General features: G+C 64.5%; 52 protein-coding genes (2 of these 52 only partly in view). 25 read left to right on the top strand and 27 right to left on the bottom strand.

The window, feature by feature from the left end; translation table 11 throughout:
• Window positions 1–410, bottom strand: partial view of an ATP-dependent DNA helicase gene (locus tag CX676_RS11150; protein ID WP_101752680.1) — the start only. 1120 nt of this gene lie to the left of the window's left edge; the window shows 410 of its 1530 coding nt (coding positions 1–410); its start codon is at window positions 408–410; the stop codon falls past the left edge of the window.
• Between the two features lie 120 nt (window positions 411–530).
• Here CX676_RS11150 and CX676_RS11145 point away from each other — a divergent pair, with 120 nt between their 5' ends.
• The 3 genes from CX676_RS11145 to CX676_RS11135 all read left to right on the top strand — a co-directional run bounded on the left by CX676_RS11145 (window position 531) and on the right by CX676_RS11135 (window position 3066).
• Entirely contained in the window at window positions 531–737 is a 207-nt protein-coding gene (locus CX676_RS11145) for a hypothetical protein (RefSeq protein ID WP_101754278.1), read from the top strand.
• Window positions 738–793: 56 nt separating this feature from the next.
• Window positions 794–1663, top strand: coding sequence for a M48 family metallopeptidase (locus tag CX676_RS11140; protein ID WP_157935903.1), 870 nt, complete (start codon window positions 794–796; stop codon window positions 1661–1663).
• A gap of 134 nt (window positions 1664–1797) precedes the next feature.
• Window positions 1798–3066 carry an aromatic amino acid transport family protein gene (locus CX676_RS11135; protein WP_101752678.1) on the top strand — a complete coding sequence of 423 codons (1269 nt, stop codon included), beginning with the start codon at window positions 1798–1800 and terminating at the stop codon, window positions 3064–3066.
• A 75-nt stretch (window positions 3067–3141) separates the two neighbouring features.
• Here the strand turns inward: CX676_RS11135 and ccrA are convergent, their stop codons facing one another.
• Window positions 3142–4434 (bottom strand): crotonyl-CoA carboxylase/reductase, encoded by a 1293-nt coding sequence (gene ccrA, locus CX676_RS11130; protein WP_101752677.1) that lies wholly within the window; start codon window positions 4432–4434, stop codon window positions 3142–3144.
• 533 nt (window positions 4435–4967) lie between these two features.
• Here ccrA and CX676_RS11125 point away from each other — a divergent pair.
• The 3 genes from CX676_RS11125 to pnp all read left to right on the top strand — a co-directional run bounded on the left by CX676_RS11125 (window position 4968) and on the right by pnp (window position 10372).
• Window positions 4968–6941 carry a protein meaA gene (locus CX676_RS11125; RefSeq protein WP_101754277.1) on the top strand — a complete coding sequence of 658 codons (1974 nt, stop codon included), beginning with the start codon at window positions 4968–4970 and terminating at the stop codon, window positions 6939–6941.
• A gap of 252 nt (window positions 6942–7193) precedes the next feature.
• A complete protein-coding gene (locus CX676_RS22555; protein WP_157935902.1) occupies window positions 7194–7997 on the top strand; it encodes a hypothetical protein in 804 nt (267 codons plus the stop codon).
• 233 nt (window positions 7998–8230) lie between these two features.
• A complete protein-coding gene (pnp, locus tag CX676_RS11120) occupies window positions 8231–10372 on the top strand; it encodes a polyribonucleotide nucleotidyltransferase (protein WP_101752676.1) in 2142 nt (713 codons plus the stop codon).
• A gap of 72 nt (window positions 10373–10444) precedes the next feature.
• Here pnp and CX676_RS11115 read toward each other — a convergent pair whose 3' ends face one another.
• Genes CX676_RS11115 through CX676_RS11105 form a run of 3 tightly spaced genes read right to left on the bottom strand, consistent with a single transcriptional unit; the run spans window position 10445 to window position 12919 of the window.
• On the bottom strand, window positions 10445–11353 hold the full coding sequence (locus CX676_RS11115; protein ID WP_101752675.1) for a glycosyltransferase family 8 protein: 909 nt from the start codon (window positions 11351–11353) through the stop codon (window positions 10445–10447).
• Window positions 11354–11377: 24 nt separating this feature from the next.
• Entirely contained in the window at window positions 11378–12253 is an 876-nt protein-coding gene (locus CX676_RS11110; protein WP_101752674.1) for a glycosyl transferase, read from the bottom strand.
• Window positions 12254–12262: 9 nt separating this feature from the next.
• Window positions 12263–12919 carry a redoxin domain-containing protein gene (locus CX676_RS11105; protein WP_101752673.1) on the bottom strand — a complete coding sequence of 219 codons (657 nt, stop codon included), beginning with the start codon at window positions 12917–12919 and terminating at the stop codon, window positions 12263–12265.
• A gap of 201 nt (window positions 12920–13120) precedes the next feature.
• Between CX676_RS11105 and CX676_RS11100 the strand changes: the two genes are divergently transcribed.
• From CX676_RS11100 to CX676_RS11030, 15 genes are all read left to right on the top strand, one after another.
• Complete coding sequence (locus CX676_RS11100; RefSeq protein WP_101752672.1) at window positions 13121–14572, top strand: aldehyde dehydrogenase family protein; 1452 nt, start codon at window positions 13121–13123, stop codon at window positions 14570–14572.
• A gap of 57 nt (window positions 14573–14629) precedes the next feature.
• Window positions 14630–14998, top strand: coding sequence for a DUF488 domain-containing protein (locus CX676_RS11095; protein ID WP_101752671.1), 369 nt, complete (start codon window positions 14630–14632; stop codon window positions 14996–14998).
• Window positions 14995–15942, top strand: a complete 948-nt coding sequence (locus CX676_RS11090) for a DMT family transporter (RefSeq protein ID WP_101752670.1) — start codon at window positions 14995–14997, stop codon at window positions 15940–15942. The genes CX676_RS11095 and CX676_RS11090 overlap by 4 nt, the downstream gene beginning before the upstream one ends.
• Window positions 15943–16056: 114 nt before the next feature.
• A complete protein-coding gene (locus tag CX676_RS11085) occupies window positions 16057–18042 on the top strand; it encodes an AMP-binding protein (protein ID WP_101752669.1) in 1986 nt (661 codons plus the stop codon).
• Between the two features lie 5 nt (window positions 18043–18047).
• Entirely contained in the window at window positions 18048–18872 is an 825-nt protein-coding gene (locus CX676_RS11080; RefSeq protein WP_101754276.1) for an ABC transporter ATP-binding protein, read from the top strand.
• 21 nt (window positions 18873–18893) lie between these two features.
• A complete protein-coding gene (locus tag CX676_RS11075; protein ID WP_198590353.1) occupies window positions 18894–19880 on the top strand; it encodes a branched-chain amino acid ABC transporter permease in 987 nt (328 codons plus the stop codon).
• Window positions 19881–20018: 138 nt separating this feature from the next.
• Window positions 20019–21095: a branched-chain amino acid ABC transporter permease gene (locus CX676_RS11070; RefSeq protein ID WP_101752667.1), complete on the top strand. Its 1077-nt coding sequence runs from the start codon at window positions 20019–20021 to the stop codon at window positions 21093–21095.
• Between the two features lie 53 nt (window positions 21096–21148).
• A complete protein-coding gene (locus tag CX676_RS11065; protein WP_101752666.1) occupies window positions 21149–22441 on the top strand; it encodes an ABC transporter substrate-binding protein in 1293 nt (430 codons plus the stop codon).
• A 64-nt stretch (window positions 22442–22505) separates the two neighbouring features.
• On the top strand, window positions 22506–23327 hold the full coding sequence (locus tag CX676_RS11060; RefSeq protein ID WP_101752665.1) for an ABC transporter ATP-binding protein: 822 nt from the start codon (window positions 22506–22508) through the stop codon (window positions 23325–23327).
• 38 nt (window positions 23328–23365) lie between these two features.
• Window positions 23366–24586, top strand: a complete 1221-nt coding sequence (locus CX676_RS11055; RefSeq protein WP_101752664.1) for a phenylacetate--CoA ligase family protein — start codon at window positions 23366–23368, stop codon at window positions 24584–24586.
• Window positions 24587–24678: 92 nt separating this feature from the next.
• Window positions 24679–25443 carry a flagellar motor protein MotB gene (locus tag CX676_RS11050; RefSeq protein ID WP_101752663.1) on the top strand — a complete coding sequence of 255 codons (765 nt, stop codon included), beginning with the start codon at window positions 24679–24681 and terminating at the stop codon, window positions 25441–25443.
• Window positions 25444–25527: 84 nt separating this feature from the next.
• On the top strand, window positions 25528–26844 hold the full coding sequence (locus CX676_RS11045; RefSeq protein WP_101752662.1) for a flagellar hook protein FlgE: 1317 nt from the start codon (window positions 25528–25530) through the stop codon (window positions 26842–26844).
• A 48-nt stretch (window positions 26845–26892) separates the two neighbouring features.
• Window positions 26893–28350 (top strand): flagellar hook-associated protein FlgK, encoded by a 1458-nt coding sequence (gene flgK / locus CX676_RS11040; RefSeq protein ID WP_101752661.1) that lies wholly within the window; start codon window positions 26893–26895, stop codon window positions 28348–28350.
• A 1-nt stretch (window position 28351) separates the two neighbouring features.
• Window positions 28352–29368 (top strand): hypothetical protein, encoded by a 1017-nt coding sequence (locus tag CX676_RS11035; RefSeq protein ID WP_101752660.1) that lies wholly within the window; start codon window positions 28352–28354, stop codon window positions 29366–29368.
• Between the two features lie 32 nt (window positions 29369–29400).
• Window positions 29401–30468 (top strand): flagellar basal body P-ring protein FlgI, encoded by a 1068-nt coding sequence (locus CX676_RS11030; protein WP_232816651.1) that lies wholly within the window; start codon window positions 29401–29403, stop codon window positions 30466–30468.
• A gap of 250 nt (window positions 30469–30718) precedes the next feature.
• Here the strand turns inward: CX676_RS11030 and CX676_RS11025 are convergent, their stop codons facing one another.
• From CX676_RS11025 to CX676_RS11010, 4 genes are read right to left on the bottom strand one after another with little or no spacing between them, the layout of a single operon-like run.
• Window positions 30719–31480 (bottom strand): ATP-binding cassette domain-containing protein, encoded by a 762-nt coding sequence (locus CX676_RS11025; RefSeq protein WP_101752658.1) that lies wholly within the window; start codon window positions 31478–31480, stop codon window positions 30719–30721.
• Window positions 31477–32421 carry an iron chelate uptake ABC transporter family permease subunit gene (locus CX676_RS11020; RefSeq protein ID WP_101752657.1) on the bottom strand — a complete coding sequence of 315 codons (945 nt, stop codon included), beginning with the start codon at window positions 32419–32421 and terminating at the stop codon, window positions 31477–31479. Before CX676_RS11020 ends, CX676_RS11025 begins: the two co-directional genes overlap by 4 nt.
• Window positions 32414–33361 (bottom strand): iron chelate uptake ABC transporter family permease subunit, encoded by a 948-nt coding sequence (locus CX676_RS11015; RefSeq protein WP_101752656.1) that lies wholly within the window; start codon window positions 33359–33361, stop codon window positions 32414–32416. Before CX676_RS11015 ends, CX676_RS11020 begins: the two co-directional genes overlap by 8 nt.
• 1 nt (window position 33362) lies before the next feature.
• Window positions 33363–34262, bottom strand: coding sequence for a siderophore ABC transporter substrate-binding protein (locus tag CX676_RS11010; RefSeq protein ID WP_101754275.1), 900 nt, complete (start codon window positions 34260–34262; stop codon window positions 33363–33365).
• A gap of 159 nt (window positions 34263–34421) precedes the next feature.
• Between CX676_RS11010 and CX676_RS11005 the strand changes: the two genes are divergently transcribed.
• Window positions 34422–34667: a DUF2218 domain-containing protein gene (locus tag CX676_RS11005; protein WP_157935901.1), complete on the top strand. Its 246-nt coding sequence runs from the start codon at window positions 34422–34424 to the stop codon at window positions 34665–34667.
• 9 nt (window positions 34668–34676) lie between these two features.
• Here the strand turns inward: CX676_RS11005 and CX676_RS11000 are convergent, their stop codons facing one another.
• Window positions 34677–36017, bottom strand: a complete 1341-nt coding sequence (locus CX676_RS11000) for a condensation domain-containing protein (protein ID WP_101752654.1) — start codon at window positions 36015–36017, stop codon at window positions 34677–34679.
• Between the two features lie 191 nt (window positions 36018–36208).
• On the opposite strand from CX676_RS11000, the gene CX676_RS10995 reads away from it, so the two are divergent.
• Both CX676_RS10995 and CX676_RS10990 read left to right on the top strand, forming a co-directional pair.
• Complete coding sequence (locus CX676_RS10995) at window positions 36209–37795, top strand: (2,3-dihydroxybenzoyl)adenylate synthase (protein ID WP_101754273.1); 1587 nt, start codon at window positions 36209–36211, stop codon at window positions 37793–37795.
• Between the two features lie 10 nt (window positions 37796–37805).
• Window positions 37806–38051 carry a phosphopantetheine-binding protein gene (locus CX676_RS10990; protein WP_101754274.1) on the top strand — a complete coding sequence of 82 codons (246 nt, stop codon included), beginning with the start codon at window positions 37806–37808 and terminating at the stop codon, window positions 38049–38051.
• Window positions 38052–38054: 3 nt separating this feature from the next.
• On the opposite strand, the gene CX676_RS10985 is transcribed toward CX676_RS10990, so the two are convergent.
• The 3 genes from CX676_RS10985 to CX676_RS10975 are packed head-to-tail and all read right to left on the bottom strand — an operon-like array spanning window position 38055 to window position 40653.
• Complete coding sequence (locus CX676_RS10985) at window positions 38055–38828, bottom strand: SDR family oxidoreductase (RefSeq protein ID WP_101752653.1); 774 nt, start codon at window positions 38826–38828, stop codon at window positions 38055–38057.
• Window positions 38819–39469 (bottom strand): isochorismatase family protein, encoded by a 651-nt coding sequence (locus CX676_RS10980; protein ID WP_101752652.1) that lies wholly within the window; start codon window positions 39467–39469, stop codon window positions 38819–38821. Before CX676_RS10980 ends, CX676_RS10985 begins: the two co-directional genes overlap by 10 nt.
• A gap of 14 nt (window positions 39470–39483) precedes the next feature.
• Window positions 39484–40653 (bottom strand): isochorismate synthase, encoded by a 1170-nt coding sequence (locus CX676_RS10975; protein ID WP_101752651.1) that lies wholly within the window; start codon window positions 40651–40653, stop codon window positions 39484–39486.
• A gap of 454 nt (window positions 40654–41107) precedes the next feature.
• Between CX676_RS10975 and CX676_RS10970 the strand changes: the two genes are divergently transcribed.
• Window positions 41108–43108: a TonB-dependent receptor domain-containing protein gene (locus tag CX676_RS10970; protein ID WP_101752650.1), complete on the top strand. Its 2001-nt coding sequence runs from the start codon at window positions 41108–41110 to the stop codon at window positions 43106–43108.
• 201 nt (window positions 43109–43309) lie between these two features.
• Here CX676_RS10970 and CX676_RS10965 read toward each other — a convergent pair whose 3' ends face one another.
• The 14 genes from CX676_RS10965 to leuD form a co-directional block, all read right to left on the bottom strand.
• Window positions 43310–44098, bottom strand: a complete 789-nt coding sequence (locus tag CX676_RS10965) for a hypothetical protein (protein WP_101752649.1) — start codon at window positions 44096–44098, stop codon at window positions 43310–43312.
• A 143-nt stretch (window positions 44099–44241) separates the two neighbouring features.
• The gene (locus CX676_RS10960) at window positions 44242–44775 is read right to left on the bottom strand and encodes a DUF4303 domain-containing protein (protein ID WP_198590179.1); all 534 of its coding nucleotides are present in this window, start codon (window positions 44773–44775) and stop codon (window positions 44242–44244) included.
• Window positions 44776–44890: 115 nt separating this feature from the next.
• A complete protein-coding gene (locus tag CX676_RS10955; RefSeq protein WP_101752648.1) occupies window positions 44891–45694 on the bottom strand; it encodes a hypothetical protein in 804 nt (267 codons plus the stop codon).
• Window positions 45695–45814: 120 nt separating this feature from the next.
• Window positions 45815–46126 (bottom strand): DUF7716 domain-containing protein, encoded by a 312-nt coding sequence (locus tag CX676_RS10950; RefSeq protein WP_232816421.1) that lies wholly within the window; start codon window positions 46124–46126, stop codon window positions 45815–45817.
• 47 nt (window positions 46127–46173) lie between these two features.
• A complete protein-coding gene (locus tag CX676_RS22550; RefSeq protein WP_157935900.1) occupies window positions 46174–46368 on the bottom strand; it encodes a hypothetical protein in 195 nt (64 codons plus the stop codon).
• A gap of 391 nt (window positions 46369–46759) precedes the next feature.
• Complete coding sequence (locus CX676_RS10940; protein WP_101752645.1) at window positions 46760–47134, bottom strand: hypothetical protein; 375 nt, start codon at window positions 47132–47134, stop codon at window positions 46760–46762.
• Between the two features lie 327 nt (window positions 47135–47461).
• Complete coding sequence (locus CX676_RS10935) at window positions 47462–47998, bottom strand: DUF4303 domain-containing protein (RefSeq protein WP_101754271.1); 537 nt, start codon at window positions 47996–47998, stop codon at window positions 47462–47464.
• Complete coding sequence (locus CX676_RS22545; RefSeq protein ID WP_157935899.1) at window positions 47995–48360, bottom strand: hypothetical protein; 366 nt, start codon at window positions 48358–48360, stop codon at window positions 47995–47997. The genes CX676_RS10935 and CX676_RS22545 overlap by 4 nt, the downstream gene beginning before the upstream one ends.
• Window positions 48361–48573: 213 nt before the next feature.
• Window positions 48574–48879: a DUF7716 domain-containing protein gene (locus tag CX676_RS10930; protein ID WP_101752644.1), complete on the bottom strand. Its 306-nt coding sequence runs from the start codon at window positions 48877–48879 to the stop codon at window positions 48574–48576.
• Window positions 48880–48917: 38 nt separating this feature from the next.
• Window positions 48918–53636 carry an RHS repeat-associated core domain-containing protein gene (locus CX676_RS10925; RefSeq protein WP_157935898.1) on the bottom strand — a complete coding sequence of 1573 codons (4719 nt, stop codon included), beginning with the start codon at window positions 53634–53636 and terminating at the stop codon, window positions 48918–48920.
• Between the two features lie 26 nt (window positions 53637–53662).
• Window positions 53663–54082 (bottom strand): DcrB-related protein, encoded by a 420-nt coding sequence (locus CX676_RS10915; protein WP_101752641.1) that lies wholly within the window; start codon window positions 54080–54082, stop codon window positions 53663–53665.
• Entirely contained in the window at window positions 54082–56055 is a 1974-nt protein-coding gene (locus CX676_RS10910) for a type VI secretion system Vgr family protein (RefSeq protein ID WP_101752640.1), read from the bottom strand. The genes CX676_RS10915 and CX676_RS10910 overlap by 1 nt, the downstream gene beginning before the upstream one ends.
• Window positions 56056–56252: 197 nt before the next feature.
• Window positions 56253–57305: an endonuclease/exonuclease/phosphatase family protein gene (locus CX676_RS10905; protein WP_101752639.1), complete on the bottom strand. Its 1053-nt coding sequence runs from the start codon at window positions 57303–57305 to the stop codon at window positions 56253–56255.
• On the bottom strand, window positions 57296–57671 hold the 3' portion of the coding sequence (gene leuD / locus CX676_RS10900; RefSeq protein ID WP_101752638.1) for a 3-isopropylmalate dehydratase small subunit. The gene runs 230 nt beyond the window's last position; the window shows 376 of its 606 coding nt (coding positions 231–606); its start codon lies off the right edge, out of view; the stop codon is at window positions 57296–57298. The genes CX676_RS10905 and leuD overlap by 10 nt, the downstream gene beginning before the upstream one ends.

Raw genomic sequence — 57671 nt, 5'->3', positions numbered from 1 at the left:
CGGTCGCCCGTGCCAGCCAGCCAGTCGGCGATCTTCTCGTATTCCGGGTCATAAACCGGGGTATAGAGGATGCGGTGAATGGTGGTCGCCGGAACGCCCCTTGTTCGCAGGACGAAGGCGGCCTTGTTCGTCGGCGCAAGGATGGCCACGGTGCGCCGTTCCTTGCGCTTGCGGCCCTCGTAATCGCCGCTGATCACCTCGACCCCGGCCTCGCGCAGCGCGCGGGTCATCTCGGACAGCAGCAGGGTCTTGCCCGAGCCGGCCTTGCCGATCACCGCCATCACCCGGCCCTTGCCGGGCTGGGGCGGCTGGATCTCTTCGGCGGTCAGGTCGATGCCGGCCAGGGCGAAGGTTTCCGCCAGGCTGTCCCAGGCTTCGGCCTGATCGGGGGAAAGGGTGGGCAGGGTCATGGCCCCTGATAGCCCGGCGGCAGGGGAAAGCGAAGAGTGCTGCAACTTTTCGACGCCGGCGCGCGTGTCATGTATCATGGGCAAGGGCGGGACCACCCAACCCGCAGCGGAGGCGCCGCGATGATCGAGCTGTTCTTCATCACCTGTCTGGCCGATGCGCCGGATGTCTGCCAGCCCCACAGCCTGCTGTTCGAAGAGCAGAACGGGCTGTTCACCTGCATGTTGCAGGGCCAGAACGAGTTGGCGCGATGGGTCGAGGCGCATCCCAAGGACCGGGTGCGGGAATGGAAGTGCCGCGTGGCCGGGCAGGACCAGCGCAAGACTTGACCGACGCGGGTCGCCGCCCTAGCGATGGGCGGGCTGGTCTGTTCTCAGGTGGTTCCATGTGCGCGCATCCCTCGCCCTCCGAAACCGATTTCCGCCGCTTCCGCCATCGGTGGGAAATGCCGATGATCTGGATTTCGGGGCTGATCACGCTGATCGGCTTCACCGGCGCGCTGACGGTGCTGATGGTCGATGCCGAGACGGTCCTGACCCCGGCACTGGGCGAGGAGGACGCGGCGGCGCTGGTCGATACCGCCTCGCTTCTCATCCTCCTGCCGCTGGCACCGCTGATCTTCTATGCCTATCGCTTCTACATGGCGGCCGGGGCGCGGGCCAATGCGATCCTTGTGGGACCTGCGCAATTCCCCGAGCTTCATGCGCTCTATCGGGATCTGGCGCAGCGGCTGGACATGCCGAACCCGCCCCGGCTGTACCTGACCAATGGCAATGGCGTGGTGAATGCCTATGCGCTCGAATGCAACCGGCGCTATCGCTATGTCGTCATCCATGCCGAGATTGCCTTGTTGCTGCCGATGGCGCCCGATGTGGTCGAGTTCGTGCTGGCGCATGAACTGGCCCATCACAAGCTGCGCCATGTCTCGCTGTGGCGGCTGGTGATCGGTGTGGTCCCGAATTTCCTGCTGCTGCCCGGCATCACCACCACCCGGGCGCAGGAATATTCCGCCGACCGGGTGGCGCTGGCCGTCTGCCCGAACCATGCCGCTGCGGTGCGTCTGCTCGCCGTCGGGCCGTGGATGGCCGATGGCGTGAACCCCGAGGCCTGGGCCGCGCAATGCGAGGCCGAACACCGCGAATGGCTGATCCGGCTTACCAACGGGCTTTCCAGCCATGCCGTCATGGTCAAACGCTTCAAGGCGCTGCGCGATATCGAACGCGACGGCTTTTCCCGTCAGGGCGAGATGTTCTGATCCGGGCGGTCCGGGCTGGCGCACCCCCGCCAGTCATGGCACAGGGCGGCCCCACGTTGAGGCTGCGCGAATCAAATGCGTGCTGCGCAACTTTTTGGATGTATCGTGGGCAGATGTAACGAGGGGGATAGACCATGAGCAATGCTACGCCGAGCGCGACCGGACCTGCGACCGATCGCCTGGCCTGGACGAAATACGACACCACCTGGATGTTGAGCCTGTTCGGCACCGCCGTCGGCGCCGGCATTCTGTTCCTGCCGATCAATGCCGGGATCGGTGGCTTCTGGCCCTTGGTCATCATGGCGCTGCTGATCGGGCCGATGACCTACCTGTCGCACCGGGCGCTGGCGCGCTTTGTCTGTTCCTCGGAAAACCCGGAGAATGACATCACCACGGTCGTCGCCCAGTATTTCGGCCCCGGTGCCGGACGGGCGATCACGCTGCTCTATTTCCTCGCCATCTATCCGATCGTACTGATCTATGGCGTCGGCATCACCAATACCGTCGGCAGCTTCATGGAGAACCAGTTGGGCATGGCCCCGCCGCCGCGCTGGCTGCTGTCGGGCATTCTGATCGCCGGGATGATGGGGGTGATGCTGGCCGGCCAGCGGGTCATGCTGATCGTGACCGAATGGCTGGTCTATCCGCTGGTGGCGATCCTGATCTTCCTGTCGCTCTACCTGGTGCCGCAGTGGAACCTGTCCTCGGTGCGCGAGGTGACGCCCATCGGCCTGTCACTGAAGACCATCTGGCTGACCATGCCGGTGCTGGTCTTTGCCTTCAACCATTCGCCGGCGATCTCGCAATTCGCCTGCGCGATGAAGCGCGACTATGGCCGCGACGCGAGCGAGAAATCCGACCAGATCCTGCGCCGCACCTCGATGATGCTGGTGGGCTTCGTGATGCTGTTCGTGTTTTCCTGCGTGCTGGCGCTGAGCCCGGGGCAGCTGGTCGAGGCCAAGGCGCAGAACCTGCCGATCCTCTCCTACCTGGCCAACGTGATGGAAAGCCCGTTCATCAGCTATTTCGGCCCGCTGGTCGCCTTTGTCGCCATCGTCTCGTCCTTTTTCGGCCATTACCTGGGCGCCAGCGAGGGGCTGCATGGCATCCTGCGCGGCAACGTCTTCCGCGATTCCGCGGCCATGCCGGACCGGACGCTTTACATGCTGATCGCCGGGTTCATCTTCTTCACCACCTGGGGCGTGGCGATCCTGAACCCGAGCATCCTCGGCATGATCGAGACGCTTGGCGGGCCGGTCATCGCGGCGATCCTGTACCTGATGCCGATGTATGCGATCCACAAGGTGCCGGCGCTGGCGAAATATCGCGGGAAGGCCTCGAACATCTTTGTCACCGCCGCCGGCCTCGTCGCGATCAGCGCGATCCTCTACGGGCTGTTCTGAACCCGGCGCATCGAGCACATGAAAACGGACGGTCCCGAGGGGCCGCCCGTTCTTCATTCCGGCCGCTCAGCGGGATCAGCGATTGCGGCCAGCCTCGAGCGCGTCCTCGAAGGTCCGAAGCCCGGTGATCGGGGCCTGAACCAGAACCGCCATGTTCCCCGGCTTGTGCTGGTTCTTGTACATCTTCGTATGCGCTGCCGGGATCTCGGCCCAGGGGAAGACCTCGGACATGCAGGGGTCCAGCCGGCGTTCTAGCATCAGCTTGTTGGCCGCCGAAGCCTGCTTCAGATGGGCGAAGTGGCTGCCCTGGATGCGCTTCTGGTGCATCCACAGGTACCGCACGTCGAAGGTGCAGTTGAAGCCCGTGGTGCCGGCGCAGATCACGACCATGCCGCCCTTCTTGCAGACCAGCGTCGAGACTGGGAAGGTCGCCTCGCCGGGATGCTCGAAGACGATGTCCACGTTGTTGCCCTTGCCGGTGATGGCCCAGATGGCAGCGCCGAACTTGCGCGCCTCGGTGAACCACTCCTTATATTCGGGCGTGTTCACCGTGGGCAATTGCCCCCAGCACTTGAACTCCTTGCGGTTGATGACGCCCTTGGCGCCAAGACCCATGACGAAGTCGCGCTTGTCCTCTTCCGAGATGACACCGATAGCATTGCCGCCAGCCGCATTGATCAGCTGGATGGCATAGGAGCCGAGGCCGCCAGAGGCCCCCCAGACCAGCACGTTCATGCCCGGCTTCAGCTCGTGCGGTTCATGCCCGAACAACATCCGGTAAGCGGTCGCCAGCGTCAGCGTGTAGCAGGCCGATTCTTCCCAGGTCAGGTGACGCGGGCGGGGCATCAGCTGCTGCGACTGGACGCGGGTGAACTGGGCGAAGGACCCGTCCGGCGTCTCGTAGCCCCAGATCCGCTGGGTCGGCGAATACATCGGGTCGCCGCCGTTGCATTCCTCGTCGTCGCCATCGTCCTGGTTGCAATGGATGACGACCTCGTCGCCGACCTTCCAGCGCTTGACCTTGTCGCCCACCGCCCAAACGATGCCCGAGGCATCCGAGCCGGCGATGTGATAGGGCTGCTTGTGCACGTCGAACATGCTGATCGGCTTGCCCAGACCCGCCCAGATGCCGTTGTAGTTGACGCCCGCCGCCATCACCAGGACCAGCACCTCGTTGCTGTCCAGCGTCGGCACGTCGACCACCTCCATCTGCATGGCCTGTTCCGGCTCGCCCTGACGCTCGCGCCGGATGGCCCAGGCATGCATCTGCTTCGGCACATAGCCAAGGGGCGGCATCTCGCCGATGTCGTAAAGATCCTTCTCGGGGGCCTCATAGGCAGCGATCGGGGTCGGGGCATCAAGGGCCATGGTTCTCTCCTGTCTCGTGCTGCGGCGCAGAATCGCAGCGGCATTGACGCCTTCGTAAGACGTGAAACGCAACAATGCAACAGTCCGAAGGTATAATTTGTAACTTTATGTCGCGTCCGATGGCGCGCTGCGCCCGGTTTCGTGCTGCGAGTGCAAAGGGTTCATTGGGTGAGTCAGACGCGGGTGAGGCTGTACCGCCCGCTCAGCTAGTGGATGGCAACACGCAGCACGACCTAGAGCGTGACAGCTGGCAGGTTTCCACAGTGCTTCTAACTTGATCCGGCTGCAGGAGCTGCTGTCCAGAGGTGAAGGCGTTCGTAGATCCTGGTCGGTCGTCCTTGCTTCTGACGACTTGCACGATCATTCAAAGTAACGGAACTGCAGCTGGGCTTCGGCTGGCGACATGAAGAAAGAACGTGCCGAAGGCGTCAGAAACCGGGAATTGCCGCAGCGCAGCGAATTGACAAGGTCAGGAAGTTTCGCATATCCCTTCCATCGAGTAACAAAGTTTCACGACGATGCAGGAGCCGGCGATGACCCAGACCGTGAGCCCGACCAAGGACAAACCCTGGCTGTTCCGCACCTATGCCGGCCATTCGACGGCCGCGAAGTCGAACGAGCTCTATCGCAGCAACCTCGCCAAGGGGCAGACCGGGCTTTCGGTCGCCTTCGACCTGCCCACCCAGACAGGCTATGACAGCGATCACGTTCTGGCGCGGGGCGAAGTGGGCAAGGTCGGCGTGCCGATCAGCCACCTGGGCGACATGAGGGCCCTGTTCGACCAGATCCCGCTGGAGCAGATGAACACTTCGATGACGATCAACGCGACGGCACCCTGGCTCTTGTCGCTCTATATCGCCGTGGCCGAGGAGCAGGGGGCCGATGTCTCGCAGTTACAGGGGACGGTGCAGAACGATCTGATCAAGGAATACCTGTCGCGCGGCACCTATATCTGCCCCCCGAAGCCCAGCCTCGCGATGATCACTGACGTGGCCGCCTATACGCGCGAGCACCTGCCGAAATGGAACCCGATGAATGTCTGTTCCTATCACCTGCAGGAGGCCGGGGCGACGCCGGAGCAGGAACTGGCCTATGCACTGGCGACCGGCATCGCGGTGCTGGACGACCTGAAGGCCAAGGTGCCGGCCGAGGGCTTCCCCGAGATGGTGGGTCGCATCAGCTTCTTCGTGAACGCGGGCATCCGCTTCGTCACCGAGATGTGCAAGATGCGCGCCTTTACCGAGCTTTGGGACGAGATCACCCGCGACCGCTATGGCATCACCGAAGAGAAATACCGCCGCTTCCGCTATGGCGTGCAGGTGAACAGCCTCGGACTGACCGAGCAGCAGCCGGAAAACAACGTCTACCGGATCCTCCTGGAAATGCTGGCCGTCACGCTCTCCAAGAACGCCCGCGCCCGCGCCGTGCAGCTGCCGGCCTGGAACGAGGCGCTTGGCCTGCCGCGCCCGTGGGATCAGCAATGGTCGCTGAGAATGCAGCAGATCGTCGCCTATGAGACTGACCTCTTGGAATATGGCGATCTCTTCGACGGCAACCCGGTGATCGCGGCCAAGGTCGAGGCGCTGAAGGATGGCGCGCGCGCCGAACTGGCGACGCTGGACGGCATGGGCGGGGCCATCGCCGCCATCGACTACATGAAGTCGCGGCTGGTCGAGGCCAATGCCGAGCGGCTGAACCGGATCGAGGCCAACGAGACCGTGGTGGTCGGCGTGAACCGCTGGCAGCAGGGCGAGGCCTCGCCGCTGACGGCGGGCGATGGCGGCATCATGGTCGTCGATCCGGCGGTCGAGCAGGAGCAGATCGCGCGGCTTCGGGACTGGCGCGATGGCCGTGACGAGGCGGCCGTGAAGGCCGCGCTCGAGGCGCTGCGGGCGGCGGCGGCGAGCGGCGAGAATGTCATGCCCCATTCCATTGCCGCAGCAAAAGCCGGTGTGACCACGGGCGAATGGGCCGGGGTGATGCGGCAGGTTCATGGCGAATATCGCGGCCCGACCGGCGTGTCGGCGGCGCCCTCGAACAAGACCGAGGGGCTGGAGGACATTCGCGAGGCGGTGAACGCGGTCAGCACACGGCTGGGGCGACGGCTGAAATTCGTGGTGGGCAAGCCGGGTCTCGATGGGCATTCCAACGGCGCCGAGCAGATCGCCTTCCGCGCCCGCGACTGTGGCATGGACATCACCTACGAGGGCATCCGCCTGACCCCCGAGCAGATCGTGGCGCGGGCGCGCGCGGACGAGGCCCATGTGGTCGGCCTCTCGATCCTCTCGGGCAGCCATCTGCCGCTGATCGAGGAGCTGATGGAGCAGATGCGGGCCGCCGGGATGAGCCATGTCCCGGTGATCGTTGGCGGCATCATCCCCGACGAGGATGCGCGGCGGCTGTTGGGCATGGGCGTCACGCGGGTCTATACGCCGAAGGATTTCCAGCTGAACAGCATCATGATGGATATCGTGACGCTGGTAGAGCCGGGGGCAGCGGCGGCGTGAACCACGGTCCTTTGACTGAGGCGCGTCCGTGCCGAAAGGCGCTGGCATCTGCATGTCTCACAACGGCTGCGCACGGAGCTGTTGTTTAGAGGGTCGTGCTGGCACCGGGTCAGGCAGGAACGCGAGAATTCGTAACTCGTAGCCTGTGCAGACGGAGCACAGCGCTTGGAGGGCAACAAGCATTGTAGGTTGTAGCTGGCTGCGCCGAACACTAACTTGCCTGAAAAATGGTCCTAAGTCGGAGTCGCCAATTTGGCTAAGAACAAAAACATGACTAAGAAGCGGTTGGATGAATTCTTGGCCGCGCTTCGAAGCGTAGGGGGAAGCTCCGGAAATGGAAGTTTGCGAGCGAACCTAAATTGGGACGAAGAGTTTTATTGGAAGGTTCAAGGTCACCTAATTGAGACCGGAAAAGTTACTGCTGGGAGGGGGCGCGGCGGTACGGTCCGCATCTCCGAAGCAATTGCTGAGGAGATAGAGATTAAGTCGGACGACGAAACACTGGCGGCGGAGAAAAATTTTGAAGCCGTAACTGAGCGCGATTTGTACGCGCCACTGTATGAAGCAATCGAGAGTAGATGGATTAATAGATTTGGTCTCGACGAAGCGGTTGTCGCGGAGACTCACTCTCGTGGCTCTAAGGAGACTGGCGGGACCTACACTCGACCAGACATAACAGCAGTAGGTATTCGTCGATATGTCTATCTTCCCAAGAGGCTGGAGGTTGTCACTTTTGAAGTAAAGCCCGCAAATAACATAACGATTATGGGAGTTCTTGAAGCGATTGCGCACCGTGAAGCGGCGCACCGCTCCTATGTTGTATATGCGGCTTCGGCTGACAGTTTCGAAGGTGCAATTGAGAGTGAGCGGATATTGCAGATGGCCCAAAAATACGGGGTCGGAGTTGTGATAGTTGAAGACCCTGGAGAGGTCGGTACATGGGATATTCTAGTCGACGCGATACGGCACGAACCGGACCCCGTTCGACTCGATCGTTTTCTTGGCGATCTACCGAGTGACCACATGAAGAAGCAGCTATCTAAGTGGAAAGAGTAGTGCAGATTTTCGAGATTTGAACGGAACATTATCTCGGCAAATGGACAAGTAGCCCGGTGTGTATGCTCCGATCCCCCTTCCCACACCCCCGCTTTTCCTGTAAACGCCCCCAATCTGTGACGTAGCGCCCGGCCCCGGGGCGACGCTTAAGGATTCGGGGCGCGAAGGGTGGCAATGGGGCCGCCATATGAACGGCGCGGCCAGAGGGCTGGTGCGCGCCTAGAGGAAACAAGATGTTTGATGAAGTGAAAAAATCGATCCAGTGGGGCCAGGAAACGCTCACGCTGGAGACGGGCAAGGTTGCGCGTCAGGCCGACGGCAGCGTCATCGCCACCCTGGGCGAGACCAGCGTCATGGCCAACGTGACCTTCGCCAAGGAACCCAAGCCGGGGCAGGATTTCTTCCCGCTGACCGTGCACTACCAGGAAAAATACTATGCCGCCGGCAAGGTGCCCGGCGGGTTCTTCAAGCGCGAGGCGCGGCCGACCGAAAAGGAAACGCTGACCGCCCGCCTGATCGACCGTCCCTGCCGTCCGCTGTTTGTCAAGGGCTTCAAGAACGAAGTCCTGGTGATGTGCACCGTGCTGTCTCACGACCTGGTCAATGACCCGGATATCGTGGCGATGATCGCGGCCTCGGCGGCGCTGACCATTTCCGGCGTGCCCTTCATGGGTCCGATCGGTGCGGCGCGCGTCGGCTTCGCCAATGGCGAATATGTTCTGAACCCGGAAGTTCAGGACATGGACCAGCTGCGCAACAACCCCGAGCAGCGTCTCGATCTGGTTGTCGCCGGCACCAAGGACGCGGTGATGATGGTCGAATCGGAAGCCTATGAGCTGACCGAGGAAGAGATGCTGGGCGCGGTCAAGTTCGGCCACGAGCAGATGCAGCCGGTCATCGACCTGATCATCGACTTCGCCGAAGACGCCGCGAAAGAGCCTTTCGACTATCAGGCGCCGGATTACAGCGCGCTGTATGCTCGGGTGAAGGGTCTGGGCGAGACCGGCATGCGGGCCGCCTATGCCATCAAGGACAAGGGTGAGCGTCGCGATGCCATTCAGGCCGTGCGCGAAACCATCGTCGCCGGACTTAACGAGGACGAGCTGGCCGACGCCAATCTGGGTTCGGCCCTGAAGAAGCTGGAATCGGCGATCCTGCGCGGTGACATCATCTCGGGTGGCGCCCGCATCGACGGTCGCGACACCAAGACCGTCCGCGGCATCGACGCCGAGGTTGGCTTCCTGCCGCGCACCCACGGCTCGGCCCTGTTCACCCGCGGTGAAACTCAGGCGCTGGTCGTGACCACGCTGGGCACCGGCGATGACGAACAGATCATCGACGCCCTGCACGGCAATTTCCGCTCGAACTTCCTGCTGCACTACAACTTCCCGCCCTATTCGGTCGGCGAGGTTGGCCGCGTGGGTTCGCCCGGACGTCGCGAGATCGGCCATGGCAAGCTGGCCTGGCGTGCGCTGCAGGCGGTTCTGCCGGCGGCGACCGACTTCCCCTATACCATCCGCGTTGTCAGCGAGATCACCGAGTCGAACGGCTCGTCCTCGATGGCTTCGGTCTGCGGCGGTTCGCTGTCGATGATGGATGCGGGCGTGCCGCTGAAGGCGCCGGTTGCCGGCGTGGCAATGGGCCTGATCCTGGAAGATGACGGCAAATACGCGGTCCTGACCGACATCCTGGGTGATGAAGATCACCTGGGCGACATGGACTTCAAGGTTGCCGGCACCGCCGAGGGCATCACCTCGCTGCAGATGGACATCAAGGTTGCGGGCATCACGCCGGCGATCATGGAGCAGGCCCTGGCGCAAGCCAAGGACGGCCGGATGCACATCCTGGGCGAGATGGCCCATGCCCTGACCGAAGGTCGCCGCGAGTTCTCGGCCCATGCCCCGCGCATCGAGACCATGTCCATCCCGACCGACAAGATCCGTGAAGTGATCGGCTCGGGCGGCAAGGTCATCCGCGAGATCGTCGAGGTTTCGGGTGCCAAGGTCGACATCAACGACGACGGCGTCATCAAGATCGCCTCGGCCAATGCCGATTCGATCAAGAAGGCCTATGACATGATCTATTCGATCGTGGCCGAGCCGGAGGAAGGCCATGTCTACACCGGCAAGGTGGTGAAGCTGGTCGATTTCGGCGCCTTCGTGAACTTCTTCGGCAAGCGCGACGGTCTCGTGCATGTCAGCCAGATCGCCAACAAGCGTCTGGGCCATCCTTCGGAAGTGCTGAAGGAAGGTCAGGAAGTGAAGGTCAAGCTGCTGGGCTTCGACGACCGTGGCAAGGTGCGCCTTGGCATGAAGATGGTTGACCAGGAGACCGGCGAAGAGATCGCCGAGAAGAAGGAAGAAACCGCCGAGTGATCGGTTGTTTCTGACCAGATAGGAAGCCCCGGCCTGAGCGCCGGGGCTTTTTAGTTGGCGATGCCGTCGGCTTCAGGGTGCGAGGTCGGGGAATGCGGTGATGAAGCTGCCGAGTTCCCTGCGATAGCGAAGAACCGCCCGCGCGCGTGCCGACCACAGATCATAGCGCGGCGCTTTCCACGGCTTCTTCGGGCCGTGGTAATGGATGATCGCGTCGGGCAGGTCGCGGGTTTCCTCGACCTCACCTCCCAGCTTCTTGGCAAAGCGCCGCTGCGCCGGGCTGCGCTGCCAGGACGAGTTCCAGGCGGGGTTCAGCAGATGCGTCCGACCCGAGAACAGGAAATTCAGATGGTCCTGATCGCCCCAGTCCGTCGCGGTCGCGGCGGCGACATCCTCCAGCCGCGCTTGCAGGTCGGGCTCGGCCCGGATGGCATCGCAATCCATCAAGAGGACGCCGGAGTTGAAATAGCCACGCGGGTCCATGTGCTTTTCCAGCGCCGCAAGACGCTGCCTGCGGCGGTCGTTCAGCCGGCCTCCCGCCAGCCATTCCGCGGTCACATAGTCCCGCGCGGCACCGATGCGTTCGCCGGGTAACAGCGGCAAATCGAACAGGGGTGCTACATCGCCCGTGATCAGCGTGTCGCCGTCGATATAGAGCACGCGACCCGACAGATGGCGCGGGATGAACAGTCGCCCCATCGCGGCGGCCGAGATATGCGCGGCGGGACTTCCGGCCCCTGCCAGTTCGGTCGGGTCGATGGCGCGAGACTGCAGGGATGCCTTGCCGCCGGTCTCAGCCACGCGGTGAACGGCCTGCCAGTCCGCGTCGCCAAGACCGTCTCCCCAGAGATGCAGATCAGCGGGGCACGACAGGTGACGCAGCAGGCTCCAGATCGCGACCAAGGTAGGACGCAGCAATCCCCGATCGGTGACGAAGACGATCTGGCAGGCGGGCGGGCTGGTTGTCGTGGTGGCAGTCATGGCGCCCTTATCCGGTGAAATGCTCTAGGGGGTCAGCGAGTCATCAAGGGGATAGCCCAAGCCAAGCAGCGCCGAAACCGGCGAGGCGCAGGTGATCGCGATATCGCGCCGTGCTGCCGCCTCGCGTGCCAATCCGAACCCCGCCAGGATCCGCTCGATCCCCGCCGAAAGGCCTGAGGGTGCAGTATCGGTGCCCTCGTAAAACCGCGGTTCGGCGTCATTGGTCAGGTCGATCCCGGCCAACAGTATCTGCCGGGGCGCGGCAGCCAGTGCGAACTGCACGGCCGAGAAAGCCACCGTGCCGGTGATCACCACGCCTTGATCGGGGGCCAGCGACAGCGCGCCGCGATGGCCGCGCAGCACGATGTCGCGCAGTGCCGGGGCCGAGAGCGGGCGGCGGGGACCTCCAAGCGGGCGCTCGAGGTTTTCGATCAGGGCGATCGGGCGGTTTTCCAGTGAACCCGGGTCGCGCTCGGCCCAGGCCCGGATGGCGGCTGGCGACAGAAGCAGCGGGATGTCGCGGGGCAGGGCGGCCAGCATGGCGTGGTGGCGGAAGACAAAGCGCTCGTCCTCGACCGCGACGGCGAGCGGACGGATGCGGTCCGTCAGACTTGCGGCGCCGTTGCACAGGATGGCGGTGCCATCCCCAAGCGCCTCGATCCGCTGGTTCTTCAGCGAGGGGCCGGAGCCGACCGCGGCAATCAGCGGCAGGTTTGCCGGGATCATCGCGGCGGGTGCGGTCAGAGTGAACAGCAACCGTCCGCGCCAAGTGACGCCGCCGCTGGCGCGGTCGATGGCGAGACCCGGCCAGAGATCCTGGCGATGGGCGCGGCTGCGCCCCATCGCCTGAAACCCCAGCCGGATCAGCTTTCGCGACAGTGGCCGGTCAGAGCGGGCCACGACCGGCGATCAGGCCGGGTCCTTGGCAAAGCGCAGATAGGGCAGCTTCTTGTCGAGCGCGCCATATTTCGCCTCGGCGGCGGCATCGTCCAGTGCCAGTGCCACGATGACATCCTGACCCGGCACCCAGTTCGCGGGCGTCGCCAGCGGCACTCCGTCGGTCTTGCGCACCGCGTCGAGCGCGCGCAGGATCTCGGCGAAGTTGCGGCCGATGGACATGGGATAGGTCATGGTCAGCCGGACCTTCTTGTCCGGACCGATGATGAAGACGCTGCGCACGGTGGCCGAATGCGCCGGCGTCCGGCCCTCGGTCGGCAGGTAGTAATCGGCCGGCAGCATGTCATAAGCCTTTGCCACGGTCAGCGAGCTGTCATCGATGATGGCGAAATTCGCCGGAACGCCGGCGACGCTTTCGATGTCGTGCTTCCATTTGCCGTGATCCTCGACCGAATCGACCGAAACGCCGATGACCTTGGTGCCACGCGCCTCGAATTCCGGCACCAGCTGCGCCACGGCGCTGAATTCGGTGGTGCAGACCGGGGTGAAATCGCGCGGATGACTGAAGATGATGCCATAGCTGTCGCCCAGCCAGTCGTGGAAATGGATCTCGCCTTCGGTCGAATCGGCGGTGAAATCGGGGGCGATGTCGTTGATGCGCAGGGACATGCGGAGTCCTTTCGGATTGGGTGCCTGATGGGAACATAGGCGAGAACGCGGGAAATGCCAGCCCTATTTCACGACTATACATGTCGTGATTAATCGAACGGCTGATTGATTGCAGATCGGGCAATCTGCCGGGCGGATCGGCCTTGAAGGTGGAAAAGCCCGGTGTCAGGTTCACAGACAACCGCAAGACAGGAGGGCGACATGGCCGAGCTTCAGGACAAGCGCAAATTCTATATCAATGGCGAATGGGTGAACCCCGCCCGCGCCGCCGATCTCGAGGTCATCGACCCGACGACGGAAGAGCCGGTGGCGATCATCAGCCTCGGCGATGAGGCCGATACCAATGCCGCCGTGGCCGCCGCCAAGGCTGCCTTCCCGGCCTGGTCGGCCACCCCGCCGGCCGAGCGTCTGGCACTGGTCGAGAAACTGCTGGAGATCTACAAGCGCCGCAACAAGGACATGGCGCTGGCGATCAGTGCCGAGATGGGCGCCCCCGCCGACATGTCCGAGGGCGACCAGGCGCAGGCCGGCAGCTTCCACATCGAGACCTTCATCGACGCCTTCCGCAATTTCGAGTTCATCCGCCCGCTTGGCGCCCATGCGCCCTCGAGCATGGTGGCCTGGGAGCCGATCGGCGTGGTCGGGCTGATCACGCCGTGGAACTGGCCGATGAACCAGGTGGCGCTGAAGGTGACGCCGGCGCTGCTGGCCGGCAATACCGTGGTGCTGAAGCCGTCCGAGATCGCGCCGCTGAGCTCGATCGTCTTTACCGAGATGGTCGACGAGGCCGGGTTCCCGCCGGGCGTCTTCAACATGGTCAACGGTGACGGTCTGGGTGTCGGCACTCAGCTCTCGACCCATCCCGACGTGGACATGATCAGCTTCACCGGCTCGACCCGCGCCGGCATCGCCATCACCAAGGCGGCGGCCGATACGGTGAAGAAGGTGGCGCTGGAACTGGGCGGCAAGGGCGCGAACCTGGTCTTTGCCGATGCCGACGAGAAGGCGGTGACGCGCGGCGTGCGCCATGTCTTTTACAACAGCGGCCAGTCCTGCAACGCGCCGACCCGGATGCTGGTCGAACGCTCAGCCTATGACAAGGCGGTGGAAGTGGCGGCCAAGGTGGCTGCAGAGACGCCGGTTGGATCGGCCCATGAACCGGGCCGCCATATCGGGCCGGTGGTCAGCAAACAGCAATGGGAGAAGATCCAGGGGCTGATCCAGCAGGGTATCGACGAGGGCGCGCGGCTGGTGGCCGGCGGTCCGGGTCTGCCCGAGGGGGTGAACCGGGGCTATTTCGTCCGCCCGACGGTCTTTGCCGATGTGAACAACGACATGACCATCGCCCGGCAGGAGATCTTTGGCCCGGTGCTGACCATCATCCCCTTCGACAGTGAAGATGAGGCGGTCGGCATCGCCAATGACACGATCTATGGTCTGACCAATTACGTCCAGACGCAGGACGGCGCACGGCGCAACCGGCTGGCACGCAAGCTGCGCTCGGGCATGGTCGAGATGAACGGCATCGGCCGCGGCCGGGGCTCGGCGTTTGGCGGGGTCAAGGCCTCGGGCCGGGCACGCGAGGGCGGCGTGGCCGGGCTGGAAGAGTTCATGGACAGCAAGGCGATCTCGGGCTGGGACCAGGACGCGTGAAGAAGCGGGGGGCTTTGCGCCCCCCGCACCCCCCGCAGGATATTTAAGCCAGGTGAAATGGGTGAGATTCCGGCCTCGCATGTGCGGTTGAAGCGCGCTTATGACCCTGTCTCACCGGATGATGGTACGCGGATTCTGGTGGATCGGCTGTGGCCGCGCGGGGTCAGCAAGACGCGGGCGGCGCTGAGCGACTGGATGAAGGACATCGCGCCCAGCACCGCCTTGCGCGAATGGTTCGGCCATGAGCCGGCGAAATGGGCCGAGTTCCAGACCCGCTACCGTGCCGAGTTGCAGGGCCATCAGGCCGAACTGGATCAGCTGCGCGATCTGGCGCGGAAAGGCGTGGTCACGCTGGTCTATGGCGCGCGCGACCGGCTGCATAACGAGGCGGTGGTGCTGCGCGACGTGCTTCTGGCTCAATCATGAGCGGCATGGGCGCGGGCATCCTGTGGATGATGGCCTGCCTTGCCTCGTTCATCGGCATGGCCATCGGCTCGCGCGAGCTGGCCGATACCATGTCCATCGCGCAGATCCTGGTCATCCGCTCGCTGGTCGGACTGGTCGTGGTGCTGATCCTGGCGCGGCATCTTCTGCCCGAGCTTCGGCAGATGCGCGACTTCCGCCTGCATGGGCTGCGCAACCTGGTGCATTTCGGCGCGCAATATTGCTGGACGCTCGGCGTGGCGCTGATGCCCCTGGCCGAGGTCTTTGCGCTGGAATTCACCATGCCGATCTGGGTGGCGATCTTTGCCTGGGCCGCCTTGGGCGAGCGCATCGGCCGGCCGCGGATCATCGCCATGGCCGTCAGCTTCATCGGCGTCTTGATCGTGCTGCGCCCCGGTGCCGCGATCATCGATCCGGCAGCCTTTGTGGTGTTGCTGGCGGCGGCGGGCTATGGCGCCTCGACGGTTTTTGTCAAACGGCTGACCCGCAACTCCTCGCCGCAGATCATTGTTGTCTGGATGGTGCTGATGCAATTGCCGATGGGGCTGGCGCTGCTGGCGCTGCGCGGCGGCTGGGTGGCGCCGGGCTGGGGTGATCTGCCATGGATGCTGATGGTCGGCATCACCGCGCTGACGGCGCATTACACCATGGCGCAGGCCTTGCGGGTCATGGATGCCTCGATTGCCATTCCCATAGATTTCCTGCGCGTGCCGCTGATCGCGGTGATTGGCTGGCTGCTTCATGACGAGCCGATCAGCGCCGCCGTCTTCATCGGTGCCATCATCATCTTCACCGCGAATTTCACCGCCATGCGCAGCGAGGCCCGCAATCGCCGGGCCGAGGTCGTGCTGGCCGAGACCGGCGCGGACATTGCCGCAGGGGCCGTCATCGCCAGCGAAACCGGGACGCCGGAAACCCGCCGCTAGGTCGGTCTGTCGCAGAATTGCGGCTGTAACATTTCGTTGGATTTCCGAAAAACTGGGGCAATGATTGGCGGCGAAGTTCCGCAACAAGGAACGCGACGCGACTGGGGAGGACGTATGACGGACCGGCAATCGCCTGCGGGCGAGGCAGAATCGATCCCTGCGCTTCTGGCGCGGAACGCGGCCCGTCTTGGTGGCCGGCCAGCCTATCGTGAAAAAGAATTCGGGGTCTGGCAAAGCTGGACCTGGGCCGAGGCCGCCGAAGAGGTGCGCGCCATCGCGCTGGGTTTCCTCGTTCTGGGCCTGAAACCCGGCGATCATGTCGCCGTCATCGGCCGCAACCGTCCCGCCCATTACTGGTCCATGATCGCGGCGCAGATGTGTGGCGCCGTTCCCGTGCCGCTCTATCAGGACGCGGTGGCCGAAGAGATGGCCTATGTGCTGGGGCATAGCGGCGCGCGCTTTGTCGTCTGCGGCGATCAGGAGCAGGTGGACAAGGTGCTCGAGGTGCAGTCGATGCCCGATGCGCCGAAAACCATCGAGCAGATCGTCTATACCGACAAGCGCGGGATGCGGAAATACGACCATTCCCACATGAACGCGCTGGCCGATGTGCAGGCCGAGGGCTGCGCCGCCGAGACCCGTCTGGGGCCGGAACTGGATGCCCGCATTGCTGGCCTCGGCTATGACGACACCTGCGTCATGCTCTATACCAGCGGCACGACCGGCAAGCCCAAGGGCGTGGTCCTGTCCTATCGCAACATCATCGAGACCTCGAAGAACACTGCCGATTTCGACCATCTGACCGAGGGCGAGGAGGTTCTGGCCTATCTGCCGATGGCCTGGGTCGGTGATTTCATCTTCTCGATGGGTCAGGCGATCTGGTCGGGCTTCACCGTCAACTGCCCCGAGGGCGCGCATACGATGATGACCGACCTGCGCGAGATTGGGCCGACCTATTTCTTCGCCCCGCCGCGCGTCTTCGAAGGCCAGCTGACCAATGTGATGATCCGCATGGAGGATGCCGGCCGGTTCAAGAAATGGTTGTTCGACCATTACATGAAGGTCGCGCGCCGCGTCGGCCCGGCTATCCTTGATGGCGAGACCGTGGGCTTCGGCGACCGGCTGGCCTATGCGCTTGGCAATCTCTTCGTCTACGGCCCGCTGAAGAACACGCTGGGGTATTCGCGCATCCGCGTCGGCTATACGGCGGGCGAGGCGATCGGGCCCGAGATCTTCGATTTCTACCGCAGCCTCGGGATCAACCTGAAGCAGCTTTACGGCCAGACCGAGGCCTCGGTCTTCATCACCCAGCAGCCCGACGGGCAGGTGCGCTCGGATACGGTGGGCGTGCCCTCGCCGGGGGTGGAGTTGAAGATCGCCGAGAATGGCGAGGTCTTCTATCGCAGCCCGGGCACTTTCGTCGAATATTACAACAATCCCGACAGCACCGCCTCGACCAAGGATGCCGAGGGCTGGGTGGCCACGGGCGATGCTGGCTTCTTCGAGGAGGGGACCGGGCATCTCAGGATCATCGATCGCGCCAAGGACGTGGGCAAGATGGCCGATGGCCGGATGTTCGCGCCCAAATATGTCGAGAACAAGCTGAAGTTCTATCCCAACATCCTCGAGGCCGTGGTGATCGGCAATGGCCGCGACTTCTGCACCGCGATGATCAACATCGATCTGGGCGCCGTCGGGAACTGGGCCGAGCGCAACAACATCGCCTATGCCAGTTACCAGGAACTGGCCGCCCATCCGCAGGTCTATGCGACGATCAAGAGCCATGTCGAGGAGGTGAACCGCTCGGTGGCCGAGGACCCGATGCTGTCGGGCTGCCAGATCCATCGCTTCCTCGTGCTGCACAAGGAACTGGACCCCGATGATGGCGAGATGACCCGCACCCGCAAGGTCCGCCGTTCAGTCATCAACGAGAAATTCGCCGATCTGGTCAGCGCGCTCTATGACGGCTCGCCGACGGTCTATACCGAGACCGAGGTTACCTATGAGGACGGTCGCAAGGGCCATATCAAGGCGACGCTGCAGATCGAGGATGCGCAGGTCTTTGGCGAGGCCCTGCAGCAGAAGGTGGCGGCGGAATGACCGGGATGCAGACGAATACAGCCGCCGAGGGCTATGTGACCGCCGATGGCCGCCAGATCGGCGGCGTGCTGATGGACCTCAAGGGTATCACCCTGCGCTTTGGCGGCGTCGAGGCGATCAAGAACATCAGCTTCGACATCCGGCAGGGCGAGATCCGGGCGATCATCGGGCCGAACGGTGCCGGCAAATCCTCGATGCTGAACGTCATCTCGGGCTTCTATGTCCCGCAGGAAGGCGAGGTCTGGTTCAAGGGCGAGAAGCGCGGGCCGATGAAACCCTACGAGGTCGCGCGGCTTGGCATTGCGCGCACCTTCCAGAACATCGCGCTGTTCGATGGCATGTCGGTCTTGGACAATATCATGACCGGGCGGCTGAACCGGATGAAGGCCGGTTTCCTCAGCCAGGCGATCTGGTGGGGCGCGGCCGAGCGCGAGGAGATCGAGAACCGCGCGGCGGTCGAGCGGATCATCGACTTTCTGGAGATCCAGAACATCCGCAAGACGCCGGTGGGCCGGCTGCCTTACGGGTTGAAGAAGCGGGTGGAACTTGCCCGCGCTCTGGCGGCCGAGCCGGGCCTTCTGCTTCTGGATGAGCCGATGGCCGGGATGAATGTCGAGGAGAAGGAGGACATGTCCCGCTTCATCCTCGACGTGAACGACGAATTCGGCACCACCATCGCGCTGATCGAGCATGACATGGGCGTGGTCATGGACCTCTCGGACCGGGTGGTGGTCATGGATTACGGCCGCAAGATCGGCGACGGCACCCCGGACGAGGTGCGCAACAATCAGGAAGTCATCGATGCCTATCTGGGGGTCGCCCATGACTGACGCGAAAAACCGGAGGGCTGCCTGATGGACCAGTTGATCTTTGCATCCGAGGTGCTGGTGAACGGTCTGATGACCGGGGTGATGTATTCGCTGGTCGCGCTTGGCTTCGTGCTGATCTACAAGGCCTCGGGCGTGTTCAACTATGCGCAAGGCGTGATGGCCCTCTTCGCGGCGCTGACGCTGGTCGGCATCCAGCAGGGGCAGGTGCCCTTCGCCCATCTGATCAATGCCATGTTCGGCACGCATCTCGAGCATTTCGGCTGGACCGTGCCCTCGGTGCTGGCGATCCTGCTGACCGCCGTGGTGATGATCGGGCTGGCCTGGCTGATCGAGAAGCTGGTGCTTCAGCATCTGGTTGGGCAGGAGCCGATCATCCTGTTCATGGCGACGATCGGCCTGGCCTATTTCCTCGAAGGCTTCGGCGACGTGATGTGGGGCGCCGATATCAAGACGCTGGATGTCGGGCTACCTCAGGGGATTTCCGACACGGTCGAGGCGACCACGGCGGAGTGGTTCGGCTATGGCTATTTCATCGACCGGCTGGACATCTGGGCAACGATCATCGCGGCGATCCTGGTGGCGGCGCTGGTCGCGTTCTCGCAATATACCAAGCAGGGCCGGGCCATGCGCGCGGTGGCCGATGACCATCAGGCGGCGCTGTCGGTGGGCATCAGCCTGCAATTCATCTGGATCATGGTCTGGTCGATCGCCGGTTTCGTGGCGCTGGTCGCGGGGATCATGTGGGGTACCAAGTCGGGCGTGCAGTTCAGCCTGTCGCTGATCGCGCTGAAGGCGCTGCCGGTCCTGATGCTGGGCGGCTTCACCTCGATCCCCGGCGCCATTGTCGGCGGGCTGATCGTCGGCGTCGGCGAGAAGCTGTTCGAGTTCTTCATCGGCCCGCTGGTCGGCGGAGCGACCGAGAACTGGTTCGCCTATGTGCTGGCGCTTTTGTTCCTCGTCTTTCGGCCGCAGGGCCTGTTCGGCGAGAAGATCATCGAGCGGGTGTGACGATGCAAAGGATCGATGCCTCCGGCGGGGATATTTGGACCAAGATGAAGCCCGGCGCTGTCATCTTGGCGGAAATATCCTCCAGGGGTGCGGGGGTGGAAAACCCCCGCTGCAACAGATTTCGGGAAGGGGACCACGATGCTCTATCGTGAGGCGGGCGATTTCAAGACGGGCTATCGCTCGGACGGGCAGACCTTTCCGATCCGGCTGGATCGCTGGGGATATTACGCGCTGGTCGCGGTGGCCTTTCTGGTCGTGCCCTTCCTGATCAACGATTACTGGGCCAATGCGGTTCTGGTGCCGTTCCTGATCTATGCGATCGCGGCTTTGGGGCTGAACATCCTGACGGGCTATGCCGGGCAGGTCAGCCTCGGGACCGGCGGGTTCATGGCGGTGGGGGCCTATGCGGTCTACAAGCTGATGACGGCCTTTCCCGATGTCAGCATCGTCATCCATATCCTCTTGGCCGGCGGCATCACCGCCATCGTCGGCATGCTGTTCGGCCTGCCGAGCCTTCGGATCAAGGGCTTCTATCTGGCCGTGGCGACGCTGGCGGCGCAGTTCTTTCTGGTCTGGCTCTTCAACAAGGTGCCGTGGTTCTACAACTATTCGGCCTCGGGCCAGATCACCGCGCCCGAGCGCACGGTGCTGGGCATGGCCGTCACCGGCCCGGCCACCAGCGCGCCGGCGAAATACCTGATCTGCCTGTGTTTCGCCTTTGTGCTCGCCTGGATCGCCCGCAACCTGACCCGCGGTATGCTGGGCCGTAAATGGATGGCGATCCGCGACATGGACATCGCCGCCGAGATCATCGGGGTTAATCCGCTGACCGCAAAACTCTCGGCCTTCGCCGTCTCGTCCTTCTTCGTGGGCATTGCCGGGGCGCTGCTCTTCTCGGTCTATCTGGGCGCAGCCGAGGTGGGCGAGGCCTTCGGCATCAACAAGAGCTTCCTGATCCTGTTCATGATCATCATCGGCGGCCTTGGCAGCATCTTCGGCAGCTTCGCTGGCGCCGCCTTCATGGTGCTGTTGCCGGTGTTGCTGAAGAACGTGCTGGTCGGCGGATTGGGATGGCCGACGGATCTGGCCGCCCATATCGAACTGATGATCGTGGGCGTGCTGATCATCGCCTTCCTGATCGTCGAGCCGCACGGGCTGGCGCGGCTTTGGGCGCTGGCCAAGGAGAAGCTGCGGCTCTGGCCATTCCCGCATTGATTACTGCAAGAACCGGATAACCGGACATACATCCAAATGGGAGGAAACCTCGGATGAAGACCCTGAAATTCGCCGCTCTGGTCGCGGCCGGCCTGATGGCCGCAGCCCCGGCTCTGGCCGATCTGGTGGTGCCGAACCTCAGCTATCGCACCGGTCCCTATGGTGCGAACGGCACCCAATATGCCGACGGCTTCAATGATTACTTCACCCTCCTGAACGAGCGTGACGGCGGCATCGGCGGCGAGAAGGTTCAGGTGCCGGAATGCGAGACCGCCTATAACACCGAGAAAGGCGTCGAATGCTACGAGTCGACCAAGGGCTCGGGCGCGCTGGTCTATAACCCGCTCTCGACCGGTATCACCTATCAGTTGATCCCAAAGGTCGGCGTCGACAAGATTCCGCTCTACACCCCCGGCTATGGCCGCACCTCGGCCAAGAACGGCAAGGTGTTCGAATGGGTGTTCAACGCGCCGACGAACTATTGGGATGCCGCCTCGGTTGCGGTCAAGCATTTCCTCGACCTGAACAATGGCAGCCTCGAGGGCAAGAAGATCGCGCTGGTCTATCACAACTCGGCCTTCGGCAAGGAGCCGATCCGCACCCTGCAGGAACTGTCCGCGAAACATGGCTTCACCCTGACCGAGCTGCCGATCGAGCCGCCGGGGCAGGAGCAGAAAAGCCAGTGGCTGCAGATCCGCCGTGACAAGCCCGATTACGTCATCATGTGGGGCTGGGGCGTGATGAACCAGGCCGCCATTCAGGAAGCCGCCAATATCCGCTTCCCGATGGAGAATTTCGTTGGCGTCTACTGGTCGGGGTCCGAAATCGACGTGACGCCGGTGGGCGCGGGGGCCAATGGCTACAAGGCGCTGACCTTCCACGGTGTCGGCATGGATTATCCGATCTATGACGACCTGAAGACTCATGTGATCGACCCGGGCAAGGCCAGCCAGGGCGGCGAGCATGTCGGCTCGGTGCTGTATTCGCGCGGCATGTATGCGGCCGTCGTGATCTCCGAGGCGATCCGCAAGGCGCAGGAAATCCACGGCACCTCGGCCATCACTGCGGTGCAGCTGCGTGACGGGTTCGAGGCGCTGGAAATCTCGGATGCGCGGCTGGAGGAGCTGGGCCTGCCGGACTTCGGCCCGGCCTTCACCATCACCTGCGACAATCATGGCGGCAACGGCATGGCGCGGATCCAGCAATGGGATGCCGAAGGCAAGACCTGGAGCCTGATCACCGAGTTCACCGAACCCGATGCCGAGGTCCTGGACCCGCTGATCCTCGAGGACAGCGAAGCCTATGCCAAGGAAGCCGCGATCACGCCGCGCGACTGCGCATCCTGATCGGCACGACCCTTCCGGTGGTGGCAGCGCGCCGCCACCGGACCACCCTCTGACGGAGGCCGCCATGTTCGACACCGAAAACAGCGAGACGCTGCTGGAAGTCAACAATATCGAGGTGATCTATAATCACGTCATCCTCGTCCTGAAGGGCGTCAGCCTGTCGGTCCCGAAGGGCGGCATCACCGCGCTGCTGGGCGGCAATGGCGCCGGCAAGACCACCACGCTGAAGGCGATCTCGAACCTTCTGGCCTCGGAACGCGGGGCCGTCACCAAGGGCAGCATCACCTATCGCGGCGAGCGGGTCGCCGATCTGAACCCCGCCGCGCTGGTGAAGAAGGGCGTCATCCAGGTGATGGAGGGCCGCCACTGCTTCGAACACCTGACTGTCGAGGAAAACCTGCTGACCGGCGCCTATACCCGCAGCGATGGGGCGGCGGCGGTGAAGAAGGACCTCGAGATGGTCTATGACTACTTTCCCCGTCTTCGGGAAAGGCGGCGATCTCAGGCCGGCTATACTTCCGGGGGGGAGCAACAGATGGTGGCCATGGGCCGCGCGCTGATGAGCCGGCCTGAGACCATTCTTCTGGACGAGCCCTCGATGGGTCTTGCACCGCAGCTGGTCGAGCAGATCTTCGAGATCGTCAAGGCGGTGAACGAGGGCGAGGGCGTGACCTTCCTTCTGGCCGAGCAGAACACCAACGTCGCCCTGCGCTTTGCCCATTACGGCTATATCCTCGAAAGCGGGCGGGTTGTGATGGACGGGCCGGCGGCGGCGCTGCGCGAGAACCCGGACGTCAAGGAATTCTATCTCGGCATGTCCGATGAGGGCCGCAAGTCGTTCCGCGACGTGCGCAGCTATCGCCGCCGCAAGCGCTGGCTGGCCTGATCCGCCCCATCCTTTCCCTTCAGCCTACAGGATTGCCCATGGCCGGCTATTACGACGATCTGGAAATCCGCGACCCTGCGGAGCGGGAAGAGGCGCTGGCCGAGGCGCTGCCGGCGGCGCTTTCGCGCGCCCGCACGGCGCCGGCGCTGGCGCGGCTGTTGCGCGAGGTCGAGCCCGATCAGGTCACGGACCGCGCCGCGCTGGCGCGGTTGCCAGTGATCCGCAAGTCCGAACTGTCGGCGGCGCAGTCGAAGACCCCGCCCTTCGGCGGCTTCACCACCCGCGTCGCCGCCGAGTTCGACCACATCTTCCAGAGCCCCGGACCGATCTATGAACCGGGCCGGCGCGAGGGCGATTGGTGGCGGCTCGGTCGCTTCCTGCATGCCGCCGGCGTCGGACGCGGCGATATCGTGCAGAACTGCTTTGGCTATCACCTGACCCCCGCCGGCATGATGTTCGACAGCGCCGCCCGCGCGGTCGATGCCGCCGTGCTGCCCGCCGGCACCGGCCAGACCGAACAGCAAGTCCGCGCCGCCGTCGATATCGGCACCTCGGTCTATGCCGGCACGCCGGATTTCCTCAAGGTGATCCTCGAAAAGGCCGACCAAATGGGCGAGCGGCTAGCCATCACGCGCGCCGTCGTCGGCGGCGGGGCGCTGTTTCCGTCGCTGCGCAGCTTCTATGCCGATCGCGGCATCGCCACGTTGCAAAGCTATGCCACCGCCGATCTGGGCAGCATCGCCTACGAGACCGATGCGATGGACGGGATGGTGGTGGACGAGGGCGTGATCGTCGAGATCGTCCGCCCCGGCACCGGCGACCCGGTGCCCGAGGGCGAGGTGGGCGAGGTCGTGGTGACGACGCTGAACCCGGATTACCCGCTGATCCGCTTCGCCACCGGCGATCTGTCGGCGGTGCTGCCCGGCATCTCTCCCTGCGGCCGCACCAACATGCGCATCAAGGGCTGGATGGGTCGTGCCGACCAGACCACCAAGATCAAGGGCATGTTCGTGCGCCCCGAACAGGTGGCCGCACTGGTGGCCCGCCACCCCGAGATCGCCCGGGCCCGGGTCATCGCCGAGCGCGATGGCGAGATGGATGTGATGACCGTGCAGGTGGAAGCAGCCGGCGGTGCCGCCGAGGATTTCGCCGGTTCTGTGTCGGATACGCTGAAGCTGAAGGGCCGGGTCGAGATCGTGCCGCCGGGCAGTCTGCCCAATGACGGCAAGGTCATCGAGGACCGTCGCAGCTATGACTGAGGACCGATAATCCCGCGCATTTGAGCCGTTAACTTGTTCTGAACCGCATTTGTGCCAAGGCTTTACCCTGTATCTTAGTGATCGGGTGCGGGATGGCCGGGCAGGACAAGAAGGAAAAGGCGAAGATCATCGTTCGCCAGATGGCCGGCGGTGGCGCCGAAGCTCATCATGGCGGCGCATGGAAAGTCGCCTATGCCGATTTCGTCACCGCGATGATGGCCTTCTTCCTGCTCATGTGGCTCCTGAACGCCACCACCGAGCAGCAGCGGGACGGGCTGGCCGACTATTTCAACGCCAGCCTTGCCCGCGTTCCCGGCGCTTCTGGTGACGGCTCGGATATCGGGGTGAAACTCGCCGTCGAGGTTGAGCTGGCGAGCACACCCAAGGCCTCGTCCTTCGATTCCGTGGCACGGCAGGTGCAGAACCAGCTGAACGGGCTGGGGGCGGAATCGATGCAGATGAAGAACCTTCTGAAACATGTCGTCACGCGGATGACCGACGAGGGGTTGGTCATAGAACTGACCGACCTGACAGGCGAGCCGCTGTTCATCGAGGACAGCGACCAGCCGCAGCCAATTCTGCGCGATCTGGCCAGCGTGATCGCGGGGGCGGTCAACGGCTTGCGCAACCAGATCGCGGTCGCGGGCCATGTCCGCTCCTATCCCGAGGCGCTGATCACCTCGCCGGTCTGGGCGCTGTCTGCTGGACGGGCCGAGGCGGTGCGCGATCTGCTGCAGCGCGCCGGTCTCGGCGATCAGCGGATCCAGCGGGTCACCGGTTATGCCGACCGTCGCAACCGCGACATCAACCCCATGGCACCCGAGAACAACCGGATCGAGGTGATTTTACTCAGATAGAAGCAGGGGATTTGGCGAACTTAGGTGAATCTTAAAGCCTTTGCGCAAATCTTGGGCCAGCAGCGAAAGCAAGGAACAGTCAACATGTCGATGTCCTCCGCCCTCAATGCCGGCGTGTCCGGTCTGGCCGCACACTCGACCAAGCTCGCGACCATCTCTGACAATATCGCCAATTCGGGCACCTATGGCTACAAGCGGGTCGAAACCGACTTCGAGTCGATGGTGCTGAACCAGAGCCGCAGTTCCGGCCTCTATTCCGCCGGGGGCGTCCATGCCAATTCCCGCCGGATCATCGACCAGAACGGTGCGCTGGTCACCACCACCAATGCCATGGATATCGCCATCGCCGGCCGCGGGATGCTGCCGGTCACCTCGGCGGTGGATCTGGACAACGGCTTTTCCGATCTCCCGATGCTGATGTGCCGCACGGGCTCGTTCCGCGCGGATGCCGATGGCATCATGCGCACCGATTCCGGTTTGGTGCTGATGGGCTGGCCGGCACGGCCGGACGGCACGATCCCGGTGGTGACCCGTGATACTGCCGGCGGGCTGGAGCCGGTGCGGATCGAGACGAACCAGGGGTCCGGCGACCCGACAACCGCGGTCTCCCTGGGGGTGAACCTTCCCGCACAGGAAACAGCGGTGGGGGCCAGCGGCGCGCCGCTGACGCTGCAGGTCGAGTATTTCGACAACCTGGGCGCTTCCGAGTCGTTGAACCTGACCTTCATCCCCGATGCCACAGCCGTCGCCGGCCGGACGAACACATGGACGGTCGAGGTGCGGGATTCGGCCTCGAACCCGGCCACCAATCTTCTCGGGACCTATCAGATCATCTTCGACGACAGCCAGGGCTCCGGCGGCAACATCGCCTCGGTGACCACCCTGTCGGGCGACCCGTTCAACCCGGCGACCGGCGAGATCATGTTGAACGTCGCGGGGGGATCGATCGATCTGGAGATCGGCATTCCGGGCGAGATCACCCGCCTGAAACAGCTTTCGACCAGCTTCGCGCCGACCAACATCACCAAGGATGGCTCGCCCGTCGGTAACCTGACCTCGGTCGAGATCGACGAGAACGGCTTCATGCGCGCGACCTATGACACCGGCTTCATCAAGACGCTCTGCCAGGTTCCGCTGGTCGATGTCCCCAACCAGAACGGCCTGATCTCGCTCGATTCCCAGACCTACATGGTTTCGCCGACCTCCGGCTCGTTCTTCCTCTGGGATGCGGGTGATGGCCCGACCGGATCGATCAAGGGCTATGCGATGGAAACCTCGAACACCGATGTCGCCGCAGAGCTGACCGACCTGATCCAGACCCAGCGCGCCTATTCCTCGAATGCCAAGGTCATCCAGACCGTCGACGAGATGTTGCAGGAAACCACGAGTATCAAACGCTGATCTGACCACAGCGCGCTGCCAAGCTGACCCAGGAGGAAACGCAGAGCCATGAGCATCGCAAGAGCCCTGTCAAACGCCCTGTCGGGACTGGCGGCGACGGCGCGCGGGACCGAAACCATCGCCGCCAACGTCGCCAATGTCATGACCCCCGGCTATGCGCGGCGCGAGGTTGCGCTCTCGACGCAGGTGCTGGATGCCGGCTCTGGCGGGGTTCGCATCGATGGTGTCCGGCGCATGGTCAACGATGCGCTGCTGTCCGAGACCCGGATTGCCCTCGCCGCGCGCAGTGAAGGTGACACGCTGGCAGCCTTCTTCAACCAGGTCGAGGATGCCGTGGGCCTGCCCGGCGATGCCGGCGCGATCAGCACGGCGCTCACCCAGTTTGAATCGGCGCTGATCGCCGCCTCGGTCCGACCCGACGAGGACCTGCGTCTAGCCAATGTGGTCGAGACCGCCGCCAGCCTCGCGGATCGATTGAATGCGGCGTCGAGCACGGTTCAGGACGCCCGCACCCAGGCCGACATCAGCATCGGCCGTCAGGTGATGACCCTGCAGACCGCGCTGGAACAAGTGGCCGACCTGAACCGGCAGATCGCGTCGTTCAGTTCCGGCGGACAGGATATCTCGGCGCTCCATGACGAACGCCAGGCGGTTGTCGACCGAATTGCCGAGATCGTGCCGATGCGCTCCATTCCGCGCGACTTCGACCGGATCGCGCTGTTCACCGCCGAGGGCGCTGTACTGCTGGACGGGCTAGAACCGGCGCGGCTGTCTTTTGCCCCGGTCGGTGTGCTGACGCCGGGAATGCAGGTCGGAAGTGGTGGTGTCAGCGGGCTGATTTTCAATGGCGACGAGTTATCGGGTGAAACGCTCAGGCTGTTTACCGGCGGATCACTGGGGGCCGCTTTCGCGATTCGCGACAGCCATGCGCCGCAGGTCCAGATGGAACTGGATGCACTGGCGCATGATCTCTATCGGCGCTTTTCCGATCCCGCGGTCGATCCCTCGCTGGCCTCGGGCCAGCCGGGACTCTTCACCGATGATGGTTTGGCGGCAGCTCCACCCCCTGCACTGGGCCTGGCAGGCACGATCAAGATCAATCTGGCAGTTCTGCCCGACTCCGGCGGTGCGCTTTGGCGTCTGCGCAGCGGGTTGCAGGCGGGCGTGCCCGGCCCGGTCGGTGATGGCGACCTGATCGTCCGGCTCGCCCAAGCGCTGAACTCCGTCCAGGCTGTCGCCGCGCCCGGTCCGTTTACAGGACGCCATGATGCGTCCGGGCTTGCCGCCGATCTCGAAGCGCGGGTGGCCAGCCGTCGCCTCTCGGCCGAGGCCGAGGCGACCCGTCAGGGCGTCCGGGCTGCGAACCTGAGTGAACGGTTGATGGCCGAGGGCGTGGATACGGACGGCGAAATGCAGCGTCTTCTGCAATACGAACAGGCCTATGCCGCCAATGCCCGGGTCATTCAGGCGATAGACGACATGATGAACGCGATCTTGAAGGTGTAACATGACCATTCATTCCGTCGGCGATCAGTCGCGTGCCCTGATTTTACGAAGTGAGACCACCCGCCTGCGCGAAAGGTTGCAGGTCCTGACCGGCGAGATGTCAAGCGGTATCACCGCCGATCGCGCCGGGCGGCTATCGGGCAATACGGTCCTGCTCAACCATTACGAAAGCCAGATCACCCTGCTGACACAGTACCAGCAGGCGGGCGCCGAGGCCGGTGCAATCGCCTCGGCCGCCCAGGACGTCCTCTCCGCGCTGCGCGCCGACGCGGCGACCTTGCGCGGCTCGCTGCTCTCGGTCACGCCGGCAGATAGCTCGGGTTTCATACCCTTGCGCGCGGCCGAGGCGCGCGGGCATTTCATCTCGGCCGTCGGGCGGCTGAATACGGAGGTTGCCGGGTTGCATCTCTTCGCCGGCCAGAATTCCGATACGCCGCCGCTGATCGAACCCGAGCCGATTCTTGCAGAACTGCGGCTGCTGACTAGCGGATTGACCACTGCGGATGCCGTTGCGACGGTCATTTCCGACTGGTTTGATGCAGCGCCCGGTGCCGGCGGCTTTCTCGACTTCGCCTATCGCGGGACGATTGACCGACCCCGTCAGGTACAGATTTCCGAAGATCGTAGCATCGCCTTTGCCACCAGCGCGGCAACGCCGGTCATTCGCGATCTGCTGGCATCGCTTGCCCTGGCGGCCGTCGCGGATTCAGCCGCCCTCGCGACGCCCGGCGCGGAGCGGCTGGCGCTCATACAGCGCAGCAGTGAGGCCCTGGTCACGAATGAGGCCGGGCTCGTAGACGAGATGGGACGGGTTGGCTTGCTGGAGGCGCTGACCGCGCGCTTCGGCAGCGAAAACGCCAATGCCCTGTCCGTGGTCCAGGTCGGCCGCGCGGGCCTGGTGACGGCGGATCCGTTCGAAACCTCGACCGCCCTGCATGAGGTGGAGACCCAGCTCGAGACACTCTACACACTGACGGCGCGGTTATCGCGCCTCAAGCTTGTGGATTACCTGCGGTGAGTGTCCTGCTGCGACTGATCGTGATCTGGTCGATGCTCTGCGCGAGTGCCGTCGCGGCGCCGGTCCGGATCAAGGATCTGGCCGAGTTCGACGGTGTCAGGGGCAACGATCTCGTGGGCTATGGCCTGATCGTCGGCCTCGATGGCACCGGCGATAGCCTGCGCAATGCGCCCTATACCGAGGATATCCTGGCGGGGCTGCTGGAACGCCTGGGGGTGAACGTCGGCGACAAGGAGTTGCGCTCGAAGAACGTTGCGGCCGTGGTCGTGACCGCCGAACTTCCCCCCTTTGCGCGGTCGGGCAGCCGGATCGACGTGAACGTGGCGGCCATTGGCGATGCGAAAAGCCTGCTGGGCGGAACGCTGGTGCTGACGCCGCTGAAGGCCGCGGATGGCAATGTCTACGCGGTGGCGCAGGGCTCGGTGATCGCCGGGGGTGCCTCGGCGCAGGGCGAAGCCGCACGGGTGGTCGAGGGCGTGCCGACTGCCGGGGCGATCCCCGTCGGGGCGAGAGTCGAACGCGAGGTTGCCTTCGAACTCGCCACGATCCAGAATATTCGCATCGCACTCCGGACCCCGGATTTCACCACCGCGGGCCAGGTAGAGGCGGTGATCAACCGCGCCCTGCGCAGAGAGGTCGCGACCACGCTCGATTCCGGCACGGTGCAGGTCGATTTTCGTGCCCTCGGCAGGGTCAACCCCGCGCATGTGCTGGGCCAGATCGAAAATCTTGAGGTTCGGCCCGACAATCGCGCCCGGGTGGTGATCGACCACAAATCGGGAACCATTGTCATGGGCGACCGGGTGCGCATCTCGCGCGTGGCCGTGTCGCAGGGCAATCTGACCTTGCGGGTGCAGGAGGCGCCCGAGGCGGTGCAACCCAATCCCTTTGCCGCCGGCGAGACCGTGGTGGTGCCGCGCAGCTCGGCCGAGTTGCGAGACGAGCCCGGCATCGGCTTTGCCGAAGTCAGCGGTGACTCGTCCCTGACCGAGGTGATCGCCGGGTTGAACGCGTTGGGTGTTCGTCCGCGCGACATGATCGACATTCTGAAATCGATCCATGCCGCCGGTGCGCTTCATGCCGACCTGGTCATCGAATAGACGCGACGGAGGTGCTGATCACCGGCTGCCCTGTCGGCCATGGGTGCGCAATCAGGCGGGCAGGAGGTAGATCAGTTTGCACGCTCGGCTTCCGTGGCACTGTCCGCGCGTGATCTTGTCCGGCCGAAGCAAGTCGGGTCAGCCCGGGGCGGGCGACCTCTTCCGATCCTGCCAGGCATTCATGAAAGTTGCTGTCGTTGGGGGAGCGGGCCGATGGGTGCGAGTCGATTGGTGCCAGCCTGAGCCGCGTTCAGGCGAGTACCGCGACGGGGCGCCCCTGAACCTCGTCGACCAGGATCTCGGCTTCGAAGAGATCGCTCAGGTTGCGGCTGGTCAGGGCCTCGGCACGGGGGGCGGATTGCACCAGCCTCCCGCCCTTGAGGCTGACCACCCAATCGGCGCAGCGGACGGCCATGGCGAGGTCGTGCAGGACGACGACGATGCTGCGGGCCTCGGGACCCGGGCGCGACAGCGTGCAGAGCCGGTCCATGATGTCGCGGGCATAGCGCGGGTCGAGCGCCGCCAGCGGTTCATCGAGCAGCATCCAGGGCGTGGTCTGGGCATGGGCCATGGCGACGAAGGCGCGCTGGCGCTGGCCACCGGACAGGGTTTCCAGACGGCGATGGGCCAGCGGAGCAAGGTCGAAGCTGTCGATCGAGGCCTGAACGAGGCGGTGATCTTCGGGCGAGGGTCGGCCCTGGTGATGCGGCCAGCGGCCGAAGCCGACCAGTTCACCGACGGTCAGGCGCGGCAGGGCCGGGCTGCCCTGGCTCAAGAGGGCGACGCGGCGGGCGCGCTCGGCGGGTTTCGCCGCCGGGATGTCGATGCCGTCGATGAGGACGCGGCCCTGCGTGGGCCGGACGAGACCGGCGAGGCAGTGCAGCAGGCTGGACTTGCCGGCGCCGTTCGGGCCGATCACCGCCGTCAACCCGCTTGCCGGGATCTCGGTGTCTATGCCCTGCAGGATCGGGGCGCCGTCGAGGCTCAGGTCAAGGTTTTCGATGCGGATCATGCCGCCCTCCGTCTCAAGACGAGCATCAGGAAGACCATGCCGCCGAGGAATTCGACGATCACGGACAGGGTGGATTGCAGGCCCAAGAGGCGCTCGAACAGGAATTGCCCGGCGACCAGGATCAGTGCGCCCAGCATCGCGGCACCGGGCAGCAGCAGGCGATGGCGATGCGTGTTCAGAAGGCTGGCGGCAAGGCTGGCCGCCAGTAGCCCGAGAAAGGTCATTGGCCCGGCCAGCGCGGTCGCCACCGCCACAAGGCCGGCGATCAGGGCCAGCACCTTCAAGACCAGCCGGTCATGATCTACCCCCAGCGCACGGGCGCGGTCGCGCCCCAATCCGGCCACGTCCAGCGCCGGGGCCAGCCGGTGGCCGGCGATCAGGGCGGCAGCCAGAAGCGGGGCGGCGAAGGCCAGTTGCACCGGGTCGATGGCAGTGAAGCTGGCGACGCTGGCGCTTTGGACAATGGCAAACTCGGACGGATCGAGGATGCGCTGCAGGAAGGTCGCAAGCCCGCGCATGAGGATGCCGAAGATGACGCCGGTCAGCACCAGCCGGGTCATGTCGCCCGCCCCTTGCCGCAGGATGGCGCTAAAGAGCAGCGTGGCGGCACCGGCCAGCGCCAGCGTCTCGATGGCGAATTTCGGGATCTGCGGCAGGGCGGCATAGCCGATCCCGCCGAGGAGCAGCACCAGCAGCGTCTGGATCAGCACGAACATCGCGTCGAAACCGACGATGCCAGGGGTCAGCAGGCGGTTGGCGGCGACGGTCTGGAACATCACCGTGGCGGCACCGATGGCCGCGCCAACGACGACCAGCGCGGCCAGCTTCGTGGCCCTGAGCGACAGGATGAAGCCATAGGGGCTGCGCAGCCCCCAGAGGAGATAGAGGGTCGCCGCGACCAAAAGGCCGAGCCCCAGGAAAAGCAGCCGACGATCAGCCATTCTGCCCCGCCGGTCGCGGTGCGGCATAAAGCAGCCACAGGAACAGGCCGGCCCCGATCACGGCGAAGACCGTGCCGGCCGGGATCTCGTAGGGCCAGCGGATGACCCGGCCAACGACATCGGCGGCCAGCACCACCGCACCGCCCGAAACCGCGATAAGCGGCAGGTTACGGCGCAGGTTGTCGCCCCGCCAGCGCGAGATGATGTTCGGCACCACCAGCCCGACGAAGGGCAGGGTACCGACGGTGACGACCACGGCGGCGACGGTTGCGGCGACGATGGCAAGCCCCGCCAGCATGGTCTGCCTTGCGTTCAGCCCAAGGCTGCGGGCGCGGTCTTCGCCCAGTCCCAGGATGGTGATGCGGTCGGCCAGCAGGTAAAGCAGCCCGGCCAGCGCCGCGATCAGCCACAGGAGTTCATAGCGGCCGCGCAGCACGCCGGAGAATTCGCCCGCCTGCCAGACGCCCAGATATTGCATCAGGTCGGTGGTCCAGGCGACCCAGGTGACGCCGGCGCCCAAGATGCCCGCATAAATGAGACCGACCAGCGGCAGAAGCATCGGGTCCTGCCGCGGCACATGGCGGGCGAGGATCAGGAAACCGGCGGTTCCGGCCATCGAGGCGAGACTGGCGGCCAGCATCTTCAGCATCAGCGGCGCGCCCGGCGCGATCAGGGTGATCGCCAGCAGCCCGGCCATGGCGGCCTCGGGCGTGCCGGTCAGGCCGGGTTCGACCAGCCGGTTCTGCACCGCGAGCTGTACAACCGACCCGGCCAGCGCGAGGCCCGCGCCGGCCAGAAGCGCGGCGGCCGTGCGCGGGATGCGGCTGACCCAGACCAGCAGGTCGGCATCGACCGACCCCGACTTCAGGTCAGCCGCGCCGATCATCAGGCTTGCCGCGATCAGGCCCAGAAGCCCGACCGCGCTGGCGAGGCGGACCATCTCAGCTGCCAGCGCCCCCGAAGGCCGCGGTCAGCTGTTCCAGCGTGCCTGTCACCGAATGGAAGCCGCCCCCGGCGAGATACATGGCCGAGCCGTCGAGATAGACGATCTGGCCGGTCTTGCCAGCGGTGGTGCCGGCGATCAGCGGGTTGTCCAGCGTCGCGGCCGCAGCCTCGCCGCCTTGACCCACGGCGGCACCGCGGTCGATGACCAGCAGCCAGTCGGGATTGGCCTCGGCCACGAATTCGAAGGACACGGCTTCGCCGTGATTCTCGACCACCAGACCCGGATAGGCCTCGGGCAGATCCAGCGCGCTGTGCAGCCAGCCAAAGCGCGAGTTCGCGCCATAGGCCGAGATCTTGCCGCCATTGGTCAGGATGATCATCGCCTTGCCCTTGCCGGTAATGGCGTCGCGGGCGGCGGCGAGGTCGGCATCCAGTTCGGCCTTCAGCGCGGTTCCGGCGTCCGTGCGGTCATAGATCGCGGCATAGGCATCGATCCGCGCCGTGGTCTCGTTCAGCAGGTCGGCGCCGCCGATGGTCATGTCCAGCGTCGGCGCGATCTGTGACAGCGGCTGGACCTGCGCCTGCGAGCGGCCGCCTGCGACGATCAGGTCGGGGGCCAGCGCCGCCAGCGCCTCGAAATCGGGTTCGAACAGGGTGCCGACGGTCGGAACGCTAGCCAGCGTCTCGGACAGATAGGCGGGCGGGGCGATGTCGGGGCGGCCGATGATGGCGACGTCCAAAGCGTCCAGCGTATCGATGGCGGCCATGTCCAGCGCCACGGTCTTGGCCGGGGTCAGGGGGGCCTGCACCTCGCCGGCGGCGGTGGCGACGGGAACGGTTTCAGCCTGCAGCGCGGTCGGCAGGACCAGCGCGAGCGCACAGAAAAAAGCCTTCATCGGTGCGGTCTCCATGTCAAATTTCGGTTGTGGCTTTGTTGACAAGGCGGGGTCGCGCTGCCAATTGGCTAATGTTGTGTAAAAAACTCGGGAAATAGGAAAATGCAAGGGCAGTTCAGGTCTACGGGGCGGTTTTCCACCCCGAACGCGCAGAAATACATGGTCCAGCTGTGCAAGCATTTCGGTCACAAGGTGCCGGCCGAGGTCGAGGGCGATGCCGGTCAGGTGACCTTCGGCATGGGCCTCGCGCAGATGCAGTCCGACGATCAGGCGTTGACGGTGGTGCTGTCTGGCGACAGCGGCGAGGCCGTCGCCAGCCTGCAGGAGGTGATCGACAGTCACCTGCAGCGCTTTGCCTTCCGCGAAGAGTTTTCGGGAATGGACTGGTCGGTCGTCGCGGCCTGAGGCGGGGCGTCAGGTCAGCGCCGGCTCCAGCAGGTCGGCTAGCCGGGTGTCGCTGCTAGCCGTCAGGGCACGGCGAAGAAAGCCCGGCAGCCCGTCGCAATGCTGCCGGAACAGCGCTTCCGAGGTCAGTGCCGGATCGGCGTCGAGGTAAAGCATCAGCCCGTCGCCCCGGCCATTGGCGGCAAAGGTTGCGTTGAAGCCATCGCCCGGCCCGGCGGCCAGAACCTCGCGCTGCGCCTCGCAGCCGGGAAAGACCGGCGGGTCGAAGGGCATGACATTCACCAGCGGCGAGAAGAAGAAGCGGTGGCCGGCGCCAATGCCGCGATCCGCCGTGATCTGCTCGATGCGATAGCGGCCATGCCGCCTGATCCGCCGCAGGTCTGCCGCAAGGTCGCTCAGCGCCAGCTCCAGCGGGGTGTCGAGCCGGGTGGTGATGCGGAAGGGCAGGATATTGACGACCATCGCCGGTAGCCCGGCGCTGATGCTGCCAAGCCGGTTCATGAAGGGCAGCCAGATGACCCGGTCGGCCTCTACCCGGTCGCCGTCGCTGGCGGGTCTGGACCAGAGCCAGAGCCCGCTCAGCAGGATCAGGAGGTCGGGCCAGCCAAGTCCAAGCCGGCTGGCGCTGTCGCGCAGCGCATCCGACAGATCGCCAAGCGGCAGTTCGGCGCTGCGCGGCTCGCCGGGGTAATTCTCAGATCCCTTGCGTAAAACCGGCAGATCCGGGCCGGTGGAGAGATAGTCAGACCAGAACTGACCGGCAGTTGCGTTGCGCGGGCCGCAGCGAAAATCACTCTCTTCGCGCAGGAAATCGGTGAAGCGGGCGAAGGGCTGGCCAGAGTCGCCAGCGCCGGTCAGGGCCGCGTAATGATGGGCTACCCGCCGCTCGATCAGCGCCATGGCATATCCGTCCAGAAAGATGTGATGGCCGCGGCAATACCAGATCCAGGTGCGGTCGCCGGTGCGGATCAGCCATTGCGCGGCCAGCGGCGCGTTGAGAAGGTCCAGCGGCTTCGCAATGTCGGCCTGCATCCGGGCCTGCGCCTCGGCCTCGGGATCGGCATGGCCGCGCAGGTCCAGCTGCCGCAGCGCCGGGGCCAGCGCCGGATTGACCCGCTGGCGCGGCGGGGCGCCGGCGGCCTGCTCGAATTCCAGCGCCAGCACATCGGCCTCGGCTGTGGTCATACTGATCGCCTGCGCCAGCGCCGCGCCATCGACATTTCCTTCGATCCTTGTGGCATGGGCGACGGTCGAGACCACGGTTTCCGGGTGGGCGCGAAACTCCTCCCAGAAATCGAACTGCCCGAGGGTCAGCTCATGCCAGTCGCTGGCGGGTCGCGGATCGGTCATGGCGGGCCTCTTTTCCGGGTGGGGCGGGTTGGTTGACAATTTCCGACAGAAATACTTATGTATCCGCCACGGTCAACTGTCCGCGTCGCGCGGGTGGCGGATCACCGCAGCAAGACGCGTCATCCCGCCGTCCAGCCAGCCTCGCGACCTGCCCGCCCGTTCCCGCGCGCGGCCCTTTTGGTTTGGAACAGATGATCGATTTCACCCGCTGGCCCGAGGATCTGGCCCGTCAGTATCGCGCCCGTGGCCATTGGATCGGGCGTCCGCTTTCCGCCGGCGTCGAGACGCAGGCTTCTCGCCGCCCCGACGCCATCGCCCTGATCTGTGGCGAGCGTCACATCACCTATGCGGCGCTGGACCGGGCGGCGACCGCGCTGGCGGCGCGGCTGGCGGGGCAGGGGCTTCGGCGCGGCGACACGGCGCTGGTGCAGCTGCCGAACGTAGCAGAGTTCTACATGGTCTTCGTTGCGCTCTTGAAGATCGGCGTGGCCCCGGTGAATGCGCTTTACAGCCACAAGCAGTCCGAGCTTTCCGCCTATGCCGCCCAGATCGCCCCGCGCCTTCTGGTGGCCGACCGCGCGCATCCGGTCTTCACCGACGACGCCATTAGCGCCGGTTTTCCGCTGGTGCTGATGCTGAATGCCGCAGCCGGCGATCATGACCTGGGCGACTGGCTGCAGGGCGACGCCCTCCTTCCCGCCGATGCCGGGCCAACGCCGGCGGACGAGGTTGCCTTCTTCCAGCTGTCGGGTGGCAGCACCGGCACGCCGAAGCTGATCCCGCGCACCCATGACGACTACGATTACAGCATCCGCGAAAGCGCCCGCATCTGCCAGGTGAGCGAGGCGACGCGGTTTCTCTGCGCGCTGCCCGCGCCACATAATTTCCTGCTGAGTTCGCCGGGCGCGCTTGGCGTTTTTCATGCCGGCGGCACGGTGGTCATGGCCGCCAGCCCCGATCCGCGCCTCTGCTTTGACCTGATCGCCCGACACGGGGTGACCATGGCGGCGCTGGTGCCCTCGGCGGTCGGGCTGTGGCTGCAGGCGGCCGAGATGCGCGGCGCGCCGGCGCCGCTGGATCACCTGCTGGTTGGCGGGGCGAGCTTCCCCGAGGCGATGGCGCGGCAGGTGCCGGCGCGTCTGGGGTGCCGGTTGCAGCAGGTCTTCGGCATGGCCGAGGGGCTGGTCAATTACACAAGGCTGGATGACCCGGACGAGGTGATCTTCACCACGCAGGGCCGCCCGATCAGCGCCGATGACGAGGTGAAGATCGTGGGTGAGGACGGCCAGCCGGTGGCCGAAGGCGAGGCAGGGCAACTCGCCACGCGCGGCCCCTATACCTTCCGGGGCTATTATCGCGCCCCCGAACAGAACGCCCTCGCCTTCGATGCCGATGGCTTCTATTACAGCGGCGATCTGGTGCAGCGCGGTGCCGGTGGCAATCTGCGCGTGGTTGGCCGGGTCAAGGATCAGATCAACCGGGGCGGCGAGAAGATCGCGGCGGAAGAGGTGGAGCATCTGCTGATGCGCCCTCCCGAGGTGCTGGCCGCCGCGCTGGTTGCCATGCCCGATGCCGCCTTGGGCGAAAAAAGCTGCGCCTTCATTGTCGCCCGCAACCCGGTTCGCGGCATCGAGCTGCGCCGTCACCTGATGGCTCTGGGCATCGCGGATTACAAGCTGCCCGACCGGTTCCGCCTGATCGACGAGCTGCCGCTGACGGCGGTGGGCAAGCCCGACAAGAAGCTGTTGCGCGCGAGGATGGAGCACGCCGATGCCTGAAGGAGAGATGATGACCACGATCGCCACAGACCCGCTGAGCCGCGACTGGCTGACTCGCCAGATCACCGACCTGATCGGCGAGGACGAGCCCATCGATCCCGCCGAGTCGCTGGTGCTCTACGGGCTCGATTCGATTGCCGTCATGCGGCTGGTGCTGGCGCTGGAGGAGCGGGGCGTGATTGTCGGGTTTGACGATCTCGCCCGCGATCCGACGCTGGATGGCTGGTGGGCGCTGATCGCGGCGCGCACCAACTGAGCCTCAGGCGCGCAGCGTCGCGCCGCCATCGACATAAAGGTCGGCCATGGTGACATGTCCGGCCTGATCCGACAGCAGGAACAGCGCGGCCTGGGCGATATCCTCGGGCGTGGCGATCTTTCCGAGGGGGATGCCGGTCTTGAAGCTGGCCAGATCGCCCGCGATCACCCGCGCCGCACCCTGATCATCGGCCCACATGCCGGTCTGCATCGGCGTCAGCGTCGAGCCCGGCGCGACGATGTTGCAGCGCACGCCGAGAGGCGCCAGTTCCAGCCCCAGACAGCGTACCAGCATCGCCGCCGCCGCCTTTGAGGCCGCGTAACTGCCCATGTTCTGCCGCGGCACGCCCCCGGCATTCGAGCCGATCACCACGATCGCGCCCTTGCCCTCGGCGGCCATGTGCCGCCCCAGCGCGCGGGTGACGCGGAAGGTGCCGCCGGCATTGATGTCGATGACCCGCTGCCAGTCCTCATCCGTGGAGGCGAGCAGGGGTTGCGTCGACAGCACCCCCGCCGCATGGACGCCATGGGTGACGGGGCCGAAGACCCGCACCGCTGCGGCCAGCGCCGCATCCACCGCCGCGCCGTCGCGGACATCCAGCGGATGCCACATGATCCCGCAATCGGTGGGCAGGGATTGCACGGCCAGCGCATCGGCCCGGTCAGTGGCAAAGACCTTGGCCCCGGAGGCGCGCAGCAGCCGGACCAGCGCCACGCCGATCCCGCCCGCAGCGCCGGTGACAAAGGCGGCGCGATCCTCGAAACCCGTCAGGCGCATGTCAGAGCCTCGGCGCGGATGGCGGCGAGCGCGGCGTCGGTCTCCATCACCACGCCGCAGGCCCCCGCCACCCAGTCCATCGCCATCGCGTGTCGGGCAAGGTCGAAATCGGCCTGCGCATCGCTGATGGCAAAGGGCTGGATATCGCGCTGGAAGGCCTCGGCGGTGGTGCAGAGGCAACCGATATGGGCATAGATTCCGGTCACCATCAACTGATCCCGCCCGCGCGCGCGCATCAGCGTCTCGAGGTTCGAGCGCTGGAAGGCGCTGTAGCGGTGCTTGACCAACAGATGATCGCCCGGCTCTGGCGCAAGCTCGGGCAGGATGGCCTCATGCTCGGGCAGGGCGCGCATGCCCGGCCCCCAGAGATCGGCCTGCAAGCCGCGATCGGGGCGGAACTGGTCGCCCTTCTGCGCGGTGTAGAAGACCGGGATGCCGGCGGTGCGTGCGGCGGTCAGCAGCCGCGCGATGTTCGCGGTGACGCGGTTCAGCGGCTCGGCGCCCGGCGTGAAGGGGGCGCAGAAATATTGCTGCATGTCATGGACCAGAAGCGCCATCCGGTCGGGGTCGGGCCGCCAGGGCGCGCGGCTGTCACGCGGGGCGGGGGGCGGGGCATAGGGGGCGATGCGGGGCAGGGCCATGATGGGTCTCTCGGTCAGTCGGTGGGGTAACGGGCGGCATCGGCGGGCAGGCCGAAGGCGCGGAGCAGGGCGGCGAATTTGCTGGCGGTCTCCTCGGTCTCGGAATCTGGGTCCGATCCGGGCACGATGCCCGCCCCGGCATAAAGCCGCGCTTGAGCACCGCAGACATCGGCGCAGCGGATCGCGACGAACCAGGCGCCATCGCCATCGGGCCGGCACCAGCCGACCGCGCCGGCATAGAAGTCCCGCGCAACCGGCTCGAGTTCGCCGATCAGTGCGGCAGCGCGCGAGCAGGGCAGGCCGCAGACGGCGGGCGTCGGATGCAGCGCGGCGGCCAGCAGCACCGAGGGCGTATCGGGATCGCTCAGCCGCCCCTCGATGCGCGTGCCCAGATGCCACATGCTGCGGGTCGAGGTCAGCCCGGTGCCTTCGGGCGCGGTCAGATGGCTGCACCAGGGCGTCAGCGTGTCCATGATGAACTCGACCACCATCGCATGTTCGCGCCGGTCCTTCTCGGACCGCGCGAGTGCCGCGCAGGCATCGGCATCCCTGATCGGGTCGGGATTGCGGCGGGCCGAGCCGGCCAGCGGGAAGGAGAAGATTTTCGAGCCGGTCTTTTCCACCAGCAGCTCGGGCGTTGCGCCGATCAGCGCCCGGTCGGGCTGGGGCAGGGCGACGCGGAAGGCGGTGACCACCGGGTCATCGGCCAACCGGTCCATCAGCGCCTGCTGCGGGATCGGGCCATTGGCCTCGATGGCCAGCGTCCGGGCCAGCACGATCTTGCGCAGCCCCTCGGGCTGGGTCGCCTCGGCGCGCATGATGCGCAGCGCCTGCTCGACGCTGCCGGCATAGACGCGCGGGGCGGGATCGGCCCGCCAGCGCTGCGGGCTGGGGCGGTCGGCAGGGCTGGCCGTGGCCGGCAGGTCATGGCGGCAGCTGTGGGCGAGCCAGAGGCAATCGGTCTGGTGACGCGCAAAGGGCAGGGCCCCGCCGATCACCGCCGAGGGTCCGGCTCCGGCAAAGGCGCGGGTTATGCGCGCCGGCAAGCTGTCGCCGGTGCCGCTTTCGATCGCGCGCGTCGGACCATCGGCGCGCAGCGTGCCATGCGGGCCGCGAAAGGCAAAGGGACCGCCCGTATCGGCGGCATCGACGCGACAGGCAGCCAAGTCTGGCGAAATCATCATGTCAGCTTTTCATGTGGCTTGGCCCGGAAAGGGCGGATTGTTCAAACGGAACTGGCTGAACGCGGCAGGCCGCCGGGATTGGCTGTCCGGGTGCGGCTGGCCGCGAAGAGGAGAGAGGCCGCGAGGGATCAGCTCATGCGGCCTTGGGTCGCGGTCGGGCCGCTGCCTGCGCGGAACCTGCCGAAGGGCGAAGAGATAGTCAACTAAAAAACTCGGAAATATGACACACGCACAGGTTGAACGACCTTTGTGTCCGATCGCCGGCAGGAATTTGCCTGCAGGTACTGGCCGAACCCTGCCGCGCGACATTGAGTGCTAATATCCGACAATTTTACTGTGACATTTTTGGCGCAGAGCTCGGATGCCTTGAGTAAATAACCAAGTAAAATAGTTGAGAATCTGTCGCGCCGCCCGCTAACCAGCCGAAAAGTTCAATCAGGCACAGGAATTGGCTATGACACTTTCCCGCATCCTACCCTTGGCGAGCGTCTCGCTGATGGCCCTGTCAACGGCGCTGGCCGCGCAGGAAACCGCGATCTCGCAGACCCCGGGCACCATCGTTCTCGACCAGATCACGCTGGTTGCCGACGGTCAGGAGAATGTCGAGGCAACGGGCGGTTCCGTCGTCACCGCCGAGGATATCGAGACGCTGCAGCCCGCCGACATGTCGGAACTCTTCTCGCGCAACTCCTCGATCAGCGTCTCGGGGGGCGGTGGTCAGGCCAAGCGCATCCATGTCTTCGGGCTGGAACAGTCGAGCCTCGCTGTCTCGGTCGATGGTGTGCCGCAGTTCAAGGACAACTGGCATCACAGCGGCTCGAACGTCATCGACCCGGCCTTCCTGAAGCGGGTCGAGGTCGAGGCCGGGGCCGCCGCCGCTGATGCGGGCTTTGCCGCAGGCGCCGGTGCCGTGCGTTACGAAACGCTTGGCGCACGCGATTTGTTGACCGACGGCCGGACCCAGGGCGGGCGCGTCGGCCTGTCCTATGGCAGCAATGGCCGCGGGCTGTCGGCCAGCATCGCCGGCTATGGCGTTTACGAGGGCTTTGACTGGTTCGCCATGATCCACAGCGCCAATGGCGACAACTACGAGACCGGCGAGGGCTACGAGATGCCCGGCACCGAACCCGCCACGCTCGGCGGCCTGCTGAAGGCCGGCTACGAGTTCGAGGGCCACCGGGTCGAACTGTCCTATGAGCGGACCGAGGATGATGCCGACCGCGTCACCCGGATGAACATGGATCAGGCCCATACCCGCGATGTCTTCCCGCTGAAGGTGACCCGCAACACGCTGAGCCTGAAATATACCGAAGTGTCGCCCACCGCGACCTGGGGTCCCGAGGCGATGATCTATGTCAGCCGCAACGAATACTGGCGCCCGAACTTCATCGAGGGTGGCTTCGGCGGCGACATGGACATGGAGGCGCAATCGGTCGGCGGCGTGCTGAAGAACAGCTTCGACGTGGGCGTCGGCACGATCTCGACCGGGGTCGATTTCAACTACAGCGACTATCGTATCGACAATTACGGCGATACCGATGTGCCGATCCACACCATCGAGACCATGCAGGTCGGCACCTTTGTTCAGGGCCGTTTCGCCTTTGCCAACGGCATCGACCTGTCGACCGGCCTGCGCTTTGACCACCAGCGCTTCACCGACTGGAACGGCGACCGCCGCACCGACAGCGGCGCCAGCGCCAATGCCACCGTCTCCTACGAGTTCGCACCGGGCTACGAGGTCTTTGCCGGGGCGTCCCATACCTGGCTTGGCTATGATATCGGCGAATACGGCTATCTGCACGCTCGCGGCAGCGAACTGACGATTGCCGAGGGCTATGAGCCGGCGACTGCGCGCAACTACAAGCTGGGCGTCAGCGCCACGCAGGACAGCTGGACCGGCAACGTGACCTTCTTCGACACCACGCTGTCGGGCCTCGCCAATGACTACTATCGCGAAAGCGACGATTCGCTGACCTTCGACAACTCGGCCGACTATCGTAGCCGCGGCGTCACGGTTCAGGCGAATTACAGCTGGGGCAGCGGCCGCGCCGGTGCCAGCCTGACCAAGGCCGATGTCGAGTATGACGGCGATGACATCCTGCCCGATGGCGGTGATGCCATGCCCATCGGCGAGATCGCCACGCTGTTCGTCGACCAGGACCTGCCGCAATACAACCTGCGCTTCGGCGGCACGGTGGAACTGGCGGGCCGTCTGGACGACAGCTACATCACCGAGGGCGGCTTTGCCGAGATCCCGGGCTATGGCGTGGTGAACGCCTATGCCGAATGGCGTCCCGAGGATTACCAGAATGTCGTGGTCCGGCTTGGCGTCGACAACCTGTTCGACAAGACCTATTTCGAGCGCACGAGCTATGCCCAGTTCGCCCGTCGCGAGGTCTACCCGGTCTACGCCCCGGGTCGCACGGTGACGCTTGGCGTCAGCATGGATTTCTGATCGGTCCGATCAGCGAGCAAGGGCAGGCGGGTGAGCGATCACCCGCCTGTTTTCGTTTCGGGGCAGGGCAAGGGGACTGTGGAGGTCAGACGATCAGGTGCTGTTTTTCAGGCGCCACCAGTGTCTTGACGACTACCGCGGAGAGCGGGGGGCTGCCAGACGTTGGCATTGGTCGGCATAGGGGGCCATGCCGGAAGCATCTCAAGGCAGTTTGCGGGGCTGCCCGGTTGACCGGTTCGGTCGCCAGGAAATCAGCAGGCCGGCCTCGCCAAGGTGTCTATTGACCTGTACCAGCGCTTCGGCCGGCACGATCCAGATCGCGGCCCGGCTGCTCCACTCGACAAGCCGCCCCCGATCGTCACGGCCCTGAATCCAGTCGCCAAGCGGCTGACCATCGATGGAAATTGCAAGGTGGCTCTGGTTCAGCAGGTTATAGGGATAGACCATGCGCAGGCGGCTGCGCTTGAACGTATCCTTGCCGCCCGACCATTCGGACAGATCGTCGGTGAAGGAAAATGGGTCTTCGTTTCCTGCAAACAGGGTTGCCCCATTCATGTTCGCATAGGACATGACCTGCTCCGGACGGTCTGTCGTGAAGGCAAAGCCATAGGCGGGCGTGAATGCCGCGTCGATGATCCGGAAGACGTTGATGACATCCTGATCCGGTAAGGCATCTGCTCGGCTCACGCTCAGATCGACCAGCGAGAAACCGACATTACTGCCATCGTCGAACCCGCCTACCAGCTCGGTCTGGCCGTCGGAAGAAACCGCGCTGAAGCGGATGTTTGGCGATTTCGGATCACTCGCGACAACGTCCCAATCGGCATCGACAAGGTGCAGGCTCTCGCCTTGGTCGTCGGGGCTGGACCTGACATATTGGCTGATTTCGCCTTCCCTGAGCGATAGGGTGGAGGCCAGAGCCGATGCAGCTTCAACGCTGGGCGCAGGGTCAACAGGGGACAATCCGTAGAAGGCAAAGCCGGTGACCATCAATTGAGTCCGTTCACAAGGTTGTCGAGGGCAGGTGCGATGCGCGGCATTTCCGCTGCGATGTGCAATCTATCTATTCGACGGATGGGGCGATCACGAGGGGGCATCAATCCCTGATTGCATGGACATTCGAGCAGCGCAAATTACTCGGCCGCTTCTTCCAGCCACGTGTCAAGGACAGGTCCGGGGCGGTTCAGGCAAAGTGCGCGTTCGGTATTCCTTACATCTGGAGGCATCATCTCGACCAGAACGACCATGCCGGCCCTGCGCGCGCCGGTCCCGAACAGACCCTCATCATCCAGCATCTTCATGGCGCTCTCCATTGCCGCGACGCGCCGGTCAATCTCTTCGACGAAGGCACCTTCCGTCGGCAGGCTGTGCGGATCGACAAGCTCGGCAAAGCGCCGCCTGACCGGCTCGAAGGCCTCGTCGCCGAAAAGCCAGTAGGGGCTTTCCGAATAGGACCATTTCAGTAGCGGTTTCGCCTTTTCCGGATTCGGTTGTGCTGCAGAAGTTCGATCCAGGGCCTGCCAGGACCATGCCGAGGGCGCGGGAGGCAGCCCCTCGCCGGTGGTTATCAGCGTGCAGTAGTAGAAGTCCTCTGGATGCTCCTCGAAAAGCCTCGAGAAGGCAGTTCGCGCTGCGGTGGCGATCTGATTGGCTAGGTCCTGGCTCATCATGGCCTCGTCGGAGCATTGGATGATGTCGCGTCCGCTGGCACCTGCCAATCCGCAATTCGCACTGAAGGAGGTTTCCAACCCGCGGCCGGCGGCATGGGACGATTGTCCGGCGTCAGTAACCCCCCGGATAGTCCTTTGCCTGTGCGATCCAGATCTCTGCCATCTGCTTGAAAAGCCCTTCAGCAGCCGGCGGCGCGCCTGCCAGTTGTTCCAATGCCAGTGCCGCCTCCGTGAACAGCCAGCCCGTCCCATTGAGGGTCAGCCATGCCGGGCCGAACTCGCCACGATCGAAATACTGTCTGAAAAGCGCGGGCTTGTCGGATTGGGGGTGAAGCCACTCAGGGTGATCGGGGATCGTCTGGATCACCTCAGGGTTATAGTCGAAATAGCAACGATATGCGCCATCCTCTCGACCCGGGACCGCGAAGCCGCCGTCATAGGTGGCGATATCGGCCGAGGCCAAGGGCGTGTTCGTCGCGAAGGCCGGCAGCTTCGCCAAGCCTTTTGCTTCATCACCGGTTTCGACGGTTACCTGATCGATGGCCGCCAGATCGCTCACATCAAGGGCGTTTGCCAGATCACGAACATCATCGCTGACCTCGTCGGCCGCAACAATCAGTTTTGCAACGAGCCATTCGGAAAGCTGGCCCTCGGTTCGCGCAATCTCGTCGGTGCGATGGTCATCCGAGACGCTGAGCGTGGCAAAGCTTGGCTCTCGCGCAATGAACCAGTGCTTCCAGAGGCCAAGATAGGACGGCAGGGAACCATCGCTGAGCAGTGGTATCAGTGCGGGTGGATAGCCATACCAGCCGGGCGGGGCATCAAATGTCTCGAACAGAGACGCGATTCTCGCGCCGCTTGCGCGCGCTGCGACCGGGTAGCCCATGGCGGAAATCAGATCTTTGTAGCGGTTCATTTGCAGGGCAGGGGATTGAAGTAGTTGGGAGGAAGTGGCGTAGAGAAGTCCTTGATCAGCAATGGGACCCAGCCGGGTATTACCCGATTTGGCCTCTTCGGCCGGTGCGACGTAGCATGCCTATCGTCGAATAGAGATGAACGCATCATTTTCGAGATAGAAGTTCAAGGCTTGAAGCCGCTCTTCGGGGGAACCTGCGCGCCCCTGTAGCTGCAGATTCTCGACGATGCTCTGAAGGGTCTGCATCGCGAGGACATAGCGGAACCCCGTGTCGATTGCGGCCTTCGGGAGGTCCGTATCGTTGTCTTCGACATCGTTCGGATCATGGACCAGGCACGGCGTCCCTGCCGAAAGCAGTTTGACTGGCTCGGCATAGAGCGCATCACTCCAGAGAAACCCCTCTGGGTTAGCCAGCACATCCGAGATGATCACGACCTTTCCTTTCGTGTGGAATCGCTTGGTCAGAAACGACGCCGCGGTCACGGGAGCCCCGCCTTGTACACCTGCAGAAAATCCAGATAGGTCGCATGGCTACCCCTGAAAACCTCTCGGCCAAACAGATCCAAGACGCGCTGGAAACTCGCCGCCGCCGTATCCCTTTCGCCAAGCTCGTAGTGCGATGCGCCTTCGAGCATCAGCGTGTAGAGATTCCTGTGGTCGGGATCGTCATACACCTCGTAAAGCGTTTCGATCCACCTTTTCGCTTCCGGCAGATCACCCAGATCGGCGCAGTCCTCGAGGAAATCGACGGCGAGCGTCTGGGGATACTAGTCCCATCCGCTTTTCGGTTCGGGGATCAGCACCCAGGCTTCAAGTTCAGGGCCAATGCGGCGCGAATGTAGCCCTTGGCGAAATGGGCCTCGGATTGGTCGAGGACAGCATCGATCTTGGCGCGCTCGACAGAAGGAATGTCAGGTCTACGGACCACCGATGCGACCCAGATTCGGCGACCCGTATTGCAGGGGGCTGGCTTGGCCGCGCCCGTGGCACAGGGGGCGGCGTACGACACAGGACCTGTCGGGACGACGCGCCTCGCCTTTCGCGAGGGTCATCGCATCTGTCGCATCACGAGATGGCATATGGAAACTCCGGTTCGATTCTGATGGAGATTCCGGAAGCCCGAAGCTGCTCGGCCGCCTTCGCAATTTCGGGTGCCCTGCCTGCGACGACCTCTGTGTCAACCGATGACAAGGTCTTCTTCGACCATATCAGGTTTCGCGCTGAGGCAGCAGAGACGGCCTTCATCTGTTCAATATTGTCGGGATCGCCGTTTACCACGAAGAGGTGATAGACCGTCGGTTCGGTTGCTATCGCGGACAGACAGGTAGTGACCATGGCCCAGGTATCGCAGCTCGGGCAGTACCAGCCCTGCGCGCTTCCATCGACCCGGAACTCCAGCTGTCCGCCGCAGCTGTCGCAGGTCGGCTGATCGTTACTCATCTTCCCCCTCCGGGCGTGAACAGGTTGAACTGGCCGGTCTGGCTGAGAACGGGCTGGCCGCCGGATGACATCGGAGCGACCACCATGTTTCCATTTGGATAAGCCCAAAGCACCTCGCTGGGGGCAAGCACGTCCACCCCGAGCTTGTTTGCAAGATTCTGTGCAAAGCCGTTCGGCAGTTGTCCGGTCGAGCACGAGAGAAGGCGAATCTGCTGACTGTTGCAATTCTCCCGATGGCCAGAAGGCATGCTTTGGCAAGGAGGCCACGTCTCGGAAATAATCAAGCTGCTATGAAGACTCCGAGTACCAAAGGCTTGCCGCTTGTAGTCACTCACCTGCCTCGTCGAGCCAGGTCTCGATCGCCGGGCCGGGGCTGTTCAAACGCAAGGCGCGCTCGGTATTCCCTTCATCGGGAGGCATGACCTCAACAAGAACCACCATTCCTTCCCTGCGCGCGCCGACACCAAAGAGTCCTTCGTCATCAAGCATCTTCATGGCCTTCTCCATTTCTGCAAGGCGATGGTTCACCTCCCGAACAAATTCACCTTCCGTGGGCAGGCTATGCGGATCGACAAGCTCGGCAAAGCGCCGCCTGACCGGCTCGAAGGCCTCGTCGCCGAAGAGCCAGTAAGGGCTTTCCGAATAGGACCATTTCAGCAGCGGCTTGGCCTTTTCCGGATCCGGTTGTGCCGCAGAAACCCGATCCAGAGCCTGCCAGGACCATGCCGACGGCGCGGGAGGCAGCCCCTCGGCGGTGGTTATCAGTGTGCAGTAGTAGAAGTCCTCTGGATGCTCCTCGAAAAGCCTCGATAAGGTAGTTCGCGCGGCGGTGGCGATCAGATTGGCTAGGTCCTGGCTCATCATGGCCTCGTTGGAGCATTGGATGATGTCGCGTCCGCCGGCACGTGCCAAGCTGCAATACACACTGAGGGAGGTTTCCAGCCCTCAGCCGGCAGCATGGTCGATTGTTCGGCCTCAGTAGCCCCCTGATCGCCCGTTGCCTGTGCGATCCAGATAGCTGCCATCTGCTTGAAGCGCTCGTCAGCAGCCGGTGCGCCTGCCAGAGGCTCCGATGCCTGCGCCGCATCGGTGAACTGCCAGCCTGTCCCGTTGAGCGTCAGCCATGCCGCGCCCAATTCGCCGCGATCAAAACGCTCTCTGAACAGCCCGGGCTTGTCGGATCGGAGGTTCAGCCACGCAGGGTGATCCGGGACCGTCTGGATCACCTCAGGACGATGGACGAAATGGCACCGATAGGCTCCATCCTCCCGACCGAGTACCGCGAAACCCAATCTGATGCACCGCATCACGCTTCAACATGGCGCTGTAGTTGCTTGTCCCCATCTCGACCTCCTTGCCTGAAATCTAGGTGGCAAAGCGTCTGGAAATCCAGAGGAATCGCACATAATGGGTGGGCATCGTATGGGAAATGCACCGCATCAGAACGTGATGAAGGCGTCGTTCTCCAGATAGAAGTTCAGCGCACGAAGGCGGTCTTCAAGGCTGTCCCCGCGACCCTGAAGTCGGGCATTTTCGACGATGCTCTGCACGGTCTGCATGGCGATCACATAGTCGAAACCAGCTTCAACCACGGCGTTTGGCAGATCAAGTTCGTCATCTTCTACGTCATTGGGATCATGAACCATGCACGGCGTCTCTGCCGTCAGCGGTTTGACGGGTTCAGCAAAAAGCGCATCTTTCCAAAGATACGCCGTCGGGTCCGCCAAGACTTCTGAAATGATCATCCAATTCTCCTTAGTCTCTTAGGTCTCTGCCCGGCATCTCAACGACCACCGCCCCATATTTTCATGCCGCCTTGCTGACCCGGATGCAATGATTGCTGTACCGGACCCGGTGCTTGGTGCTGTGCTGTCGGGATCAACTCCATTGCACCGGGGCGCGTCGCATTGTGATGCCAGGTCAGATCGGGATGCGGCGAGTTGCGCGGGAACGCCCCTCTGGGTCCAGGCTGCACACCTTGAGAGATGCCTGGGTAAAGTGCTTCCATCGACTGCGCAAACTGTGGGTCGCTTTGCATCGCTTCATACAATTGTCTGTTTGACTCCTGGAAGTGACGTGCATCGCTGCGACCCGGGTAGTGCACGCCCGGAGTCAGATTTGCCTCATAGGCAACAGAATAATTAGGGCTTGATAGCGGCCTGCCGCTCGCGTCTTTGCAGCCCACCAACCCAAGCGGATCAACCCAGCCGTTCGGATCCCCGACATACCCCTGCGGCCGCACACCCCCGGCCATCCCGATCGGGTCCGGCGACAGGTATTGCGTCGCCTCGGGGTCGTAGTAACGGAAGCGGTTGTAGTGCAGCCCGCTTTCCGGGTCATGCCACTGGCCCTGGAAGCGGATCGGGCAGTCGAGCGGCGGGGCGTCGTCATTGGCGGCCTTGCGGCGCAACTGGGCCATATCGCCCCAAAGTGACAACTCGGCCCGCCAGGCGACCTCGGTGCCGTCCTCGGAAAACATCTCGCGCGGGGTGCCGAGGTGGTCGGTCACGACGTAATGCAGGGCATCGCCGTCGACCTGGGCGAGCGGGCGGAAGTCGTCCGGCTCATAGACCCAATGGCGCGCCTGGTCCCAGGCCACGGCGCCATCGGCGGTCATCGGCGCCTCGGCGATCAGCCGGTCGCCCTCCCATTGATAGGCATGGCCCGGCCCGTTCGCCGACCTGCGGGCGATGCGGCGGCCAAGCGGGTCGTAGGCATAGTGCCAGACCGCCCCCTCGGGCGTTTCCAGTGCCACCATCTGGCCTTCGCCGTCCCAGGCCATGCGCCAGATGCGGGGGCGGAAACCGGGCTCCTCGACGCGCTTCTCGGTCACCCGGCCGCAGGCGTCATGGCGATAGCTGACGCGGCCGCCGCGTCGCTGGACACGGCCGGCGGCTGTCTGCACCGGCTGGTGATGGCCGGCCTCGATGACCGCGGCGATGTTGCGGGCGGGGTCGTATTCATATTCGGTCAGCAACGACTGGCCGTCCGGGCCATCGCGCCGCGTCGCCGTCACCTGGCCGCGATCATCATAGCCAAAGGCCTGCCAGCCCATCTGCCGGTCATGGATGGCGACGGCGCGGCCGGCCCGGTCCCAGTCAAAGCTGCGATGCAACCCCGCGCCCATGCGGGTGGCGAAGTCGAGCGGGCGACCGCGCCCCAGCGCGCCGGTCCGCGCCTCTTCCGGCAGGCGGGCGAGGGGGCCAGCGATCTGTTCGGCCAGATTGCCCATGATGCTGTGGCCCTGCGCCAGCGCGAAACCGCGATCCGATGTTCGCAACTGCTCCAGCCCGCGCGGGTCGTGCTGGAAGGTCAGCGGCGCATGATCGCCGATGCCAAGCGCAGTCGGCAGGCCGGCGCGGCTCCAGCCCGCGGTCAGGTGCAACACGTCGCCCGAGCGTGCGATGCGCTGGCCGGCCAGTGAATAGTCCGAGGTGATCTCGCGCCCGTTCAGCCGCTCGGCCACCACCCGGCCAAGCGCGTCATAGTCGTATTCCACCGTAGCCGTGGCATTCTCGGCCCGGATCATCAGCCCGCGCGGGTCATAGGCAAAGCTCGTCACCGCCTCGCCCGTGCCAGACTGAACCCGCATCTGCAGCAGCCGCCCGGCGGGGGAATAATCGTACCGCGTCCCCGCCCCGTCCGGCGCAGACTTGCCGATTACCCGTCCCGCCGCATCGCGGTCATAGCGCGTCACCAGGCCGGAATAGTCGCGCTCGGCCACCACGCGGCCCGCGGCATCGCGCTGATAGTCATGGCGCTCGCCCAGCTCGTTGATAACCGCGCTCAGCCGGGTCTCGCGGTCATGTTCCAGCCGCAGTCGATGGCCCTGGGCATCGACGCTTTCCAGTGGCAGGTCGAAGGCGCCAAAGCGGAAATGCCGGGTGTCGCCGACGGGATTGGTGATCGAGGTCAGTTGCCCCTCGATGTCCCAGGTGACCGTCGAGACCGCGCCGTCCGGCGTCTCGACCCGGCGGATCGCACCGCGCGGATTGTCGGACCCGCGGCCGAGGTCATAGCGGGTGGTGGCCCCGATCGCGTCGGTGAACCAGACCAGCCGACCCTCGGTGTCATAGCCCATCCGCGTCTCGTTCCCGTCCGGGTCGCGGCGGCGGCTGGGGCGGAGGAGCGGGTCGTAATAGATCCGCTCCTGCACCCCGCCGGGCAGGTCGACACGCAGCACCTGTCCCTGATCGCCAAGCCCCAGCGTGGTGACGCGGCCGAGGGGATCGGTGGTGCCGACCAGGTTTCCGTTCTGGTCATGGCGGTATTCGCTGCGATTTCCGGCAGGATCGGTCATGGCTGTCAACAGCCCGTCACGGCCATAGTCCCAGGCCGTGACATTGCCATCGGCATCGGTCGAACGGATCAGGTTGCCAAGGTCGTCAAATGCGAACTCGGTCTTCTTCCCCAGCGGATCAGTGCGGGTCGTGACATGGAAGGCCTTGTCCCAATCGGTCAGCCAGACATGCCCCAGCGCGTCGATCTCGCGCCAGACGAGGCCGTCCTTGTCCCAGTCATAGCTGACAACACCCTCGGAATCCCGGACCTGCGTGCGCTGGCGCGCCAGGTCATAGTCGATCTGTCCGCCCATATGGCCGCTATCGGTCCAGGTGCGGATGATCCGGCCATTGCTGCCATATTCGTAATGGACATGGGTGTCCTTGGCGTCGTGCCAGCCGGTGATCCGCCCCTCGCCGTCATGGTCATAGCGCATGAAGCCGGTCTGGGCCGAGCGGACTTCGCGCAGCCTGCCGTCGGCGGTGTAATCCCATTGGAAAGTGCAATCGCCGCCATCAGGGGCGTCCAGAACCGCCTTGCGGATCAATCCGCCGAGGCTGTGGACCTGCAGCGCGAAACCGTCCGAATGCTCGACCCGGCGCAGCCCGTCCGGGCCATAGGTCAGGCTGATCCGGTTGCCGTTGCGATCCTCGATGCGGGACAGGCGGCGGATGCCGCCGCCCTCGTCGGCAAAGACGTAAAACAGCTGCGCCGGTCGGTCATAGACGAACAGGTCGCCCGAGCGCCGGCCGATGAGTTCCAGATGCGGGAAGCGCAGGTTGTGGCTCAGCACCTCGTCAGTGGGGGCGTGAAAGACGATCAGGCAGCCTTCCGGGTTCTGGAAGGTGATGGTCTCGCCTTCCATGCGCAGGTGCTGCGCCCAGGTGCCGGACCAGCCTTCGCCCTGAATGCCCCGTGACTCGCGTGCATGGCAGCGATCCAGCCGCAGGGGGATGGTGCCGGGGATGAAGATGTCGGTGCGCAGATCGACGAACTGCCCGGTCGCCACGTCGATCGGGTCCTTGCAGGTCGTGCGACAGCTGTTCGGTGCATCGCCCCCGCGCGCGGTCGACGGCGTGCCGTCGCGGGCCTTGCCGCGCGGCAAGGGGGCGACATCGGCCACGATGGCACCTGTCCGCAACAGACGGTTCAACCTGCCGACATCCCGCTCCAGCGACATTGCGCTGGTGTCGATGTCGATCGCGATGGTTTCCAGGCCTTCGTTGATGGTGCCGTCACAGGTTGTCTTGTGCCCGATGCGGGCAATCGGCATCCCGTTCGCAAAGACACGCTCGGCCCCCTCGGAAACGGCGGCGTCGGCGTGATCATCGCACTGGATCTTGTCGCCCATCCGTGCCACCGGCTGGTTCTCGAAATAGACATCCGGCGAGCCCTGGATGATCTTGCCCTTGACCTTGCCATATTGTCCGACGGCCTCGGAAAAGCCGCCGATCAGCCCTGCGACGGCGCCGCCGGCAATCGCGCCGACGACCAGCGCCGCGCCGCCGGTTCCGACCACCAGGGCACCGACGGCAATCCCGACAAGCGCGCCCACAACCACGCTGGCCAGCATTCCGCCAAGCGAGAAGCCGGTATTTGCATGGGCAATGGGGTGCAGCAGCCGGGCCGGCTTTTCGCCCGGCCCCGCGATCGGCACGAAGCCTTTCGCCTTCATGAAATCGGTCTGCATGAGCCAATGCCCGACCTTGCCGCCGACCGGCGACATGATCTTGTAGGCTGCGAAACCGCCGGCAGCGGCAATTACAACCGGCAGCGATGCCGCCAGCGCGGCGAGGCTGGCCCCACCAAGGGTCGCGCCACCGGCCAATGCCGTTCCGCCGGCAAGTGCACCGGGCCCGAGGATCCCCGCCGTCAGCAGGGCGTTCTGGACCCCCTGGCTTTCGGCAACGGCCAGTGCCTGATCCCAGGCCCTGTCGCCATCGCTGAGCGCATATTGCTGGCGCAGCTGCTCGTAGCGCTCGTTGCCGCTGAAGCCCGGCGGCGGCGCGTTGTCCTGCCAGCCATCGCCGCCCTCGAAGCCGCCGCTGGCCCCGTCGGGTTCCTCGGTCTCGCGCCGGTGCCTGCCGACATAGTTCCAGCTTGTCGTCGAGCCGGGCGAACCGTCAGGCGCGCGATGTTTTCCGGGTGTGGGCGGGGCAGGGCTGCGGCCGCCACCGGCGCTGGCGCTGCCCCCGAACCTGATACCGTTCAACACACTCATGACACAAATCCCCAAGCAAAGGGCGGCTAGCCCTGGCGCGGCCGGAACGACGCGATGACCTGCTGCATCTGCTGTTTCTGGCCATCGCTGAACGCGCCCGGCGCCGTGGCGGTGATGATCAGCACCCGCTTGCCCGGCATGAGCGATGTGATCAACTGGTGCATCGGTCCCTGCTTGGCGACCCATTTGCATTCGGTCTGCAGCGCGCGATGACCGCCGATCTGCATCTCCTGCTGGTGCAGCACGGTGAAATCCTTCAGCGTTTCGCCCGCCTGGCGCAGCTGATCGGCGACATACTCGTCAAAGCTCATGCCCCAGGGAATGTCGTCACGGGTCATCGTCATCGACAGGCTCGGTTCGCCCGTCTGGCTGGCCGAGATGATGTTGATCGACTGGTCTTTCCACTCGACCGGCAGTTCTATGCTGCCTTCCTGCACGTAATACATCAGCCGTCCTTGTTGAGATGGATCATTGCCGCAACCTGATCGAGCGTTTCGGCATCGAACGAGATCCGCGTGTTGCCAAAGCTGATGACAATGGATGACTGGGTCATCTCGATCTTGCCATTGCCCACGGTCAGCTTGATGCTTTCCCCGCCCTCGATGTCGATGGCCTTGGACTTCTGCGTCATCTTGTTCAGCGCCGCGATGTCGATCTTGTCCTTCGATTCGGCGTTGATCAGGTCAACCGCCGACATGGTGATGACATTGTCGGCGTTGTAAGCGATCACCCCCGGCCCGCCCTTGCCGGCCACGGCGGATTCGACGATCTTGTTGGCCTGCGACGCCCGGGTCAGGGCGATGGTCTCGGTCAGGTTGCCGCTGAGCACGCCCTTGGTCTCATCCCCGGTCTGCACGGTGATGCTGCGGTTACCGCCCTCGACAAAGGTGGACTGGTTGTCCTTGATGTATTCCTCCATGTCCTTCTGGGCGTGCATGAAGATCTTTTCGGCGCCGTTCGCATCCTCGAAGCTCAGCTCGTTGAAGCCCGAGCCTTCATGGGTCTTGGTCTTGAAGCCGCTCTTGGTCTTGCTATCGGGCAGGCCGTAGATATTGCCATTGGTGCCATTGACGACGCAGCCGGTGACAATGGGCTTGTCGGGACTGCCGTCGATGAAATCGACCACGACCTCCATGCCGATGCGCGGAATCACGACGCCGCCGAGGCCGTTGCCGGCCCAGTTCTGCGCCACCCGGCAGCGCATCGACTTCGCGCCTTCCAGGTCCCAGTGAAAGCGCACGAGGATACGGCCGAACGAGTCGCAGTCGATCTCGCCATCGCCCACGACCACCGCCGTTTGCGGCCCCTCGACCACGGGCGAGGGCGTGCGTTTCATCGGCGTCATCGGTGCGGTCTCGGGCATCACCAGGTAGTTTCCGGTGAAGGCATAGCCATCGCTGCCCGGCCCGCCCGAACCATAGGCCTCTGAGACGAAACTGTAATCGGCCTTGAGGCACAGGTAGTTCTCGCCCACGCCCGGCGCGGGATCGCCGGTCAGCGAAAAGACCTTGCCGGCACCAAGCGCGACGCAGTCACCGGTGGCGCGGTTGCGGCGGTCCTGACCGCGTTCCTGTTTCATCCGCACCTTGGCCAGTACCCGGCCGCCCTCCTGATCGAGGTAATCGCCCGGATATTCATAGCTTTCCAGCTGACCCATCGCATAGGCCGCATCGCCAAGCCGATCGACCTCCATCGCCGCCGAGGGGGATTTGAAGTTGTAATCGATCAGCCGGATCGCGCCTGTGGTCAGGTTGCGCTCGGGCGACCAGTCCCAGAAATGCTCGCCCTCGGCCTGATGATGGCCGTCATAGCTTTTATAGGGACGCTCGCCGATCGATTCATGGGACATGACATCATCGGTCAGCACCATCGTGTGGTTGCCGGCCGAATAGCGGAAATGGAAGCTGATGCCATGCCGCTCGAGTTGACGGCGGACGAAATCCAGATCGCTCTCGCGGAACTGCACTGTGTATTCGAGCACCGGGTAGGTCTCGCCCAGCTTCACCTCCAGCGCCGGATCGCCAAGCGAGGCATATTCGCCCAGCACCTGCTCGACGATCTGCACCACGGTCTTGTTGTGGAAGATCTTCTGGTTCTTCCGCCGTCCCGCCAGCCACAGCCAGGGTCGCAGCACCAGATCATAGCGGTGGCCGTTCTCGCCCACGCCGGCCCAACGGGTGCGGGTGACGATCCCATCAAAGACACGCGGCCCGGTCCGGCCCTCGATCTCGACCGAGGCATGGGTGCCGACCAACTGGTCGAAATCGACATCGCCGCTGGGGGCCAGCGCCTCGACCCGGTATTCGAACAGCTCGTTCATGTAATCGGTGCCGTCGAAGCGCAGCAGCACCAGCGCATCCGGCCCCAGAACGGTCGTCAGCCGACCCAGCCTTTCGGCCTGCTTGAATGGCGCGTTCATCCGGCGGCCCCCTTGAAACTGTCAATCATCCAAAACAGCGGCAGAATGGCATCGTTTCCGAGGCGAGGCCAGATCAATTGGCCAAAACTTGCATTTGCAAGGATGTGTGTTCAGGGCCTTGAAAATGCGTCTCTTTCGCGCTTGGATCGAGAAAGGCCGGCGACGATCCGCAAGAATCTGCCAAGCGAGAGAGGCGATCAGGGAAAGTCGATCTCAACCCAGACCAGCCGGTGGCGCGATGCGGCCGCGACGGTTTTTCCCGTCTCGCTGGCCGGATCGGGCCAGAGGACGGCGGCATCCGTCACCCTCAGAGCTTTCGCCGGCAGGACATAGTCCACGCGCATATTGCCCGGCCCGTCGGCATCGGGCCAGTCGGCGGTATCGGGCCAGTCGGCGGTATCGAGCGCCGGATCGCCCTTCTGCACCACATTCGCGCCCTCCTGCGCCGGTTGCCACTCGCCGCGCGGTTCCGGGTCCTGCGCCACGCTCATCAGCGCGTCAAACGCCTCGCGCCGGCCATCGCCATCGACGGGGTCGATGTTCAGATTGCCGATGAGGAGGAAGGGGGCATCGGGCAGGTGGCTCAGCCAGAAAACCGCCTCGTCATGATTGCGTCGCCCGTTGCGATCCTCGGGGCCATCAAAGACCGGCGGGGTTGCCGACCATGCCAGAAGGTGTAGCGGTCTTTCCCCGATCATCAGAGGCACATCCCAATGCGCGGTCGAAGAGAGGCGCTGGACCCCGGCAATCTCGGGCGCGCTTTTCGGCATCAGGGCCCCCGGCAGGTCGCGCCACAGCGCCGCGCTGTGATCGGTGACCTCGCCAAGGGGCAGGCGCGAGAGGATCGCCATGCCCGCCTCGCCGCTGAAGAGGCCGAAACCCTGCGCGTCATCGGCAGTGCCGGTCTGGCCGTCGCCATCGAGGTCCAGACCCGTCGCCATGCCGCTGTTCGGCCGGGCGGCAAAGCGGTGGGGCAGGTCAAGCCCGGCCTCGGCGACCAGCGCGGCGAAACCCGCCAGTGCCAGCCCGTCATGGTCCCAGTCAAACCCGGTCAGCAGGATCGCATCGGGCCGCGCCCCGGCAATGGTGGCGGCAGCGGCCAGCACCTGCGGATCGCGGGCGCGGATGTCCCGCAGCAGCAGTCCCGGCCCCTTGCGGGTCAGGTCAGGAGAAAAAGTGGCGATGCGAAGCGTTTCGGCACTGGCCGGACCGGCCAGCGCCAGAGCGACGAGACCCGCCTTCAGACCCAAGGGCGCGCCTGTGCCATCTGCGTCTCGAACCGGTCGATCGCCGGGGCCTTTTCCATGGTCAGGCCGATATCATCCAGCCCGTTCAGCAGCGTGTGCTTGCGCGCGGGATCGATCTCGAAAGCAAAGACCTGCCCGTCCGAACTGGTCACCGTCTGCGCCTCGAGGTCGATGGTCATCCGGGCATTGGCACCCTTGCGCGCATCGTCCATGAGGATGTCCACCACCTCTTGCGGCAGGACCAGCGGCAGGATGCCGTTCTTGAAGCAGTTGTTGTAGAAGATGTCGGCAAAGCTGGTCGAGATGACCGCCCGGATGCCGAAATCCAGAAGCGCCCAGGGGGCGTGCTCACGCGACGAACCGCAGCCG

The sequence above is a fragment of the Paracoccus zhejiangensis genome, from assembly GCF_002847445.1.
GTDB lineage: Bacteria > Pseudomonadota > Alphaproteobacteria > Rhodobacterales > Rhodobacteraceae > Paracoccus > Paracoccus zhejiangensis.
Note: the sequence above shows the minus strand (reverse complement) of the source record. Positions and strands in the feature narration are given on the sequence as shown.

Coding starts and splice junctions, on each gene's coding strand:
- CX676_RS11145 (WP_101754278.1), top strand. CDS start 531: ATGATCGAGCTGTTCTTCATCACCTGTCTGGCCGATGCGCCGGATGTC.
- CX676_RS11140 (WP_157935903.1), top strand. CDS start 794: ATGTGCGCGCATCCCTCGCCCTCCGAAACCGATTTCCGCCGCTTCCGC.
- CX676_RS11135 (WP_101752678.1), top strand. CDS start 1,798: ATGAGCAATGCTACGCCGAGCGCGACCGGACCTGCGACCGATCGCCTG.
- ccrA (WP_101752677.1), bottom strand. CDS start 4,434: ATGGCCCTTGATGCCCCGACCCCGATCGCTGCCTATGAGGCCCCCGAG.
- CX676_RS11125 (WP_101754277.1), top strand. CDS start 4,968: ATGACCCAGACCGTGAGCCCGACCAAGGACAAACCCTGGCTGTTCCGC.
- pnp (WP_101752676.1), top strand. CDS start 8,231: ATGTTTGATGAAGTGAAAAAATCGATCCAGTGGGGCCAGGAAACGCTC.
- CX676_RS11115 (WP_101752675.1), bottom strand. CDS start 11,353: ATGACTGCCACCACGACAACCAGCCCGCCCGCCTGCCAGATCGTCTTC.
- CX676_RS11105 (WP_101752673.1), bottom strand. CDS start 12,919: ATGTCCCTGCGCATCAACGACATCGCCCCCGATTTCACCGCCGATTCG.
- CX676_RS11100 (WP_101752672.1), top strand. CDS start 13,121: ATGGCCGAGCTTCAGGACAAGCGCAAATTCTATATCAATGGCGAATGG.
- CX676_RS11095 (WP_101752671.1), top strand. CDS start 14,630: ATGGGTGAGATTCCGGCCTCGCATGTGCGGTTGAAGCGCGCTTATGAC.
- CX676_RS11090 (WP_101752670.1), top strand. CDS start 14,995: ATGAGCGGCATGGGCGCGGGCATCCTGTGGATGATGGCCTGCCTTGCC.
- CX676_RS11085 (WP_101752669.1), top strand. CDS start 16,057: ATGACGGACCGGCAATCGCCTGCGGGCGAGGCAGAATCGATCCCTGCG.
- CX676_RS11080 (WP_101754276.1), top strand. CDS start 18,048: ATGCAGACGAATACAGCCGCCGAGGGCTATGTGACCGCCGATGGCCGC.
- CX676_RS11070 (WP_101752667.1), top strand. CDS start 20,019: ATGCTCTATCGTGAGGCGGGCGATTTCAAGACGGGCTATCGCTCGGAC.
- CX676_RS11065 (WP_101752666.1), top strand. CDS start 21,149: ATGAAGACCCTGAAATTCGCCGCTCTGGTCGCGGCCGGCCTGATGGCC.
- CX676_RS11060 (WP_101752665.1), top strand. CDS start 22,506: ATGTTCGACACCGAAAACAGCGAGACGCTGCTGGAAGTCAACAATATC.
- CX676_RS11055 (WP_101752664.1), top strand. CDS start 23,366: ATGGCCGGCTATTACGACGATCTGGAAATCCGCGACCCTGCGGAGCGG.
- CX676_RS11050 (WP_101752663.1), top strand. CDS start 24,679: ATGGCCGGGCAGGACAAGAAGGAAAAGGCGAAGATCATCGTTCGCCAG.
- CX676_RS11045 (WP_101752662.1), top strand. CDS start 25,528: ATGTCGATGTCCTCCGCCCTCAATGCCGGCGTGTCCGGTCTGGCCGCA.
- flgK (WP_101752661.1), top strand. CDS start 26,893: ATGAGCATCGCAAGAGCCCTGTCAAACGCCCTGTCGGGACTGGCGGCG.
- CX676_RS11035 (WP_101752660.1), top strand. CDS start 28,352: ATGACCATTCATTCCGTCGGCGATCAGTCGCGTGCCCTGATTTTACGA.
- CX676_RS11030 (WP_232816651.1), top strand. CDS start 29,401: ATGCTCTGCGCGAGTGCCGTCGCGGCGCCGGTCCGGATCAAGGATCTG.
- CX676_RS11025 (WP_101752658.1), bottom strand. CDS start 31,480: ATGATCCGCATCGAAAACCTTGACCTGAGCCTCGACGGCGCCCCGATC.
- CX676_RS11020 (WP_101752657.1), bottom strand. CDS start 32,421: ATGGCTGATCGTCGGCTGCTTTTCCTGGGGCTCGGCCTTTTGGTCGCG.
- CX676_RS11015 (WP_101752656.1), bottom strand. CDS start 33,361: ATGGTCCGCCTCGCCAGCGCGGTCGGGCTTCTGGGCCTGATCGCGGCA.
- CX676_RS11010 (WP_101754275.1), bottom strand. CDS start 34,262: ATGAAGGCTTTTTTCTGTGCGCTCGCGCTGGTCCTGCCGACCGCGCTG.
- CX676_RS11005 (WP_157935901.1), top strand. CDS start 34,422: ATGGTCCAGCTGTGCAAGCATTTCGGTCACAAGGTGCCGGCCGAGGTC.
- CX676_RS11000 (WP_101752654.1), bottom strand. CDS start 36,017: ATGACCGATCCGCGACCCGCCAGCGACTGGCATGAGCTGACCCTCGGG.
- CX676_RS10995 (WP_101754273.1), top strand. CDS start 36,209: ATGATCGATTTCACCCGCTGGCCCGAGGATCTGGCCCGTCAGTATCGC.
- CX676_RS10990 (WP_101754274.1), top strand. CDS start 37,806: ATGACCACGATCGCCACAGACCCGCTGAGCCGCGACTGGCTGACTCGC.
- CX676_RS10985 (WP_101752653.1), bottom strand. CDS start 38,828: ATGCGCCTGACGGGTTTCGAGGATCGCGCCGCCTTTGTCACCGGCGCT.
- CX676_RS10980 (WP_101752652.1), bottom strand. CDS start 39,469: ATGGCCCTGCCCCGCATCGCCCCCTATGCCCCGCCCCCCGCCCCGCGT.
- CX676_RS10975 (WP_101752651.1), bottom strand. CDS start 40,653: ATGATGATTTCGCCAGACTTGGCTGCCTGTCGCGTCGATGCCGCCGAT.
- CX676_RS10970 (WP_101752650.1), top strand. CDS start 41,108: ATGACACTTTCCCGCATCCTACCCTTGGCGAGCGTCTCGCTGATGGCC.
- CX676_RS10965 (WP_101752649.1), bottom strand. CDS start 44,098: ATGGTCACCGGCTTTGCCTTCTACGGATTGTCCCCTGTTGACCCTGCG.
- CX676_RS10960 (WP_198590179.1), bottom strand. CDS start 44,775: ATGAGCCAGGACCTAGCCAATCAGATCGCCACCGCAGCGCGAACTGCC.
- CX676_RS10955 (WP_101752648.1), bottom strand. CDS start 45,694: ATGAACCGCTACAAAGATCTGATTTCCGCCATGGGCTACCCGGTCGCA.
- CX676_RS10940 (WP_101752645.1), bottom strand. CDS start 47,134: ATGAGTAACGATCAGCCGACCTGCGACAGCTGCGGCGGACAGCTGGAG.
- CX676_RS10935 (WP_101754271.1), bottom strand. CDS start 47,998: ATGATGAGCCAGGACCTAGCCAATCTGATCGCCACCGCCGCGCGAACT.
- CX676_RS10930 (WP_101752644.1), bottom strand. CDS start 48,879: ATGATCATTTCAGAAGTCTTGGCGGACCCGACGGCGTATCTTTGGAAA.
- CX676_RS10925 (WP_157935898.1), bottom strand. CDS start 53,636: ATGAGTGTGTTGAACGGTATCAGGTTCGGGGGCAGCGCCAGCGCCGGT.
- CX676_RS10915 (WP_101752641.1), bottom strand. CDS start 54,082: ATGTATTACGTGCAGGAAGGCAGCATAGAACTGCCGGTCGAGTGGAAA.
- CX676_RS10910 (WP_101752640.1), bottom strand. CDS start 56,055: ATGAACGCGCCATTCAAGCAGGCCGAAAGGCTGGGTCGGCTGACGACC.